General features: G+C 63.8%; 48 protein-coding genes (1 of these 48 running past the window's edge). 21 read left to right on the top strand and 27 right to left on the bottom strand.

Annotation, left to right across the window (positions count from 1 at the left end; genetic code table 11):
- The 3 genes in view from lolD to K0F85_RS10350 are tightly spaced (at most 25 nt apart) and all read left to right on the top strand, a layout consistent with a single transcriptional unit that may run on beyond the window.
- Positions 1–614: the 3' portion of a lipoprotein-releasing ABC transporter ATP-binding protein LolD gene (gene lolD / locus K0F85_RS10360; RefSeq protein ID WP_219115949.1), read on the top strand. The gene continues 106 nt to the left of window position 1, outside the view; only the last 614 of its 720 coding nucleotides appear in the window; the start codon falls outside the window, past its left edge; its stop codon occupies positions 612–614.
- A 25-nt stretch (positions 615–639) separates the two neighbouring features.
- Positions 640–1,428 (top strand): TatD family hydrolase, encoded by a 789-nt coding sequence (locus K0F85_RS10355; protein ID WP_219115948.1) that lies wholly within the window; start codon positions 640–642, stop codon positions 1,426–1,428.
- 13 nt (positions 1,429–1,441) lie between these two features.
- Complete coding sequence (locus K0F85_RS10350) at positions 1,442–2,680, top strand: sorbosone dehydrogenase family protein (protein ID WP_219115947.1); 1,239 nt, start codon at positions 1,442–1,444, stop codon at positions 2,678–2,680.
- Positions 2,681–2,783: 103 nt separating this feature from the next.
- On the opposite strand, the gene K0F85_RS10345 is transcribed toward K0F85_RS10350, so the two are convergent.
- Positions 2,784–4,772, bottom strand: coding sequence for a helicase-related protein (locus tag K0F85_RS10345; RefSeq protein WP_219115946.1), 1,989 nt, complete (start codon positions 4,770–4,772; stop codon positions 2,784–2,786).
- A gap of 85 nt (positions 4,773–4,857) precedes the next feature.
- The gene (locus K0F85_RS10340) at positions 4,858–5,691 is read right to left on the bottom strand and encodes a class I SAM-dependent methyltransferase (RefSeq protein WP_219115945.1); all 834 of its coding nucleotides are present in this window, start codon (positions 5,689–5,691) and stop codon (positions 4,858–4,860) included.
- A 207-nt stretch (positions 5,692–5,898) separates the two neighbouring features.
- On the opposite strand from K0F85_RS10340, the gene K0F85_RS10335 reads away from it, so the two are divergent.
- The gene (locus tag K0F85_RS10335) at positions 5,899–8,322 is read left to right on the top strand and encodes a DNA internalization-related competence protein ComEC/Rec2 (protein WP_219115944.1); all 2,424 of its coding nucleotides are present in this window, start codon (positions 5,899–5,901) and stop codon (positions 8,320–8,322) included.
- 67 nt (positions 8,323–8,389) lie between these two features.
- Here K0F85_RS10335 and K0F85_RS10330 read toward each other — a convergent pair whose 3' ends face one another.
- Complete coding sequence (locus K0F85_RS10330) at positions 8,390–9,319, bottom strand: LysR family transcriptional regulator (protein WP_219115943.1); 930 nt, start codon at positions 9,317–9,319, stop codon at positions 8,390–8,392.
- A gap of 150 nt (positions 9,320–9,469) precedes the next feature.
- Here K0F85_RS10330 and K0F85_RS10325 point away from each other — a divergent pair, with 150 nt between their 5' ends.
- The 4 genes from K0F85_RS10325 (at position 9,470) to dcd (ending at position 12,509) form a co-directional block, all read left to right on the top strand.
- Entirely contained in the window at positions 9,470–10,231 is a 762-nt protein-coding gene (locus K0F85_RS10325; RefSeq protein ID WP_219115942.1) for a TSUP family transporter, read from the top strand.
- A gap of 21 nt (positions 10,232–10,252) precedes the next feature.
- Complete coding sequence (locus K0F85_RS10320) at positions 10,253–10,948, top strand: HAD family phosphatase (RefSeq protein WP_219115941.1); 696 nt, start codon at positions 10,253–10,255, stop codon at positions 10,946–10,948.
- Positions 10,949–11,006: 58 nt separating this feature from the next.
- Complete coding sequence (locus tag K0F85_RS10315; RefSeq protein ID WP_219115940.1) at positions 11,007–11,807, top strand: alpha/beta fold hydrolase; 801 nt, start codon at positions 11,007–11,009, stop codon at positions 11,805–11,807.
- A gap of 132 nt (positions 11,808–11,939) precedes the next feature.
- Positions 11,940–12,509, top strand: coding sequence for a dCTP deaminase (gene dcd / locus K0F85_RS10310; RefSeq protein ID WP_035819543.1), 570 nt, complete (start codon positions 11,940–11,942; stop codon positions 12,507–12,509).
- Positions 12,510–12,550: 41 nt separating this feature from the next.
- On the opposite strand, the gene K0F85_RS10305 is transcribed toward dcd, so the two are convergent.
- On the bottom strand, positions 12,551–13,780 hold the full coding sequence (locus tag K0F85_RS10305; protein WP_219115939.1) for a PrpF domain-containing protein: 1,230 nt from the start codon (positions 13,778–13,780) through the stop codon (positions 12,551–12,553).
- A 167-nt stretch (positions 13,781–13,947) separates the two neighbouring features.
- Between K0F85_RS10305 and K0F85_RS10300 the strand changes: the two genes are divergently transcribed.
- Entirely contained in the window at positions 13,948–14,289 is a 342-nt protein-coding gene (locus K0F85_RS10300; protein WP_219115938.1) for a FlxA-like family protein, read from the top strand.
- Between the two features lie 41 nt (positions 14,290–14,330).
- On the opposite strand, the gene K0F85_RS10295 is transcribed toward K0F85_RS10300, so the two are convergent.
- Together K0F85_RS10295 and K0F85_RS10290 are read right to left on the bottom strand one after the other, a co-directional pair.
- Entirely contained in the window at positions 14,331–15,824 is a 1,494-nt protein-coding gene (locus K0F85_RS10295; protein WP_219115937.1) for a cell wall metabolism sensor histidine kinase WalK, read from the bottom strand.
- Positions 15,825–15,826: 2 nt separating this feature from the next.
- Positions 15,827–16,516, bottom strand: a complete 690-nt coding sequence (locus K0F85_RS10290; RefSeq protein WP_219115936.1) for a response regulator transcription factor — start codon at positions 16,514–16,516, stop codon at positions 15,827–15,829.
- Positions 16,517–16,709: 193 nt separating this feature from the next.
- Here K0F85_RS10290 and K0F85_RS10285 point away from each other — a divergent pair, with 193 nt between their 5' ends.
- The 4 genes from K0F85_RS10285 to K0F85_RS29105 all read left to right on the top strand — a co-directional run bounded on the left by K0F85_RS10285 (position 16,710) and on the right by K0F85_RS29105 (position 18,836).
- Positions 16,710–17,198: a periplasmic heavy metal sensor gene (locus K0F85_RS10285; RefSeq protein WP_219115935.1), complete on the top strand. Its 489-nt coding sequence runs from the start codon at positions 16,710–16,712 to the stop codon at positions 17,196–17,198.
- Positions 17,199–17,200: 2 nt separating this feature from the next.
- Positions 17,201–17,851 (top strand): hypothetical protein, encoded by a 651-nt coding sequence (locus tag K0F85_RS10280; protein WP_219115934.1) that lies wholly within the window; start codon positions 17,201–17,203, stop codon positions 17,849–17,851.
- A gap of 125 nt (positions 17,852–17,976) precedes the next feature.
- Positions 17,977–18,666 carry an intradiol ring-cleavage dioxygenase gene (locus tag K0F85_RS10275; RefSeq protein ID WP_306984076.1) on the top strand — a complete coding sequence of 230 codons (690 nt, stop codon included), beginning with the start codon at positions 17,977–17,979 and terminating at the stop codon, positions 18,664–18,666.
- On the top strand, positions 18,654–18,836 hold the full coding sequence (locus K0F85_RS29105) for a hypothetical protein (protein WP_306984071.1): 183 nt from the start codon (positions 18,654–18,656) through the stop codon (positions 18,834–18,836). Before K0F85_RS10275 ends, K0F85_RS29105 begins: the two co-directional genes overlap by 13 nt.
- Here K0F85_RS29105 and K0F85_RS10270 read toward each other — a convergent pair.
- A complete protein-coding gene (locus K0F85_RS10270) occupies positions 18,833–20,272 on the bottom strand; it encodes a DUF1501 domain-containing protein (RefSeq protein WP_219115933.1) in 1,440 nt (479 codons plus the stop codon). The genes K0F85_RS29105 and K0F85_RS10270 overlap by 4 nt on opposite strands.
- A 10-nt stretch (positions 20,273–20,282) precedes the next feature.
- Entirely contained in the window at positions 20,283–22,085 is a 1,803-nt protein-coding gene (locus K0F85_RS10265; RefSeq protein WP_219115932.1) for a DUF1800 family protein, read from the bottom strand.
- Positions 22,086–22,440: 355 nt separating this feature from the next.
- On the opposite strand from K0F85_RS10265, the gene K0F85_RS10260 reads away from it, so the two are divergent.
- Positions 22,441–22,683: a hypothetical protein gene (locus tag K0F85_RS10260; RefSeq protein WP_219115931.1), complete on the top strand. Its 243-nt coding sequence runs from the start codon at positions 22,441–22,443 to the stop codon at positions 22,681–22,683.
- On the opposite strand, the gene K0F85_RS10255 is transcribed toward K0F85_RS10260, so the two are convergent.
- The 3 genes from K0F85_RS10255 to K0F85_RS10245 all read right to left on the bottom strand — a co-directional run bounded on the left by K0F85_RS10255 (position 22,680) and on the right by K0F85_RS10245 (position 26,484).
- Complete coding sequence (locus tag K0F85_RS10255) at positions 22,680–24,944, bottom strand: arginine/lysine/ornithine decarboxylase (RefSeq protein ID WP_219115930.1); 2,265 nt, start codon at positions 24,942–24,944, stop codon at positions 22,680–22,682. The two genes, K0F85_RS10260 and K0F85_RS10255, sit on opposite strands and share 4 nt — an antisense overlap.
- A gap of 260 nt (positions 24,945–25,204) precedes the next feature.
- On the bottom strand, positions 25,205–25,690 hold the full coding sequence (locus K0F85_RS10250; RefSeq protein WP_219115929.1) for a dihydrofolate reductase: 486 nt from the start codon (positions 25,688–25,690) through the stop codon (positions 25,205–25,207).
- The gene (locus tag K0F85_RS10245; protein WP_219115928.1) at positions 25,687–26,484 is read right to left on the bottom strand and encodes an alpha/beta fold hydrolase; all 798 of its coding nucleotides are present in this window, start codon (positions 26,482–26,484) and stop codon (positions 25,687–25,689) included. The genes K0F85_RS10250 and K0F85_RS10245 overlap by 4 nt, the downstream gene beginning before the upstream one ends.
- Positions 26,485–26,688: 204 nt before the next feature.
- Between K0F85_RS10245 and K0F85_RS10240 the strand changes: the two genes are divergently transcribed.
- From K0F85_RS10240 to K0F85_RS10225, 4 genes are all read left to right on the top strand, one after another.
- Positions 26,689–27,264: a TerD family protein gene (locus K0F85_RS10240; protein WP_219115927.1), complete on the top strand. Its 576-nt coding sequence runs from the start codon at positions 26,689–26,691 to the stop codon at positions 27,262–27,264.
- Between the two features lie 244 nt (positions 27,265–27,508).
- Positions 27,509–28,759: a TerD family protein gene (locus K0F85_RS10235; RefSeq protein WP_219115926.1), complete on the top strand. Its 1,251-nt coding sequence runs from the start codon at positions 27,509–27,511 to the stop codon at positions 28,757–28,759.
- 9 nt (positions 28,760–28,768) lie between these two features.
- Entirely contained in the window at positions 28,769–30,097 is a 1,329-nt protein-coding gene (locus tag K0F85_RS10230) for a VWA domain-containing protein (RefSeq protein WP_219115925.1), read from the top strand.
- A gap of 185 nt (positions 30,098–30,282) precedes the next feature.
- Positions 30,283–32,586, top strand: a complete 2,304-nt coding sequence (locus tag K0F85_RS10225; protein WP_219115924.1) for an outer membrane beta-barrel family protein — start codon at positions 30,283–30,285, stop codon at positions 32,584–32,586.
- On the opposite strand, the gene K0F85_RS10220 is transcribed toward K0F85_RS10225, so the two are convergent.
- Both K0F85_RS10220 and K0F85_RS10215 read right to left on the bottom strand, forming a co-directional pair.
- Entirely contained in the window at positions 32,583–33,623 is a 1,041-nt protein-coding gene (locus K0F85_RS10220; protein ID WP_219115923.1) for an SMI1/KNR4 family protein, read from the bottom strand. The genes K0F85_RS10225 and K0F85_RS10220 overlap by 4 nt on opposite strands.
- Positions 33,623–34,597, bottom strand: coding sequence for a thymidylate synthase (locus tag K0F85_RS10215; protein ID WP_219115922.1), 975 nt, complete (start codon positions 34,595–34,597; stop codon positions 33,623–33,625). The genes K0F85_RS10220 and K0F85_RS10215 overlap by 1 nt, the downstream gene beginning before the upstream one ends.
- 168 nt (positions 34,598–34,765) lie before the next feature.
- Here K0F85_RS10215 and K0F85_RS10210 point away from each other — a divergent pair, with 168 nt between their 5' ends.
- Positions 34,766–37,519: an EAL domain-containing protein gene (locus K0F85_RS10210; RefSeq protein ID WP_219115921.1), complete on the top strand. Its 2,754-nt coding sequence runs from the start codon at positions 34,766–34,768 to the stop codon at positions 37,517–37,519.
- A 196-nt stretch (positions 37,520–37,715) separates the two neighbouring features.
- The gene (locus K0F85_RS10205; protein WP_219115920.1) at positions 37,716–39,146 is read left to right on the top strand and encodes an OmpP1/FadL family transporter; all 1,431 of its coding nucleotides are present in this window, start codon (positions 37,716–37,718) and stop codon (positions 39,144–39,146) included.
- 87 nt (positions 39,147–39,233) lie between these two features.
- Here the strand turns inward: K0F85_RS10205 and K0F85_RS10200 are convergent, their stop codons facing one another.
- The 9 genes from K0F85_RS10200 to wrbA are packed head-to-tail and all read right to left on the bottom strand — an operon-like array spanning position 39,234 to position 49,415.
- On the bottom strand, positions 39,234–40,325 hold the full coding sequence (locus tag K0F85_RS10200) for a low specificity L-threonine aldolase (RefSeq protein ID WP_219115919.1): 1,092 nt from the start codon (positions 40,323–40,325) through the stop codon (positions 39,234–39,236).
- Positions 40,326–40,335: 10 nt separating this feature from the next.
- A complete protein-coding gene (gene leuE, locus K0F85_RS10195) occupies positions 40,336–41,010 on the bottom strand; it encodes a leucine efflux protein LeuE (protein ID WP_219115918.1) in 675 nt (224 codons plus the stop codon).
- Between the two features lie 12 nt (positions 41,011–41,022).
- Complete coding sequence (locus tag K0F85_RS10190) at positions 41,023–42,870, bottom strand: ABC transporter transmembrane domain-containing protein (RefSeq protein WP_219115917.1); 1,848 nt, start codon at positions 42,868–42,870, stop codon at positions 41,023–41,025.
- Between the two features lie 34 nt (positions 42,871–42,904).
- Entirely contained in the window at positions 42,905–43,981 is a 1,077-nt protein-coding gene (locus tag K0F85_RS10185) for a carotenoid 1,2-hydratase (RefSeq protein ID WP_219115916.1), read from the bottom strand.
- Positions 43,981–46,572, bottom strand: coding sequence for an FtsX-like permease family protein (locus K0F85_RS10180; protein ID WP_219115915.1), 2,592 nt, complete (start codon positions 46,570–46,572; stop codon positions 43,981–43,983). Before K0F85_RS10180 ends, K0F85_RS10185 begins: the two co-directional genes overlap by 1 nt.
- Positions 46,560–46,988, bottom strand: a complete 429-nt coding sequence (locus K0F85_RS10175) for a DUF4124 domain-containing protein (protein ID WP_219115914.1) — start codon at positions 46,986–46,988, stop codon at positions 46,560–46,562. Before K0F85_RS10175 ends, K0F85_RS10180 begins: the two co-directional genes overlap by 13 nt.
- Positions 46,985–48,400 carry an FAD-binding oxidoreductase gene (locus K0F85_RS10170; RefSeq protein WP_219115913.1) on the bottom strand — a complete coding sequence of 472 codons (1,416 nt, stop codon included), beginning with the start codon at positions 48,398–48,400 and terminating at the stop codon, positions 46,985–46,987. Before K0F85_RS10170 ends, K0F85_RS10175 begins: the two co-directional genes overlap by 4 nt.
- A complete protein-coding gene (locus K0F85_RS10165) occupies positions 48,397–48,810 on the bottom strand; it encodes a DUF2069 domain-containing protein (RefSeq protein WP_374198667.1) in 414 nt (137 codons plus the stop codon). Before K0F85_RS10165 ends, K0F85_RS10170 begins: the two co-directional genes overlap by 4 nt.
- Positions 48,807–49,415, bottom strand: a complete 609-nt coding sequence (gene wrbA, locus K0F85_RS10160) for an NAD(P)H:quinone oxidoreductase (RefSeq protein ID WP_219116059.1) — start codon at positions 49,413–49,415, stop codon at positions 48,807–48,809. The genes K0F85_RS10165 and wrbA overlap by 4 nt, the downstream gene beginning before the upstream one ends.
- A 67-nt stretch (positions 49,416–49,482) precedes the next feature.
- Here wrbA and K0F85_RS10155 point away from each other — a divergent pair, with 67 nt between their 5' ends.
- Positions 49,483–50,859: a YihY family inner membrane protein gene (locus K0F85_RS10155; RefSeq protein WP_257572664.1), complete on the top strand. Its 1,377-nt coding sequence runs from the start codon at positions 49,483–49,485 to the stop codon at positions 50,857–50,859.
- 7 nt (positions 50,860–50,866) lie between these two features.
- Here the strand turns inward: K0F85_RS10155 and K0F85_RS10150 are convergent, their stop codons facing one another.
- From K0F85_RS10150 to K0F85_RS10130, 5 genes are read right to left on the bottom strand one after another with little or no spacing between them, the layout of a single operon-like run.
- On the bottom strand, positions 50,867–51,181 hold the full coding sequence (locus K0F85_RS10150) for a hypothetical protein (RefSeq protein WP_219115912.1): 315 nt from the start codon (positions 51,179–51,181) through the stop codon (positions 50,867–50,869).
- Between the two features lie 55 nt (positions 51,182–51,236).
- Positions 51,237–53,228 carry a WG repeat-containing protein gene (locus K0F85_RS10145; RefSeq protein ID WP_219115911.1) on the bottom strand — a complete coding sequence of 664 codons (1,992 nt, stop codon included), beginning with the start codon at positions 53,226–53,228 and terminating at the stop codon, positions 51,237–51,239.
- A 29-nt stretch (positions 53,229–53,257) separates the two neighbouring features.
- Positions 53,258–54,652, bottom strand: coding sequence for a PoNe immunity protein domain-containing protein (locus K0F85_RS10140; protein ID WP_219115910.1), 1,395 nt, complete (start codon positions 54,650–54,652; stop codon positions 53,258–53,260).
- Between the two features lie 34 nt (positions 54,653–54,686).
- A complete protein-coding gene (locus K0F85_RS10135) occupies positions 54,687–55,493 on the bottom strand; it encodes an alpha/beta fold hydrolase (RefSeq protein WP_219115909.1) in 807 nt (268 codons plus the stop codon).
- Position 55,494: 1 nt separating this feature from the next.
- Positions 55,495–56,805 (bottom strand): O-acetylhomoserine aminocarboxypropyltransferase, encoded by a 1,311-nt coding sequence (locus K0F85_RS10130; protein WP_219115908.1) that lies wholly within the window; start codon positions 56,803–56,805, stop codon positions 55,495–55,497.
- Positions 56,806–56,905 lie beyond the last annotated feature (100 nt).

The raw sequence follows: 56,905 nt of genomic DNA, 5'->3' as shown, positions 1-56,905 counted from the left end.
AGGTGCTGGCCGGTATCGACATCGACGTCCACCGGGGCGAGCGCGTTGCCATCGTCGGCGCCTCCGGCTCCGGCAAGTCGACCTTGCTGCACTTGCTGGGTGGCCTCGATACGCCCACCAGTGGCAAGGTCACCCTGCTGGGCAAGGACTTTGCCAACCTCAGCGAAAAGGCGCGCGGCGACTTGCGCAATGCCTCGCTGGGTTTCGTCTACCAGTTCCACCATTTGCTGCCCGAGTTTTCCGCGCTGGACAACGTTGCCATGCCGCTGATGATACGGCGCATGAAGCGCGCGCCGGCCACCGAGCTGGCGCAGCAAATTCTCACGCGCGTGAACCTGGCCAAGCGCGTCACGCACACGCCGGGTGAGCTGTCGGGCGGCGAGCGCCAGCGTGTGGCCCTGGCCCGCGCCCTCGTCACACAGCCGGCCTGCGTGCTGGCCGATGAACCGACGGGCAACCTCGATCATGCCACGGCCGAACAGATTTTCGACTTGATGCTGGAACTGTCGCGCACCCTGGGCACGGCCTTCGTCATCGTCACGCACGATATCGAACTGGCCAAGCGCTGCGACCGCGTGCTGCGCCTGACGGACGAAGGGCTGCAGCCTTATTGATACTGAGCAATACTAGGAGTCCGCCATGTGGATCGACACGCATTGCCACCTCGACGCGCATGAATTCGGCAGCGAATCGCTGCAGGTAGCGGCGCGCGCCAGCGCGCAGGGCGTGGCGATGATCGTCATCCCGGCCGTCGAACGGGCCAATTTCAGCATCGTGCGCGACCTGGCGGCAGCGGCGCCCAACGCCTGCTTTGCCCTTGGCATACACCCGATCTACGTGCCGCACGCGACGCAAGACGATTTGATCGCCCTGCGCGAGGCCGTAGCGCAGGCCATGAGCGACCCGCGTTTCGTCGCCATCGGCGAAATCGGCCTCGATTTCTTCCTCCCCATGCTGTGCGAACCGGCCATGCGCGCCAAACAAGAGCATTTTTTGCGCGAGCAGCTGAAGATCGCCCGCGACTTCGACCTGCCCGTTCTGACCCACGTGCGCCGCTCGCAGGACATCGTCCTCAAGCATGTGCGCCAGATACGCCCGAACGGCGGCATCGCGCATGCGTTCAATGGCAGCTTCCAGCAGGCGCAGGGCTACATCGATCTCGGTTTCAAGCTCGGTTTCGGCGGCGCCATGACCTTTACGCGCGCCTTGCAGATACGCCGCATGGCCACGGATCTGCCACTGCACGCCATCGTGCTGGAGACGGACGCGCCTGACATTTCCCCCAGCTGGGTCCACCCGGGCCGCAACAGCCCTGAAGAACTGCCGCGCATCGGCGCCGTGCTGGCCGAATTGCGCGCCCTGGAGCCGGCCGACGTTGCGGCGCAAACCAGCGCCAATGCGCGCGCCGTGCTGCCCCGATTACCCTAGATGGAATGAGACCATGAACAAGAAAATGCTCGCGGGCGCCCTGGCAGCCTGCATGTCCAGCGTATTTGCGCCCGCCCTGGCGGCGGCCAGCGCCCAGTGCGACGGCATGCCGCGCCTCGACGTCACGACGCCGGCCGGCTTTTGCGTGGCCGTGCTGGCCGATGGCCTGAAATTTCCCCGTGGCGTGCTGCCGCTGACGAATGGCGACATCCTCGTCACGGACATGGCGGGATGGGCGCCCAAGCTGGGGAAACTGTGGCTGTTGCAGCGCAAGGCGGCCGGCCCTGGCTATGAGCGTAAGCTGCTGCTCGACAAACTCGATCGCCCGAACGGCATCGTGCAGGGGCCGGACGGCATGGTGTATGTGGGCGAGGTGGGACGCATCTTCCGCTTCGACTTGCGCGATCCATCGCGCGCCCTCACCGACATCATCGGCGGCACGGCGAAGACGCCGCGCCTGCCGGGCCTGGGCTTGCACCTGCTGACGACCATGCGCTTTGGCCCCAAGGGCGACCTGTACGTGAACGTGGGATCGAGCACCGACCATTGCGAGAACGACGGCAAGGCGCCTGATCCGGCCAAGGCTTGCCCTTCGGCCGAAGGCCCGGAAGCGCTGGGCGCCATCCGCGAATACAAGATGGCCTGGCCAGCCGGCACGGTGACGAGCTGGCGCACGCATGCGCGCGGCTTGCGCAATTCGATGGCGCTGGCCTTCCACCCTGCGACGGGAGAACTGTGGCAGGCGGAAAATGCGCGCGACGCCATCCAGGCCGCCATGCCGCAACTGAAAAGCGACGAGAACCTGCCGCATGAAGAACTCAATTTGATCAAGGCAGACCGGCATTATGGCTGGCCGTACTGCTACGACGACAATGTGGCCAGCCCAGAGTACCCGAAAACGGCTTGCGCCGCCCAATACGCGGCGCCGCAGCGCCTGCTACCCGGCCATGCCGCGCCGCTGGGCATGACCTTTTATACGGCCAGCCGCTTCCCGGAGATGTACAGGAACAGCCTGATCATCGGCTACCACGGCTACCGCAGCAATGGCCATCGCCTGGTGGCGCTGCTGCCAGACAAGGCCGGTGCGCCGCTGGGCAAGTCCGTCGAGTTGATCGGCAACTGGGAGCGCAAGGGCAAGCAGGGCAGGGGCGCGCCCGTCGACGTCAAGCAGGGACAGGATGGCGATATCTATATGGCCGATGACCATAATGGACTGGTGCTCAAATTGCATTATGAGGCACCGAAACCGTAACGCCTCCGCTTGCCCTCGGCCAGTGAGGGGGCGGCGCATTGCCCTGCAAGCGGCCAGCTATCTCGCCACTGAGCAGGGCTGGCTTCTGCAAATCCGTTGACTTTTATTTGAACTTTTTGCCGGAGCGTCCGCGCGACGCCGCATTGTGCGCGCGCAGGATGGAATCGACGCGTTCCGACGCATCGCGCGACAGGTTTTGCGCCACGGCGATATCGGGGAAGAATTCGGGCAGGCGGTAGCTGAGCCACGCATACGCCGAGTAGTAGCGGCAAGTGTCTTCCACCTGCTGCAAATTCTGCGTGCTTGCGCCATACGCGTGCTGGCGCAGTGTGCTGGTCTTGCCTTGCGACAGATTCTTGGCCCAGTGTTCCCACGCCGTTTGCAAGGACGGCACCTTGCTCGATATCGGCACCAGCGACAGCGTGAACTTGTCGGCCACGGACAGGGGCAGGGTGTCTAGCCAGACGGCGCGCTCCTTCTGGTCTTCCGTGATGCGGGGGAAGAAAAAGCCGTCCGGCACGTCGATATTGTGAATGAAGCGGCGCAGCAGTTTTGACAGCGACAGTTCGCCCGTCACCGACGAAATGCGGTGCAAATGTTCGAGCGACGGCGCCACGGCGAAGCCGCTGGTGTTCAGCGGATGCAGCTTTTCCTTGAGCAGGGCGCGCATCACTTCATGCGTCTCGTTGTCATAGCCGGCCACGAGTCCCTCTTCATGCACGCCGTAGCGGCCCGCGCGCCCGGCGATCTGGCGCGCCAGCGCGGCCGAAATCTCTTCTTCTTCGCGGCCATTGTATTTGACGCAAGTGGTCATGACGATGCGCGCGATCGGCATGTTCAGGCCCATCGCCAGCGCATCCGTGCCGACGACGATATCGGCCGTGCCATCGCGGAAGCGCTGCGCCTGCGCGCGCCGCACTTCGGGCGACAGGTTGCCGTAGACGGTGGCCACCGACAGCCCTGTTTCCGTGATCATGTCGCGCCACATCAGCACTTCGCGGCGCGAAAAGGCGATGACGGCGTCGCCGCGGCGCAGGTTCCGCACCTTGCGCACGGCGGTCGGCTCCATCGACAGGGGCGCCATGCGTTTCAAGACATGCACTTCTAGCGGGCAGTCCAGGCGCTCGGCCAGCGCCTCGATGGCGCGCCGCGCTTCCGGCGCGCCTACCAGATAGACTGTGTGGGCCGGCGCGCCGCAGACGGCGGCCGTCCACGCGGCGCCCCGGTCCGGGTCGGCCAGCATCTGGATTTCATCGATGACGGCCACCTCGACGACGCTTTTCGTGTCCAGCATTTCCACCGTGCTGGCCACGTGCGTGGCGCCGTCGACCACGCGGCGTTCCTCGCCCGTGATCAGGCTCACGGCCAGCGGCTTGCCATGCGGCGCGGCTTCCTGCAGGCGTTCATAGTTTTCCAGGGCCAGCAGGCGCAATGGCGCCAGATAAATGCCGCTCTTCGCCTTCACCAGTGCTTCCATGGCGCGGTGCGTCTTGCCGGAATTCGTCGGGCCCAGCAGGGCGATGAAGCGGCGCGGCAGGCGGCGCGCCATCTCGAACGAGGCGGGATACTCGGCCAGGTTGATGCTCTGGCGCGTGCGCGCAGCATGCTGTTCCTCCTGCTGGCGCTCGATGGCGTGATTAAAACGCTGGCGGATGCGGTCGAAGACCATGCCGGCCGGCTCCGACGTCTGCATGTCGGCCAAGGTGTGCAGGAAGACCATGGGGTCCGTGTCGACGTCTTCGCTCAGGCCGGCGATGTCGGCGACGAAATCGATCACATGCTGGCGCAATTGCTCGAAGACGGCCGCGCTGGCCCGTTCGCGCATCAGGGCCAGCTTGGTCTCGCGGTCCATCTTGCGCCACTTGGCCGGCCGCGCCAGCACGCCCTGCGCTGGCACCAGCGCATAGGGCACCACCAGATGCCCTGCCTTGACCGTGCCGGAAAAGCGCACGAAGACGCGGCCTTCCATCTTGACCAGGCGGATATGCTCGGCCAGTTCCCCCAGTTCCGCAACCAGGGTGGCGTCGTTATTGTCTTCGGTGCTGTCGGAAATGTCGGTGGAGGTATCGGGAGGAAGTGCGGAGGAAGTCATGTCGTGCCTGGGTGTTGAAGTAAGCGAGGCCGATTATACCGTCGATGGGGGCGGGCGGTGGTCGCCAGGCCTGGCGGTCGCATAGTCAGGCGGCACGCGCGCGCACCAGACGCAGGCCCCAGCCGGTGACAATCACTCCGTCAGCGTTTTTCAGATACGCCACGGCATCCAGGAACGCGCTGCGCAGGCGCTGCCTGGCATCATCGTCCAGGCGGTCGATATCGTAGGTGTCCAGCAGGGCGGCCCACAATTGGCCTGGTGTGGGCGACCAGGGCACGTCGATGTCGTCAAAGGTGAGCTGCGCAAACGCGCCATCGAGCAGCTCGCGCCAGCCGGCTTCCGACCCGGTGCGCCTGTCGCCGAAGCGCATGGGCGGCAGCGCGTCGCTGGCGATGGGTTTGAAGACGCGCATGAAAACGTCGTTGACTTCGCCCAGCAAGAAAGTCCGGCCGAGGATGGCCGCGAACTGGCCGCCGGGTCGCAGCACGCGGCGTATTCCCTGGACGACTTGCAAGATGTCGTCCATCAGCATCAGCGCCATGTGCGAGACGAGATAATCCACGCTGGCCGACGGCACGTCGAGCGCCTGGGCGCGGCCCTGTTGCAAGCGTACGGATGGGGGAAGGGCGGCGCGCGCGACGGCCAGTTCAGCCATGCTCATGTCGACGCCGAGCAGCTGCAGCTGTGGCTGCCGCCTGGCTGCCAGCAAGCCCAGCAGATGGCCGTCGCCGCAGGCCAGGTCGAGCACGCTCAATGGCGTGTCCACGGCCGGTACCAGGCTGGTCAGCACGTCGTAGGACGAGGTCCAGGTTTCTGCGGGGGAACTGGCCGGCAGATGGGCAAACGCGGCGCTGGTCACGCCGACTTGCCTTTGATGAAAGTCCTGTAAATACGTTTCGGCCGCTGTCAGTAGGGTCATGCAAGGTCCGCAAAGTCGTGGCGCCTTGGCGCCGGATGGTCATCTTAGCATGGGGAAAGTTTCGCCAGCGGCCGAGGCGCCTAACTTGCACGATGGGCTTTATCTACCCACCATTGCGCCAGATCAGGCGGCAGCGCGTCGAACGCGATCACAGTAGGAGAGCCCCTTTCGCGTCGAGCGACGATCCTGTTTTGATTCTGCCTTCCCATGCGCACCCTGATACTCGGCTTTGCCACCGGCGCCGCCTGCTTGCAGACGCAAGCCAGCCTGCCGCCGCATGCGGACATGGCGCTGCTCGTCATCGCTGGCGCAGCGCTGCTGGCTGCGCTGGCGTTGCGTCGCCACGCGCGCTGGTGTTCTGCCATTGCGCTTGCCGCTGGCCTGGGGCTGGGCTTTTACTGGGCCGCCTGGCTGGCCCAGGCCGCCATGGCGCCGCAACTGGCGCTGGCTGATGAAGGACAGGACATCATCGTCACGGGCACCATCGCCAGCCTGCCGTACCGTTTCGAGCAGGGCGTGCGCTTCAATTTTGCCGTGGAAAAGTCTGCTGGAGCGAGGGTGCCTCCCTTGGTCGCCCTGTCCTGGTACGCGGGTTTTCGCGATGAGGTAACGAATGAGGTGGGCGACGTGCAGCCGGGCCAGCGCTGGCGTTTGACGGTGCGGCTGCAGCGTCCGCACGGCAACGCGAACCCGCAGGGCTTTGATTATGAAGTGTGGCTGCTGGAGCAGGGCGTGCGCGCCACCGGCTATGTACGGCCGCAGCCGCGCGCCGAGTTACCCAACGTGCGCCTGGCCGCCTTCGTGCCTGGCTTCGGCAATGTGGTGGAGGCCAGCCGCGCGGCCTTGCGCGCGCGCATCCTGCGCAGCCTGGACGGAAAACAGTATGCGGGTGTGATCGTGGCGCTGGTGGTGGGCGACCAGCGCGCCATCCCCCAGTCGGACTGGCAAGTATTCAACCGCACTGGCGTGAGTCATCTGATTTCGATTTCCGGCTTGCACATTACGATGATCGCGGGCCTGTTCGCCCTGGGCGCGGGCGCGCTGTGGCGGCGCTCGTTTTTCACGGAGCGGCAACTGCCCTTGCTGCTACCTGCGCAAAAGGTGGCGGCGCTGGCCGGCGCGCTGGCGGCATTTTTCTATGTACTGCTGGCTGGCTTCGGCGTGCCCGCGCAGCGCACCTTGTATATGCTGCTGGTGGTGGCGCTGGCCTTGTGGCTGGGACGCATCACCAGCATGGGCCATGTGCTGTGCCTGGCGCTGGGCGTGGTGCTGCTGCTTGACCCCTGGGCCGTGCTGTGGCCCGGTTTCTGGCTGTCGTTCGGCGCCGTCGCCACCATCCTGTACGCGACGGCGGGCCGCACCACGGCGCCCTTGCCGGAGAGCGCCAGCCGCTGGCGCCGCCTGCGCGCGACCGTGGCGCTGGGCGCCCACACGCAATATGTGGTGACAGTGGGGCTGGTGCCCTTGACGATGCTGCTGTTCTCGCAAGTGTCGCTGGTCAGCCCCGTGGCCAATGCGCTGGCCATTCCCGTCATCAGCCTGGTCGTCACGCCCTTGTCGCTGGCCGGCAGCCTGCTGCCCGCGCCGTTGTCCGATGGTTTGCTGCTGCTGGCGCACGCCATCGTGCAAATGCTGGCGCAGGTGCTGGAATGGCTGGGCGCGCGCCGCTTCGCCGTGTGGACGGCGCCCGCGCCGCCAATGTGGAGTTTTAGCTGGGCATTGTTTGGCACGGCATGGTTGCTGGCGCCAAGGGGATGGCCGCATCGCTGGGCTGGCATGCTGAGCTGGCTGCCCCTGCTGACGGCCCTGCCGTCCAGCCCGCCACCTGGCCAGATGTGGATCACGGCCTTTGACGTGGGGCAGGGCATGGCCGTGCTGGTGGAAACGCCAAGCCACCGCCTGCTGTACGACACGGGACCGGCCTACAGCCTCGATTCCGATGCTGCCAGCCGGGTCATTGTGCCTTACCTGCGCGCACGCGGCATCGCCACGCTCGACGGCGTGATCATTTCCCATAGCGACCTCGACCATGCGGGCGGCGCCGTGTCGCTGCTGGAGAACGTGCAAGTGGGCTGGCTGGCCTCGTCCCTGTTCGATGGCCACCCGGCCATCGAGGCGCGGCGGGAGTCGCACGGGCCCTATCTGCACTGCATGGCGGGCCAGAGCTGGACCTGGGACGGCGTGCATTTCGCCATGCTGCACCCGCTGGCCGGCAGCCATACGGATATCTCTTTGAAACCGAATGCCCGCAGCTGCAGCGTGAAAATCACGGCAGGCAAGCACTCGATCTTGCTGGCCGGAGACATTGAGGCGGCGCAGGAAGCGCAATTGCTGGCGCGCTCGGCGGAGGGTGAACTGGCCGCCGACGTGCTGCTGGCGCCCCATCACGGCAGCGGCACGTCATCGACGCCAGCGTTTTTGATCGCCGTCCATCCGACACTGGCGATTTTCCAGGTGGGACACAGGAACCGTTATAAACATCCGAAACCGCAGGTGTATGCGCGCTATGGCGACATGGGCATCACGCGGCTGCGCACGGATGTGACGGGGGCGGTGGTGCTGGCGTTTGGCGAGGATATCGACGTGACGCTGTATCGGGCCAGCCGGCCGCGTTACTGGCATGGGCGCTAATGCATTCAAGTTAGGCTGGAAAACATCGTCACTGGAGTGGGGGCTTGAACTCTTCCAGCACGCCCAATCAGATGCTAATTATCCGTTCATCCGGTATCTCCCGCCCCCGCTGCCGTACATATTCGAGAAACAGCCGCGCCCCCTTGGCCATGCGCGACGTGCCATACACGGCATGAATGCTGGGGTCGAGTTCCTTCGATGAGGTGAGTCGGTACGCCGTGCAGACGCGGCGCAGCGTTCCTGCAGTCACGGCTGGCTCCGCCAGCCAGCTGGCCAGGCGCACGATGCCGGCGCCTTCCAGGGCCGCCTGGAAGGTGGCGATGCCGGAAGTGAAGCGGAAACGCGGCTGCACCTGGTAGCGCACGTTGCGCGTAGCAGAGACGAAATGCCAGTCGCGCAGGATGCGCGGGGCCGAGTGCATGATGATGTCGTGGCCGGCCAGCTCTTCCGGTTCGTCCGGCGCGCCCATGCGTTCTATATAGTCGGGCGAGGCGTACATGTAGCGGCGGTAATTCCACAGGGGATAGCCGATCAGCTCGCTCGACTGGGGGAAGGCGCCGCGGATGGCAAAGTCCAGCTTTTCCTGGATGGGGTCGATCGATTTGTCCGAGAAATGAATGTCCACGGACACATTCGGGTAATCGCGCGAAAATTGCGCTACTACTTTCGGCAAGAAACCCAGCGAGAGGATTTCCGGCGCCGAGAGGCGTACCCAGCCCTGCGGCGAGTTGCTCAGCTCAGCCAATTGATCTTCCGCCTCGGCCTGCGTTTCCAGCAAGTGCTTGGCCGACGCGTAATACGTTTCGCCCGCCGTCGTCAGGGTGAATTGCTTTTGCGTGCGCAGGATCAGCTCGGCGCCGATAGCTTCTTCGAGGAACTGGATGGCGCGCGTGACGGCCGACGGCGAGCGTCCCAGCATGCGCGCCGCGTGGATGAAGCTGCGCTTTTCCACCACGGTGCAAAAGGCGCGGATCTCCCACATCAATTTCATCGACATTGCGCGCTCCCGGCAAAAGAGGCCAGTAGACCGCACGGCGTGCATTCCGTCAAGCGTTACGCCTGATTGCGTTTTCCGCAATTTGAAGTTGCATCCGGAAAAATCCACGGCGCCTATACTGCCGCTGTCGCCCATTCTCCACTGCCTATCATGCTGACCATTTCGCTGCTGTGTTTATTTGCCTTCTTTGCCGGCCTCATCGATGCCGCCGTGGGCGGGGGGGGGCTGATACAACTGCCGGCCCTGTTCAACCTGATGCCGAACATGGCTTCGACGTCTTTGCTGGGCACGAATAAACTGGCGTCCGCCTGCGGCACCACGTTTGCCGCCCGTTCCTTTGTCGGCAAGGTACATATTCCCTGGCTGCTGGTGCTGCCGGCCGTGGCCAGCGCCTTCGTCATGTCCTTCATCGGCGCGGCCGCCGTATCGTATGTGCCGCAACAGGTGGTGCGCCCCATGGTGCTGGTGTTGATCATCATCATGGCCATCTACACTTTCATCAAGAAGGATTTCGGCACGACGCGCGAAGCGCGCCCCATCGGCCCGCGCGAACGCATCCTCGCCATCGTCATCGGCGGCGCCATCGGCTTTTATGATGGCCTGTTCGGGCCGGGCACGGGCAGCTTTTTGATTTTCCTGTTTATTCGTGTCTTCGGTTTCGATTTCATCCTCGCCTCGGCTTGCTCGAAACTGGTGAATATCGCCACCAACGTGGCCGCGCTGGCCTTCTTCATTCCCGCCGGCCATGTGGTGTACGCCGTGGCCGCACCGATGGCTGTGTGCAACATCCTGGGCGCCCTGACAGGCACCTGGATCGCCGTGCGGCGCGGCGCCGCCTTCGTGCGCCTCCTCTTCCTCGTGCTGCTGGTGCTGCTGATCGTGAAATTGTCTTACGACATCTTCTTCAAGTAAGTTCCTGAGCCGAACCTAGTCATGAAAACCATCCAGGGCGTGCTGTGGGATAACGATGGCGTGCTGGTCAACACCGAGCAGCTGTTTTACGAAAGCAACCGCGACTTGCTCTTGCCCTACGGCATAGACTTGACGCCGAAGCAATTCTTTGACTGGTTCCTGGACAATAACTATGGCGCCTGGCATGTGCTGTTGGGACAGGGCCACGCCATCGAACTGGTCGAACGTTTGCGGGCCGAACGCACCGTGCTGTTTGCGCAACGCTTGCGCCGGGCGCGCCAGCTGGCCATACCCGGCATCGGGCAAGTGCTGGCGGCGCTGCGCCCGCATGTGGCCATGGGCGTGGTGACAAGCGCGTATGAACAGCATTTTCAGATCAGCCATGCGGCCACGGATTTACTGAAACACTTCGACTTCGTGCTGACGCGTGAAATGTATGGCGAGAGCAAGCCGGCGCCTGACGGCTACCAGCTGGGCTTGCAGCGCCTGGGCCTGGCCGCTGCCGACTGCGTGGCTGTGGAAGACTCGCCGCGCGGCTTGCGCGCCGCCAGGGCTGCCGGGCTGGAATGCATCATCGTGCGCAATCACATGAATCGCGATCACGCGTTTGACGATGCCTTTTGCGTGGTGGAGTCAAACGCCGAGCTGGGCGAAGTACTGGCCTCGTTCGTGCCCGGCATGGCGCCGACGCGTCGGCAATTAGAGGCCTTCCTCTGATACGTCTTGCCGGCATGCCTATACAATTGTTTATCGCATTCACCGGCATGGCCCCACGATGACCCTCCCGCAACTGCATTTTGCCCACGCCAACAGTTATCCTGCCGGTACCTACCGCAAGCTGTTCGGCCTGCTGGGCCAGCACTACACCGTGCAGGCGCTCGACATGCACGCGCACGATCCTGCTTACCCCGTCAGCACGGGCTGGCCCGAGCTGGTGCGCGAATATATCGACGACCTCGAGCGCCGCTACAGCGCGCCTGTGATCCTCGTCGGCCATTCGCTGGGCGGCATGCTCAGCGTGATGGTGGCCAAGCAGCGGCCCGACCTGGTGCGTTGCGTGGTCTTGCTCGATTCGCCCGTGGTGGCGGGCTGGCGGGCCTTGCTGGTGCGCCTGGCGCGCAACACGGCGCTGGGCGAGCGGTTTTCGCCGTCGCGTTTTTCCGCACGGCGGCGCAAGCTGTGGCCCGATGCGCAAGCTGCGTATGACCACTTTGCCGCCAAGGACATGTTCGCCATCTGGGCGCCGCAGGTCTTGCGCGACTACATCGACAGCGGCTTGGTCTCCCATCCGCAAGGGGTGCAGCTGCGCTTTACGCGCGAAGTGGAAACACAGGTCTACCGCAGCTTGCCGCACCATATCGGCAGCCTCGTCAAGGATGGCTTTCCCGTGCCCATCGGCTTTATCGGCGGCACGGAATCGGTGGAATGCCGCCAGGCGGGCTTGAAAGCCACGCGCAAGCTGGTCGGCAAATTTTTCCGCCAGGTGCCGGGCGGGCATCTGTTTCCCATGGAAAATCCGGAACTGACGGCGCAAGTGGTGCGCGAGATGATCTCTTCCCTGCTGGCGAAACAGTAGGCTGACGCCAACGATTTTCATTATGCAAGGGCCAAAAGTGGCGGTTTTTCGCGTAAAATCCTGCCATTCGGGCCGCGCCTGCGCCAGGCGTGCGGCCCCCGCATTCCGATATTCTAGAAAGAACCCCCTGCGATGACGATTAAAAGCGATAAATGGATACGCCGCATGGCGGAAACAACGGGCATGATCGAGCCGTTCGAACCGGGCCAGGTCAAGGAACGCGACGGCAACCGCATCGTCTCCTACGGTACCTCCAGCTATGGCTATGACATCCGTTGCGCCGACGAGTTCAAGTTGTTCACCAACATCAACACCACCATCGTCGACCCCAAGGATTTTGACGCGAACAACTTCGTCGATGTGTCGGGCAAGGGCTATTGCATCATTCCGCCGAACTCGTTTGCGCTGGCCCGTACGGTCGAGTATTTCCGCATTCCGCGCAATGTGCTGACGATCTGCCTGGGCAAGAGCACCTATGCGCGCTGCGGCATCATCGTCAACGTCACCCCGTTCGAACCGGAATGGGAAGGCTTTGTCACCCTGGAATTTTCGAATACGACACCGTTGCCGGCGAAAATCTATGCCAATGAAGGCGTGGCGCAAGTGCTGTTCTTCGAATCCGATGAAGTGTGCGAAACGTCGTACAAGGATCGTGGCGGCAAATACCAGGGCCAGGTCGGCGTGACCTTGCCAAAAACCTGATTTTCGTGAAGGGCGGGGCGCCAGCCCTGTCTGGTCTTGCTTTAAAGCTGTTTCAGCAGCCAGGCTTTCAGCGCCGCTGACGGCTGGTACAGGGGAACATGGCCGCGCAACAAGATTTGCGTGCTGCGCCGGTAGGCCGCGCTGCGGATGGCGATGTGTCCCGTCGCTGCGTCCTGGCGCGCCACGATGGTGGTGGCCAGGATGCCGGCCGGGTTTGCCACGCCCAGTGCAATCTCCGCATCCTCCGGCCCCACGGGCGGCACGCCGCGCGCCAGCGCATGCGCCACCGTGCCCGGTATCAAACAAGCGGCCGCCAGGCAGCAGCCACCCGAGACGGCCAGCGAGGCGTGGCCCGCTTGCGGCGTAAAATAACGCACAGCAATATTTCCCTCGCCCGTTGCTGGCCCCACGATACAGAACTTGGGCATGGTTTCACTGCGTTCCAGTTCTTCCAAGGTCATCAGTTGGCCATCGCGCCGCCGCAAGCCCATCAGCAGTCCCGCCGCGCTCCACACCCGGCGGATGGCGTGCATGAAAGCCGTGTCTTCCTCCAGCGCCCGCACCGTTTCCTGTGCCGTCTTGCCGAACTGGCTCGCTTGCGCGATGACCATGGGCACTGCCACGTCCACGCACGAGACGCCATAGCCGTGCACCTGGTCTTGCACTTTGCCTGTCGGCAACAACTTGCCCGTCTTGGCGCCTGCCGGTTGCTGCAGGAACAGGTACACCTGAGGGAAGTTGCCGGGTACGCCGGGAATGCCGGTCGCTGTAAAGCTGCCATCGAGTTCACGCGCCATGCGCGAGGTGGTGACGACACCGGTGTTGGTGTTGCGGATATCGATGTCGTGCGCGCCGATGGCCAGCGCCTCGATCACGCCGCTGTCGAGTCCCCACAATTGCAGGGCGGACGACATATTGCCGCAGTTCACGCTCCAGTCGATATCCCCATGCTCGCCAGCCAGCTGCGCCAGGGTGCTGACCAGGCGCGGCGATCCCGCATGCTGTTCCACCTCGACGAGGAAGACTTTATTGCTGGTGGGAGCGCCGCGCCCCAGGCCCGTGACTTGCCGGTTACCCGGCAACTGGCCGGACTGGGGCACGCCCATCAGGTGGCGCAGCAATTCGTCGCGCAGCGCCGGGTCGGCCGGCACTGAGGCCGCATGCAGGACCAGGCCTGTCGACGTGCCGCCGCGCATGTGGTGGACGGGAAACTCGATCACGCCGCAGCGCTGGCGGGGCACGAGGTCGGGCAGGGCGGGCAGCAGTGGCATGGTGATCCGATCGAGGTCTGGCAGGGGATGCGCCAGTGTGCCAGCTTTTCGTGCCGGGAAGCAAGCGTGCTTACCGGCGCCGCTCTTTACCTGCCTTTACACGGGCGCCACTACATCCGCGCCTCTGTCTGCCGTTAAACTTGGTATCGAGTCATTCGGGAGGCATCATGGTAGCGGCAATCGGTTCAGGCGGCGCGGTCAGCGCGGCCGGGAGCGCCAGTGCGGGCAGCAGTTCGCAGATCGCGGCGCTGCAAAAGCAGATCACGGCAGCGCAAAAGCAGTTGACGGAGTCGCAGAAGGGCGAGCAGACGGAAGCGTCGCAAAAGCTGCAGCAGCAGCTGGCGCAGCAAATCCAGGCTTTGCAGGCACAAATTGCCCAGTTACAGGCGGCTGCTGCGCAGAAGGCGGCCCAGCAAGACGCTCAGGCGGCCAGCAGCGCCGATACGGCGATGAGTCCGGCCAAATCAGGCGCGTCCATGCTGGGCAGCATCATCGATACGCAGGCCTGAGGAGCTCTCCAGCAATCCCCGCCGCCAGGCGCGCCGACAGCTCAGCCTGGTGTGTTGACGGGTAGCAGCATTTCCACGCACAGCCCGCCACCGCTGCGCAAGCTGGCCCCGATGCGGCCGCCATGGGCGTTGATGACGTGCTGGGCAATGGCCAGTCCCAGGCCATGGCCATCCGTGCTGTGCTGGGTATGACTGGCGCGGAAGAACGGCTGGAAGATGCTGGCCAGGTCGGCGCTGGCCACGCCGGGGCCCCGATCCAGCACGGCGATGCGCAGCCAGTCATGCTCGCGCGACAGTTCCACGTCCACCGTGCCGCCATCGGGGCTGTGCTTGACGGCATTGCGCACCACGTTTTCCACGGCGCGCGCCAGCAAGTCCGGCTGGCCCTTGACGCTGGCGTCGGCCGTGGCCGCATCGCCCGCCAGGTCGATAGCCAGCAGGCGCCCCCTGGCTTCGTAGCGGGCGTCATCCACGATGTCGTGCACGAGGTCGGCGATGCTGACGTCTTCGCTGTGCGTATGGGCGGCGCCCGCTAGCCCGGCGCCCGCTTCCAGTCTTGACAAGGTCAGCAGCTCACCGATCAGTTTGTCCATGCGTTCGCTTTCGCGTTCGATGCGCTGCATCGAGGCGGCCATCTTTTCCGGCTGCTGGTGCGCCAGGCCGATGGCCGCTTGCAAGCGCGCCAGCGGCGAGCGCAGCTCGTGCGAGACGTCATGCAGCAAACGCGTCTGGCTATCCATGAGGCTGCGCAAACGGCTCGTCATGCGGTCGAAATCGCGTCCCAGGTCTGTCAATTCATCGCTGCGCTTGCCGCTGGCGTGAAAGCGCGGCGCCAGGTTGCCGTGCGAGGCGGCCTCGAACGCTTGCCGCAGGTCGCGGATGGGACGCGCAAAATACCAGGCCAGCAAAAAGGCGAACAGCAGGCTGGCGGCGATGGCGGCGGCCAGGGGAATGAAGCTGCGGTAGGGACTGTCCATGCGCGGGCCGGGCGGCATGCTGCGGCCGAATTCGCCGCGTGGTGGCGGGGCGCCCGCTTCGTTGGGGCGTGGAGCCGGTCCCATGGTGCGTGGACCGCTCATGGCGACGGCGATGAGCGTGTCGCGCGCGGCGCCTGCCTCGGCATTGTGGAAGCGCTCGGACGAGGGCAGGAACAGCAGGTAGCGCTTGCCGTCGCTGCCGGTGACTGTGCGTACGACGGGATGGAGCTGGGTTTGCTCCAGCATGGCGCGCGCCTTGGCCAGCATGGTGGGGTGCACCGTGCGGCCCATCAGTTCTTGCCCTTTGGCATCGACGGCAAACACGCGCATGCGTTCGAGCTTGCCCAGGAATTGCTGCAAGGCCTGGCTGCCGCCCGCCTCAAGGGTGGCGCTGGCGGCCTCGATGATCATTTGCGCGGGCGGACTGGTGTCGATGTCGAGGGCACGCTCCTGCTGCGCGGCACGGTTTTTCAGCCAGAAGGTGCCACCGATGCCGATGGTGGCCGTCACTTGGGCCAGCATGATGCACAGAAAAAACTTCCAGAACAGACGGCCCACGCTTACTCCTTGATCAGCTGATAGCCGAGACGGTAAACAGTCTGCAGGCAGGAGCGGCCGTCGGCCAGGCTGCCGAGCTTGCGGCGCAGGCTGCTCAAGTGCACGTCGATATTGCGGTCGAAGCGGGCCATGGGGCGCCCTAGCCCCAGTTCCGACAATTGATTTTTGCTCACGGGCTTGCCCGCATGGCGCACCAGCACTTCCAGCAGATTGAATTCCGTACTCGTCAGCTCCAGGTGCGTGCCAGCCCAGGCGGCGCGGCGCTGTTCCGGCCACATCGTCAACTGGCCCACGGTCAGCGGCGCCAGGCCCGACGTATCGTGCGGCGCCGCTTGCGCGCGGCGCAGGATGGCGCGGATGCGCGCCGTCAGTTCGCGCGGCGTGCATGGCTTGGTCACGTAATCATCGGCGCCCAGTTCCAGACCCACGATGCGGTCCGTATCGTCGCCGCGCGCCGTCAGCATCAAGATGGGCAAGTTGCTGCCGGCGCGGATGCGGCGCAGGGTTTCCAGGCCATTCATGCGCGGCATCATGACGTCGAGGACGGCGATGGCATACAGACCCGTCAGCGCTTCGGCCGCACCGCTTTCGCCGTCATGCACGGCACGCGCGTCGAAACCTTCCTGCGTCAGGTATTCCTGGAACATGCCGACCAGTTCCACGTCGTCATCGATTAACAAAACCTTGCTCATGCCTGTGCTTTTTTCGGGTGAATATCGCCCGATGATAGCAGTCAAATTACACCGTACGGGGCGGTTTTACCCGCTTTTACATACGTCTGCTGACATTTGCGCAGCTTCCTTTACACGCTTTTACGCGGCCCTAACGTTGCTTTACACGCCAGACGCCGACAATCAGGGCTGATCGCCATGAAAGGAAAGCCCGATGAAATACCTGAGTATTGCCGTATCCCTGTTGCTGCTGTCCGCCTGCAGCATGCCGCTGCTGGCGCTGGCCCAGCAAGAATGCGCACCGGACGGCCCGCCGCCGCACGCCATGCCAGGGCCGGGCCACGGCCCCGGCAGACCGGGCCTGCCGCCTCTGCTGCACGGCATCGACTTGAGCGAAGCGCAGCAGGACAAGGTTTTCGCCGCCACCTACTCCCAGGCGCCCTTGCTGCGGGAACAGGAAAAGATCGCTTTCAAAGCCCATGCGCAGTTGCGCGAACTGGCCGTGTCCGGCGCCTACGACGACGCGAAGGCCAGCGCGCTGGCCACCACGGCGGCGCAAGCCATGGCGAAGATCAGCTTGCAGCAGGCGCGGCTGGAGCAGCAATTGCTGGCCGTGCTGACGCAGGAACAGCGCCAGCAGGCGCAGCAGCAGCGCGACAGCCGCCCTGAGCCGCGCCGCGCCCAATCATCCACAGGAGATTGACGATGAGCATCAGTGCCTTGAGTTCCAGCAATGCCGCCAGTCAGCTGAGCGCGTTTAGCCGCCTGGGCGGCAGCAGCAGTACCAGCAATACCAGCGGCAGCGTGGACGGCGCACGGCCGCCCAAGTCCGACGATGGCGCGTTTCTCGATGCCATTAGCAGCGCCTTGTCGTCGATCGGCGTGACAGTGGGTGCCGGCGAAGGCGGCAGCGATACGGCCACGTCTGAAAATGGCGCCAGTAGTGATGTGGGCCAGGCGCTGGGCGCCTTCCTGCACCAGTTGATGGGCAGCTTGCATGCGCAAGGCGGCAGTGCCGGTGGGCACGGGGCGGACGGCGAGCCGCCTTCCGGGCCGCCGCCCGGCGGTGGCGCCCGCGCTGGTGGTCCCGGCAATATCGAGGCGGATTTGCAAAGCCTGCTGCAAAAACTCGCGTCGACCGGCAGCGACGCTGGCGACAGCACGGATAGCAGCGTGACGGACTTGCCATCCAGCTTTGCCAGTCTGCTCAGCGCGCTCGGTGGCGACGAGGGCAGCAGTGGCAGCGGCAGTAGCAAACTAAGCAGTTTCTTGCAGGCGCTGTCGGGCAGCCTGGGCACGGCGAGCGCGGGCGGCAGCCTGTCCGCCAGCGGTAACCTGGTCAATACAACGGCCTGAACCATGGAGCGCAAGCTCGTCCGGGCCACCACGAAGGCGCTCTCGCGCCATGCGACACAGGCGTTGTTCCTGTGCGCCAGCCTGAGCCCAGCCTTGGCGGGCTTGCCCCACTTGATGGAGTAGGTATGGAATTACATGATCACGGTCTGGCATCCGACCTCGAAATGATGCGGCAAGCGGCTGAGCGGCGGCAAGTCTTGCGCTGGCTGCTGGCCGGCGCCGCTACCTTGCCTTTGATCAGTTGCGGCGGTGGGTCGGACGCCAGCAGTGCCGCCGCGAGCAGTGGTGTCGGCACGGACAGCTCCGGTACGGGCACGGCAGCACCCACCACCACGGGCGCCTGCGCGGTGATTCCCGAGGAAACGGGCGGGCCGTATCCGGCCGATGGCACGAACACGAATGGCGGCAGCATCATCAACGTGCTGAATCAGTCGGGCGTCGTGCGCAGCGATATCCGCGCCAGTTTCAACGGCGCCACGGGCGTGGCGGCGGGCGTGCCGCTCACCATCCAATTGCAGTTGCTCAATGCCAGCGGTAGTTGCGCCAGCCTGGCTGGTTACGCCGTCTATTTATGGCATTGCGACCGCGACGGCTTGTATTCCTTATATTCGAGCGGTGTGACGGCGCAGAATTACTTGCGCGGCGTGCAGGAAACGGACAGCGCCGGTAAGCTTGCATTCACGACCATTTTTCCCGGCTGCTACGCGGGACGCATGCCGCATGTGCATATCGAGGTCTACCCCAGCCTAGCCAAGGCGGCCAGCGCCGGAACCGCCTCAAGACGTCGCAGTTCACCTTCCCGATGGCAACGTTGAACGAGGTCTACACGGCCAGCGGCTACACGGCCAGCGTGCGCAACCTGGCGCAGATCAGCTATGCCACCGACAACGTCTTCAGCGACGGCACCAGCTTGCAGATGGCTACGGTGACGGGCAATGCCGCGCAGGGCTATGTCGTCACCCTGACGATCGCCGTGAACGGTTAAGTTGCCGTCATGAAACCGAGGTCGCGCTGGCTGAAGTTGCCGATATTCGGGAACACCTCGGCCAGCTGGCTGTCGGCCACGCCGAACCACTTGGCCAGGGTGGCGCCGTACTGGTCGACGGAGGTGGTCGGCAGCAGGGAGCCGGAACCCACGTCCAGCGCATGGCCCAGGCCCGTGACGGGGAAGGCGCCGTAGATGTCGCGGCCCTTCACGGCGCCGCCCACGACAAAGTGGTGCGCGCCCCAGCCGTGATCCGTGCCGTCGCCGTTGCTGCTGAAGGTGCGGCCGAAGTCCGAGGCTGTAAACGTCGTCACCTGGCGCCGCATGTCGGCCCCCTGCAGGGCCGCCAGGGTGGCGTCGAAATACGCCAGTGCGTGCGCCAGGCGGGCCATCAAGTCGCCATGCAGCTCCTTCTGGCGGTCATGCGTGTCGAAGCTGCCCAGGGTCACATAAAACACTTGCCGTTTCGCTCCCAGGGGGCCGCGCCCGCCGATGATGCGCGCCACCGTCTGCAATTGCACGGCCAGCTGGTTGACGCCGGACACGCCCGTGTTCGGGTTGACATAGGGCGGTGGATTCGGCACGCCGCCCGCACCGGCCGCCAGCATGGCGCCGCTGAGGATATTCTGGCTGGAAATGGCGCGCTGCACGACGGCCACGTGTTCCTGTTCGATCAGGTCGCTGCCCGCATCGTTGACGATGGCTTGCAGCGCACCCGCGCCGCCCGTGCTGCCATACAGGTTGCCGCTCACGCCGCGGATGGGCACGGCGCCTGCCTGGCCCACCTGGAACTGGCGCACCTGGCGCCCGCTGAGGAAGAGGGAGTTGCCCGCAGCGGAAATGGCCGTGAACATGGCATTCGTATTGAGCGAGCCAGCCACGTCGGCCACCCTGCCGCCCCAGCCCGCGCTGGCCCCTTCCGGCGAACCCGATTGCCACGTCGATTGCTGGTCGTTGTGCGAAAACAGCTTGGGCGGCAAGGCCACGCTGCCAGCCTTGTACTGCGCCAGGGTGGCGGGCTGGATCAAGGTGCCCACATTGGCGACGATGGCGGCGCGTCCATTGTCGAACAGCTCTTTCAAGGGCGCCAGTTGGGGATGCAGGGCGAAGGCGCGGCCCGTTTGCGCGGTAGCAGGCACCACCGGCAATACGCCGCCCGTCTCGCCGACGCCGGGCAGGTGGATGGAATCGGCGCCGCCCGTGTTGCGCAGGCGCGAATATTCATTCCATGATGTGGGATCGGTGGCCAGCACCGTGTTGAAGGCATCGTTGCCACCTGCCATGAACAGGCACACCATGGCCTTGTAGTCGCCGGCCGATTGCGCGGCGGCGTTGCCCATGGCGGCCAGGTTCAGGGCGAAGGGGGCGGCCGTAGTGCCGGCCAGGCTGAGCATGGAGCCGAGGAAGCGGCGGCGGGAAAATGGAAGATTTTGCATAGGATCGATTTTATTTTTGCACCAGGTAGGCCGGCGAGGCCATGGTCAGGAAAATGGCCAGTTTGACGCGGTTGGCCTGGGCCGCGGCAACTTGCGTGGCATTGCTGGACGTGGCCGTTGGGATGCTGATGCCATTGACGGCGGTCAGGATTTGTCCGCGCAGCCTCGCGGGCATGCTGCCATGCATCAGGAGCAGGTTTATGCGGTCGAGCAGGGCACCGGTGTCGCTGGCCAGCGCCAGTTCACGCGTGTAGTCGGGCTTGATGTCGCGACCGTCGCCAACGCCGCTATTGACGGCATCCTGCATGAAGTTCAGATAGCCCGTCACTGACGGTTCAGCCGTGATTTGCAGCTCCGGCGCCACCAGGCCCGCGCTGGCCAGGGCGGAATTGGGCGGCGTATAGGCGGGGCGGAAAAAACTGAAGACGGAAGGCGGATTCAATGGATTCTGACCCAGGCCGCTCAAAGGGTCGTCGAGGTAATAGAGTTTGTAGCGGCCGCCAGTTGGCTTGGCGTCGAAGGCACGCATCCAGCCAGCCAGGCGCAGCAGCGGCTCGCGCAACTTGCCTGTGCGCAAAGTGGTGCCGCTTGGGGCCAGTGCCTCCGGGTCGAGCAGCACGGCGCGGATGACGGCTTGCATGTCGCCGCGCACGCCGCTGCCATTGTTGGCAAAGGCGGCGGCCACGCGTCCCACATAGGCGGCGCTGGGATTGCTGCTGACCAGGCGCTGGATCAACTGGCGGGCAAAGAACGGTCCCGCATTGGGATGGTTGAACAGGGTGTCGAGCGCCAGTTTGAGGTCGGCCTGGCCGCTGCTGGTGCCGGAGATGCTTTGGCCCAGGAAACGCTTGTCGCCGCTGGAATGATAAGCCGCATAATTCTGCATGGGCTTCCAGTCACGGTCTGGATCGGCCGTGCCGCCATAGAAACGCGTGGCGCTCTGGTCCGGTCCGGCCCAGCTCCAGCCGGTAAATACGCGCGCCAGGCCCGCCACGTCATCGTGCGTGTAAGTCTCGACGGGTTTGCCGCCGGACAGTTTCAGGCTGCCATCCGGATTCAGCTGGTACAGCCCGATTGTGAATAGCTGCATCACTTCGCGGGCGAAGTTTTCATCGGGCGTGCGCGTGGCCGATTCCTTCTGGTTGCGCAGGTGGGACAGGTACAGCCCCATCATCGGATGCAGGGCGACGCCTTCCAGCAGGTCGCGGAAGTTGCCAAAAGCATGCTGGCCCAGCATGTCGTAATAGCTGGCCACGCCACGCACCTGCGGCCTTACGGCATCATTCTGCATGGAAATAACGAAAATCTCGGACAGGGCAAAGGCCATGCGTTGGCGCAATTGGTCCTCGCCACGGATGCCCTGTTGCCAGAAGGTTTCATACACCCCCGTAAAACCCACCTGTTGCCCGCCGGCGGTCTGCGCTGCCAGCATGGCGTCGATATATTTGCGATGCAAGGTTTGCGGCTTGGAAAACTGGGCGCGGAACCACGCGTCGCTGTCGCTGGCAGCCAGGGCATCGATGGCCGCCATGTTCGCTCCGAACGTGGCGCGGCCCAGGAAGCGCGACGCTTCCTGGCGCGTGAAGCTGGTCGCTTGCTTGGCCGGCGGCGTGGTCAGGGGTGGCGGCGCGACGGTATCGCCCGGCGTCGAGCCAGGGACTTGCGGATCGCCGGGGGCGGTGGTCGCAGGCGGTACGACCGAGACCTCCGGGTTCTGGGCGGAGCCGGCCTTGCCGTCGCCGCCACCGCCGCAGGCGGCAAGTAGGCTGAACAATGTGATGGCGAGCAAACGGCGCAAAGTAAGGTCTATCATCTAGTTTCTTCCGGGCAATTAAATTCTGGCCCGTTTATTGTAGGGCCTGCCTACCAAAAAGCTGTTTTCAATTAAGCATTTGCGTGTTGTCTACATTTATTTTTGATGTGTGTTGCCGTATTAATGACTTCATTTTTGACGACGTAGCGCGAAGTTTGTTTGTTGTAAATGAAAAATATTTTTTCGCGTTCAGCGTCGCTGTGGCGGATAGGCGACGTAATCGTTCCTGCCCATTAAGCTTGTTTGAACGCTCATCTTGACAAGGAAACTCGCTGCTTTGGAAACGATGGTTTTTACGCTATCGGCGAAACGCCGTGCGCCGTACTGTGCCGTACTTTGCTTTCCACTGGCTTGCATGCCATCCCCGCACGGTGCTGTGCCGCAGGCGCTCAGGCGGCGCGCAGCAGGCAGCCTGGGCCTGGAACTGCAGGGATGGAAGGTGGACAGCAAGAAATTCGACCCGGCGCCCCAAGTCACGCATCTGATCGAGGCCGTTCATATGGCGTTGGCGCAAGCGTGCGTCGTCTCCCAACATGAAAAACGCCACCTGAAAGGTGGCGCTAAGAGTGGCAGTTCAAGCAACGGCGAGGTTTTTTAGACGTTTTCGTCCAACTTCACGCAATCGACGAAATAACCGCGCTTGCCATCGACTTCGCGTTTCACGAGGCCATGCACATCCGTTTCGAAGCCGGGGAAGCGCTCGTTGAAGTCGCGTGCGAAGCGCAGGTAGTCGACGATGGTCTTGTTGAAGCGCTCGCCAGGGATCAGGAGCGGAATGCCCGGTGGATACGGCGTCAGCAGGATGGACGTGATGCGCCCTTCCAGTTCGTCAATGGCCACGCGCTCGATTTCGCGGTGCGCCATCTTGGCGAAGGCGTCCGACGGCTTCATGGCCGGGATCATGTCCGACAAATACATTTCCGTCGTCAGGCGCGCCACGTCGTAAGCCTTGTAGAAATCGTGGATTTGCTGACACAGGTCGCGCAAGCCCATTTTTTCGTAGCGCGGATTGGCCGCCGCAAATTCCGGCAAGATGCGCCACATGGGCTGGTTCTTGTCGTAGTCGTCCTTGAATTGCTGCAAAGCCGTCAGCAAGGTATTCCAGCGGCCCTTGGTGATGCCGATGGTAAACATGATGAAGAACGAGTACAGGCCGCATTTTTCAATGATGACGCCGTGCTCGGCCAGGTATTTGGTGACGATGGACGCGGGAATGCCCGTGTCGCCGAACTGGCCGTCCAGCGACAGGCCCGGGTTGACGATGGTCGCCTTGATCGGGTCGAGCATGTTGAAGCCGGGAGCCAGGTCGCCGAAGCCGTGCCAGTCATCCTCGGCGCGTATCATCCAGTCTTCCTGGCGGCCCATGCCTTCGTCGTTGAAGCTGGCCGGACCCCATACCTGGAACCACCAGTCCTGGCCCCATTCCTGGTCGATCTTCTTCATGGCGCGGCGGAAATCGAGCGCTTCCATGATCGATTCTTCCACCAGGGCCGTGCCGCCGGGCGCTTCCATCATGGCTGCAGCCACGTCGCACGAGGCGATGATGGAATACTGCGGCGAGGTCGATGTATGCATCAGGTAAGCTTCGTTGAAGGCGTCCTGGTCCAGTTTGACCGTATCCGATTCGCGCACGAGGATTTGCGAGGCCTGCGACAGGCCGGCCAGCAATTTGTGCGTGGACTGGGTCGAGAAGATCATCGATTCCTTGGCGCGCGGACGGTCCTTGCCGATGGCGTGCATATTCTTGTAGAAATCGTGGAAGGTGGCGTGCGGCAGCCATGCTTCATCGAAGTGCAGGGTGTCGATCTTGCCGTCCAGCATTTCGCGCAGGGTTTCCACGTTGTAGATCACGCCATCGTAGGTCGATTGCGTGATGGTCAAAATGCGTGGCTTCTTGTTCTTCGCTTCGCGCGCGAACGGGTTTGCCTCGATCTTGCGGGCAATGCTTTCCGGCGTGAATTCATGCAGCGGGATGGGGCCGATGATGCCCAGGTGATTGCGCGTCGGCATCAGGAAAACGGGAATGGCACCGCACATGATGATCGAATGCAAGATCGACTTGTGGCAGTTGCGGTCAACGACGACGATGTCGCCTGGCGCCACGGTCGAGTGCCATACCATCTTGTTCGAGGTGGACGTGCCGTTGGTGACGAAATAGCAATGATCGGCATTGAAGATACGCGCAGCATTGCGTTCCGACGCGGCGACCGGACCGGTATGGTCGAGCAGCTGGCCCAGTTCCTCGACGGCGTTGCAGACGTCGGCGCGCAGCATGTTTTCACCAAAGAACTGGTGGAACATCTGGCCGATCGGCGATTTGAGGAAAGCCACGCCGCCCGAGTGGCCGGGGCAGTGCCACGAGTAGGAGCCGTCGTTGGCATAGTGCACCAGTGCGCGGAAGAAGGGCGGTGACAGGCCGTCCAGGTAAGATTTAGCTTCGCGGATGATGTGGCGCGCGACGAATTCCGGCGTATCTTCGAACATGTGGATGAAACCATGCAGTTCGCGCAGGATATCGTTGGGGATGTGGCGCGAGGTGCGCGTTTCACCATACAGATAAATAGGGATGTCGGCGTTCTTGTAGCGGATTTCCTCGACGAAGGCGCGCAGCGATTTCAAGGCATGATCGGTTTCCTCGATGGACCCGGCGCCGAATTCCTCATCGTCGATCGACAGCACGAAGGCTGACGCGCGCGATTGTTGCTGGGCAAATTGCGACAAATCGCCGTAGCTGGTCACGCCCAGCACTTCCATGCCTTCTTTTTCCATTGCGGCGGCAAGGGCGCGAATGCCCAGGCCGGACGTATTTTCAGAACGGAAATCCTCGTCAATGATGACGATGGGGAAACGAAATTTCATGCATGTCTCCAAAAAAGCAAGCCGCCCCTGACGTAATGGAGGGGCGGACTAGGGCGCGACGGTCAGGCGGTAGTGCAACCCGGCAGCCGCAGAAAAAAAATAAGAACGGGATTCTCGCAGAAATGCGGCCTCTGCGGGAAAAAATATCACCCCAACGCATCACGAGCGAGCGCTAGCGTGACGCAAGCATGTGACAAGGGTATTACAGCAACCTTTTGCCCGAATCAATATCGACCTTGGGCCTACCTTTGCTCACCTTATCAGGCTTTGCGTTGCAGCGTGACGAAGGCGTAGGGCAGGCCGGATTTTTCCGCTACATGCGCCTCGCGCGCCGTTTCCTGCCATACGGCATGATCCACGGCGGGGAAAAACGCATCGCAGTCAAAGGTCTGGCCGATTTCCGTGATGATCAGGCGCGCCGTCAATGGCAGGGCTTGCCGGTAAATCTCGGCGCCGCCGATGACATAGCCTTCGGCGCCATCGAGCAGGGCGATGGCCGCTTCCACCGACGACACCGCTTCCACGCCCTCATGGCGCCAGTCCGGATTGCGCGTGATGACGATGTTGCGGCGGTTCGGCAGCGGCCGGCCGATGGAATCGAAGGTCTTGCGGCCCATGAGGATGGGGTGGCCCGTCGTCAAGCGCTTGAAGTGCGCCAGATCTTCCGGTAATTTCCACGGCAGGGTGTTGTTGATGCCGATGCCGCCTTGCTGGTCGGTGGCGACGATGATGGTCAGTAAGCTCATTGGTTCTGTGAAAGTGGTGGGGGCATGGCCCGATGCCCGTCATTATCGTTGAAATTGATTGTCGCCTCCAGATGCACACGCATGGCGGCGGCAAGCGGGCCTGGCGCTTCCAGCGGAATCATGTGGCCGGTGTTGTCATTGAGCAAGTGCAGCGTGGCTCGCGGCAGGTGGGTGGCCATGGCGCGCAGATCGTCGGGGTTGACCAGCTTATCGTCCACGGCGCCCACGATCAGCACGGGGAAATCAAGCTCGGGCAAACGCGCCATCAGGTCGGGGCGGTCGATGGTGGTGATAAATTGCGCCAGTAGCACGTCCTTGCCCAGATCCAGCCCCATTTGCTGGATCAGTGCCGTGATGGCGACATCGTCCAGATGCGATGGATGCAGCAGTTCGCGCAGGCGCTGGCGCGTGATGCCAGCATAGGCATTGCGCTCAAGCATGGCGACGATGCGCTGGCGCGCGCTAATTTCCGCCGGCAGCAAACCTTGCGCCGAATTGGCGATCAAAGTCAGCGATTTCACACGTTGCGGGTGGGCCAGCGCGTGTTCGAGCGCCAGGTAGGCACCCAGCGAAAAGCCCACCAGATGGGCTTGCGGCGCACTCTGGCTGGCGATCAGGGCCTGCATTTGCGGGCGCGTGCGCGCCTGGTGCAAGGGCACGTGCTGTAGCTGAAAGGTGTCGCCCAGGGCAGGCGCCAGGCGCGACCACAGGCGTTCATCGCACAAGGTGCCCGGGATACAAACGAGCCGCGTGGTGGCTTCAGGCAAGTTCAAGCTGGGAGTCGAATCGCTCATGGTGCTAAAAATTCTTGTGGAGCGGCATTATCCGTCATTTTGCTCATCGGGGCAGCGGCGCAACATATTCCGCATGGCATTATTTTCAATAGTGCGCGGCTGGCAAGCCAGAACTTTATGGTAGGCTCATGGCTCATCTAGCCGGGGTGCCGGCGATGTGACTTGTAACACCGAATGCAACCCACTAATTAAAGAGGAAACACCATGGCGATCAGTTTGCAAAAAGGCGGCAATGTCAACCTGAGCAAGGAAGCCCCTGGCTTGAAGAAAATCGTGATTGGGCTGGGTTGGGACCCGCGCGCCACCGATGGCGCCGCTTTCGACCTGGACGGCAGCGCCTTCCTGCTGAAAACCGATGGCAAGGCCCGTTCCGACGCTGATTTCATTTTTTACAATAACCTGAAGTCGGTCGATGGTTCCATCGTCCACGCGGGCGACAACACCACGGGCGGCGGCGATGGCGACGACGAGAAGATCGCCGTCGACCTGGCCAGCGTGCCCGCCGACATCGACAAGATTGCCGTGGCCGTCACGATTCACGACGCGGAAGCCCGCAAGCAGAACTTCGGCATGGTGGGCAAGGCTTACATCCGCTGCCTGAACGGCGACAACGGCGCGGAAATCGCCCGCTACGACCTGTCGGAAGACGGCTCGACGGAAGCGGCCATGATCTTCGGCGAAATCTACCGCGCCGGCAGCGAATGGAAATTCAAGGCGATCGGCCAGGGTTTCAAGGGCGGACTGGGGCCACTGGCACGTTCCTTCGGCATCAACGCCTAAGAGCTCCGGAAAACGGCCCATGGCGGCGTTGCGTCGCCTCGCCGTACTATTCGTACTGTCTTCGGTGCCGCGCCTTGCCCTGAACCGTTGTCCGAAGCTCTTTAGTTTTGCATAGAACCCAGTACAGAACGTCCATGGCGGCGTTGCGTCACCATGGACGTTCTGTACTATGCGTACTGTGGTCGGACGACGCGCCTTGCTATGAGCCCTTGTCCGACACTTCCACACCTGAATAGATAGTCCCATGGAAAACCTGATCAAGGGGCAGCGCCTGGCGCTGTCCGGCCTCGTCACGGGCAATGTCGTGCAACTGGGCCTGGCCGCAGCCGGCGTGCCGCTGGACTTTGCCTGTTTCGGCCTCGATGCCGCCGGCAAACTGTCCGATGACCGCTACATGACCTTCTTCAACCAGCCGCGCACGCCGTGCGGTGGCGTGGAAACTCGGGTGCCGTCCGGCGATGCGGCCGGTTTCAGCTACCAGCTCGAGCGTTTGCCTGCTTCCATCGAACGCCTGGTCGTCACGGCCGCCATCGATGGCGCGGCCAGCATGGCGCAGCTGGGCAACGGCTACCTGCGCCTGCTCGACGGTGGAAGCGAGCTGGCACGCTTCGCCTTTGCCGGCTCTGATTTTGCGCAAGAAAAAGCCGTCATGCTGGGCGAGTTTTACCGCAAGGATAGTGGCTGGCGTTTCATGGCCGTGGGCCAGGGTTTCAATGGCGGACTCGACGCGCTGGTCGCCCATTTCGGCGGTATCGTGGCGCAGGCCGCGCCTGAACCCGTGGCAGCGAAGATTTCCTTGTCGAAAATCTCGCTGACCAAGGCGGGCCAGATGCACAAGGTGTCGCTGGAAAAGGGCGCGGGCGCGCCGGGCAAACTCACCGTCAAGGCCACCTGGGTCGATAACGGCGATGGCGACGACGATAACGACGATCTCGATTTGCGGGTCGGCATCCTCCTGCTGAATGGCCAGATGCGCTTCATCCAGGCGCCGGACACGCCCGGCAGCTTTGACGCCATGCCGTATGTACGCCACCTTGGCGATGTGGCGGGCGCGTCGGGCAAGGAGCCGGCCACGGAAACGGTGGAAGTCAATCCCGCGCTGGCGCAACATTACGGCGGCACGGTAGGCCTCGTCTTCAGCGTGTATTCGGCGCTGGCCAACGGCGCCGTCTCGGTGGCGTCCATGCGCCCGAAGATGGTCATGCAGTATGGCCAGCAGATCGTCGAATGCGACTTCGACTTCCGCCTGTCCAAGGCGGCCGGCGATGACACGGTCTACACCTATGTGATCGGCATGGCGCGCATCACGCCCGACAGCATCCTCCTTGAACCGTCGGGCAAGACGTCGGAGCCCGGCAGCGAAGCGACGCCGTGGCTGAGCTGGCAGGGCGAGAACCTGCAACTGGCCTTCAACGGTCCCGTCGTTTTCAAGGGCGAGGCCAAGGAAGACGAGGATGATTTCAACGCGGACAATCCGCGCCGCTACATTGCATAGGAGGCACTGATGGACACTCTGGCCAAGGGTCAGCGCTTGCCGCTGGCCAATCTCGTTCCCGATGGCGTGCTGGAAATCGGCGTCGCCGCGCAGGGGCTGGCGCTCGACGTGGCTTGCTTCGGCCTCGACGGGGCCGGCAAGCTGTCCGACGAACGCTACATGACGTTTTTTAACCAGCCGCGCACGCCTTGCGGCGGCGTCGAAGCGCGCGCCGGCAGTGGTGGCGACGTGGCCGAGTTTGCCTTGCAACTGGCGCGCTTGCCGGCCGGTATCGACCGCCTCGTCGTCACGGCGTCCATCGACGGCGACGGCGTGATGGCCCGGCTGCAAGCTGGCCACGTGCGTCTGCAGGCGGGCGCACGCGAGCTGGCACGCTTCGCCTTCGTGGGCAGTGACTTCGCACAAGAAAAAGCCGTGATGCTGCTTGAACTCTATCGCAAGGATGGCGGCTGGCGCTGCATGGCCGTGGGACAAGGTTTCAATGGCGGACTCGACGCGCTGGTGCGCCATTTCGGCGGCGAAGTCGACCAGGGCGCGCCTGCTGCGGCGACCTCTGCCATCGTGCAAGCGAAGCTCAATCTGGACAAGCGCGTCGAACGCGAAGCGCCGCAACTGGTCAGCCTGGTCAAGCAGGCGGGCGTGTCGCTGCAAAAAGTGGGGTTATCGGAACACCGCGCCAAGGTCTGTTTATGTCTGGATATTTCCGGCTCCATGGGACGCCTATATAAGGAGGGCCTGGTGCAGCGCTTTGCCGAGCGCATCCTGGCGCTGGGCTGCAAGTTCGACGACGATGGCGAGATCGACGTTTTCCTGTTCGGCAAGAACGTCCACCAGCCGGCGCCCATGGCTTTGAGCAATTGCAATACCTATGTGGGACTAGCCATACAGCGCCACCCGCTGGAGGGCGACACGCGCTATGGCGCCGCCATGCAGGCGATCCGCGCGTTTTACTTTCCTGACGCCCGTGGCGCCGAGCGCACGCGGCCCGTCGCGGCCGAGCTGCCCGTGTATGTCATGTTCGTCACCGACGGCGGCACCAGCGACCAGGCGACGACGGAAAAACAATTGCGCTGGGCCAGTAACGAGCCCATCTTCTGGCAATTCATGGGCATCGGGAAGGGACGCAAATCGAAGAGCAAGTTTCTTGCCGCCTTTGCCGATTCCGACTTTCCCTTCCTGGAAAAGCTCGACGAATTGCAGGGACGTCTGATCGACAACGCCAATTACTTTTCCGTCAGCTCGCCCGACGAGCACAGCGATGCGGAACTGTATGATTTGCTGATGACGGAATATCCGGACTGGTTGAAGCTGGCGCGCGGCAAGGGCTTGCTGAGGTAGTGTAAATGTAGCGCCAAGTTCATCGGATGGTGCTGTACCGCCACAAGTGGAAGAGATTTGTAAATTGAAGTAAATAACAACGGTTCCCATTTGCCTTGCGCACTGGACTCGTGGCATGCTTTGAATGTGCCCTCACGCTGCGGCGTAGCGCCTCACCCGTAGCGTCTCGATTATTTCTTAGCCAAATGCATAAACTCCTTTTCCACTGTCTGGCGGGCGGCAGCCTGCTGGCCGCCGGCAGCATTGTCCACGCGCAAACTGTCACCGGTGACACCGTCGTCAAGCCCGCACCAGCACCAGCACCAGCACCAGCACCAGCACCAGCACCAGCACCAGCACCAGTATCGGCCAAGGTGCCGCCCGCAGATACCCCTTCGGTCAGCGTGACGGCCGAACGTCCCACGGGCCGCATCGACAGGCAAGTCTACGACGTCAAGTCCGACGTGGGCAGCATGAACGGCACGGCGGCCGATGCCTTGAACAATGTGCCGTCGGTGGCCGTCGATCCGGATGGCAGCGTGTCCTTGCGCGGCAGCAGCAATGTGCAGATATTGATCGATGGCAAGCCATCGGCCATGCTGCAGGGCGATGCACGCGGCGCCACCCTGAATGCCATGGCGGCCGACGATATCGAATCGGTGGAAGTGATCAACAATCCCGGCGCCCAGTTCGGCAATGAAGCCGGTGGCGGCCCGATCCTGAACCTGGTGATGCGGCGCAACCGCAAGCCGGGCGGTTTTGCCACCGTCAACGCGAATGCGGGCATCGCCGGGCGCTACAACAGCGCCGTCTCCGGCAGCTACAATGAAGGGCCATGGGGCTACCAGGGCGGCATCAACGTGCGCCACGATGGCCGCAATTCCGTGGGCGACGTCAGCCGCGAGCGCCTCGAGCGTAACACGGGCGCGTTTGCCCCCAGTGGCCAGCATTCCAGCAACAATGGCTTGAACGACTCGCTGGGTCTGCACGGCACCGTCAATTACAACCTGAACGCGCGTGACACGCTGGCTGCCAGCGTGTCATATAACGGGCGCAGCAACGACCAGCGCTCGCTCGACCGCTACCTCAACGGCGACAGCACGGGCAACACCATCGGCGACTATGTGCGCAGCACGGTGCGCAATGGCGACAGCCGCAACTACGGCTGGGGCGCGCGCTACGACCACAAGGGAGCATTGCCGGGCGAATCGCTGAAGATCGACTTGCGCGTGTCGTCGTCGACCAACGAGAGCGACAGCGATTACGCCAATGCCTACACGGTCGCCCCCGTCAACGCCTTCGACAGCCGCGCGCGCCAGCACAGCGAGACGGGCAACCGCATCGTCGACTTCAGCGGCGACTACGAGCGTCCGCTGGCGGGCGGCACGGCAAAGCTGGGCTACAAGGTGGCCGACAACAAGAGCAGCTTCGATACCCTGTACACGGACATCCACCCGGGCAGCCTGCTTGAGACCGTCAACCCCATGCGCAGCAACCGTTTCGAGCTCGACGAGCGCACCATCGCCCTGTACGGCTCTTACCAGATGCGCCTGAGCGAGCGCTGGGGCGCGCTGGCCGGCTTGCGCGCCGAATACACGGACTTGAACGTGCGCCAGGTCACGGGCGCCGTGGAGGCCAATAATAATTACCTCAACTACATTCCCAGCCTGTTCGCCACCTATAAGGTCAGCGACGAGAGCAATCTGCGCTTCAGTTATGCGCACCGTATCCGCCGTCCGAACGCGGGCGACCTGAACCCTTACGTGGTGTACCGCGACGAATTCAATGTGTCCTCCGGCAACCCGAAGCTGAAACCCACGCAGACGGACTCGTTCGAGATCGGCTATGAAACCCGGCTGTTTGGCCTGGAAAGCAGCTTGCGCGCCTACCACCGGCGCGACACGGACGCCATCGTCGATTACCGCTACTTTATTAGCGACAACGTCCTGCTGACCACGCGCGAAAATGGCGAGGGCAGCCATTCCAGCGGCCTGGAGTTCAGCGTCAGCGGCAAGCTGACGCCATCGCTGACCCTGAACACGAGCGGCAACCTGGCGCGCAGCCAGCAGACCAGCTCGGACGACCTGGGCATGCGCAGCACGCGCACGGCCAACGCCCTGAGCGGGCGCGCGCGACTCAATTACCAGTTTAATCCGGCCAACCAGCTGCAACTGGCCCTGCAAATGCAAGGCAAGACCTTGTCGGGGCAGGGTTACCGTTCGCCGAACAACACCCTGAACCTGAGCTGGCGCCACACGGTGACGCCGCAATTGAGCCTGGTCATGAATGTGACCGATGTGTTCAGCAGCAACAAGATGGAAACCGTCATCAACAGCGCTTCCTTGCGCGAGACGAGCACGCGCCGCTTCGATGGGCGCATGCTGTATGTGGGGCTGTCGTACCGCCTCGGCGGCGCCACGTCGGCGGCGAAAGAGGGCGAGAGGGAGCCGCGTTTCGGATCGCCAGGCGGACGCGGGCCGGGCGGCCCCGGTGGTGCGGGACCGGGCTAGGCAGCTGTCGCGATTTCGTTCAGGAAGTCGATGAAGCCATCTGCGTGGCGCACAAACTGCCAGGCGCCGGCGCCATGTTCGGCCGTGTACACGGGCGCATCGCCATCCTGGACCGCGCCCAGGTCCAGGCAATACGGATCGGCGCCCGCGTCGGCGATCACCAGATAGCCTTCTGGCCAGCCGCTGATGCCTTCCTGCGTGACAGGATTCCAGGCATAGCCGTGCTGTGCCTTGAGCAGCTCGGCCGCGCCGTACAGGGTCAAGCCCTGAACATACTCTTCGCTGTCGATCAATACCATCAGCGGCGAATAGCAGGCGAGAAAGCGCCGGTAGTGTTCTGGCAGGGCCCAGCGTTGCACGATGCCGGCCATGTCGGCTGCGCTGGCGGGCGTCAGCCAGTTTGAAGGCTGCGCCAGGTCTTGTTCCTTCCTGCGCCTGGCCGCCAGCTTTTTCTCCAGCCTGGCCGCAGCTTTGTCCAGCGGCGTGCGTGGATCGTCCAGCGATGCGTGAGTGGCTGGCCTCGCATGACCTGTGCCATCCGGGTAGCCATCGCGCTGCCAGGCCAGCACGGCATCGAGCCGGAGGCTGTCCGGCTTCCAGTGGCCGGGGTCGGTCGGCAAGCCGGCGTCGAAGGGCTGGCCGCTGAACACGGCCAGGCTTTTCACGGCCTTGGCCCGCACGTCCAGGCTGCTGGCGCTCGATGCTGCCAGCGCCACCAGCGGCGCATAGGCGTCCTTGCCCGCGCTTTTCAGCAGCCCGTCGACACCCCAGTACGCCAATTCGGGCTGTTCCAAGGCCCAGGCGAAAAAGGCCGCATGTTCACAGGCTTCCACCAGGCGCGCGATATCGCTCATCAGGAAGTTGCGCCAGTGCAGCAGTTGCCCCTCCCTGGCGTAGCCGATGAGAATATCGAGCACGGCCAGCCGGTCGCTGGCAGCGTGCTTGGCCAGCAGCTTGTCTTTCAGCTTGGAAAACTTGACGCCATCCGTTTCGTCAAACAGCTTGCGGTGCAGGGCCGCCAGCGGTGCGAGCGCCATCAGACGGCCATCGCCGCCTTGATGGGCGCGTGGTGTTCATAACCTTCCAGCGAGAAATCCGATGGCTCGATCTTTTCCAGCCATTCCGGCTCGTACTTGCCCGTTTTCGCGAAATCGGGCACGCGCTCCGAAATGACGAAACGCGGCGCCGGGAAGGGCGTGCGTTTCAGCTGTTCTTCCACCATGTCGAGGTGGTTTTCATAGATGTGTGCGTCACCGATGAAATAGGTGAACCAGCGCGGCGTGTAGCCCGTCAGGCGCGCCACCAGGTGCAGCAGGGCTGCGCCTTCGGCGATGTTGAAGGGCGTGCCCAGGCCGATATCGTTGCTGCGCACATATAGGCACAGCGAAATTTCGCGCGTGCTGGCGTTCGGGATGAACTGGTACAGCAAATGGCAGGCGGGCAGGGCGACGGCGTCCAGCACGGCCGGGTTCCAGCCGTGGAACAGGATGCGCCGGCTGCCCGGGTTCGTCATGATGGTGTCCAGGCACTCGCGCAACTGGTCGACGGCCTTGTAGAGCAGCACTTTTTGCACGCCGTCTTCGACGATGGGGGCGACCAGCGTGTAACCGTTAGTTTGCGCGTCAGCAACTTGCGCGGGCTGGTCGGCGTCGAGCAGTTTATACGCGGGCCATTGTCGCCATTGCACGCCATACACGGGACCCAGGTCATCCTCGCCTTCGCGGTAGGGGTTGGCCAGCCATTGCGCATTTTCATTGGCGTTCTGGTCCCATACCTTGCAGCCCAGCGCGCGGAACTCGGCCGCGTTGCGCGAGGCGCGCAGGAAGGCGCACAATTCGCCGATCACGGATTTGAAAGCCAGTTTCTTGGTTGTCACGGCAGGGAAGTTGCCGTTGGCCAAGTCGAAACGCATCATGGCGCCCGGCACGCTCAGGGTGCGGATGCCCGTGCGGTTGTCTTGCCAGCTGCCTGTTTCGAGCACGGTCTTGATCAAATCTTGATATTGCTGCATGTATTTCTCCAACGGTAAGGATGGTGATTGTAACGCAGGCGCGACAGGCGGGCTGCGGGCCGCGCACATGACGCACACATAATTATGCTGGCGGCTCACCTGCAAACATGACTCTGTGGTAATTTGTGTGTCCTTAAAGAAATACACAGAAATGGCAGACGCTGCACGATGTTCTTGCGACAATTTGTAAATAGTAATAACGCCGCCGTGGTGGAGATGAGCAGGGCTGATTTTCTCAAGGCCAACCTGCGCCTGATCCTGGCCTGGCCCTTGCTGTGCCTGGTCCTGTGCGCGGTGCTGTGGACGGCCACCATGCTGCAACTGGAGGCGGAAAAGAAGGTGGCGCAGCAGCAGGCGCTCGACAGCGTGTCTTCGCTGTCGAAAGCGTATGGCCAGTATCTGCTGCGCACCCTGGAGCAGATGGACCAACTGACCTTGCAGCTCAAGTATGAGTGGGAAAATTCGCACGGCCGCTTGCGCCTCGATCAGTTGAAGACGCAGGGCATGTATGCCTTGCCGCAATTTGCCATCGTCGCCATCCTCGACCGCAAGGGCCACCCCGTGACGGCCACGGCGCCGTTGCAGCGCCTGCGGGTCAACGAGCGCAGCGATTTCCTGTTGCGCCACTGGCGCAGCAATTCCAGCGCGCTGCGCATCGCGCTGGGGCGAGCCAATGCAGACAGCAAGTCTGCGGTGCCCGGCGCCGACGAAAGCCTCGTGCATTTCACGCGCCGGCTGGAAGACGAGGATGGCAATTTCGACGGCGTGCTGCTCATTTCCATCCATTCCAGCTATTTTTCCGAATTCTACAACAGCGTCAATTTCGGCAAGCTCGGCATGTCGGCCATGGTGGGCGAGGAGGGCGAGCTGTTCAGCACGCGACTCGGCTCGCGCGTCTTGCCCGTACAGAGCAGCGAGGGCACGCCGTTTCTTGACACCAGCTTCCTGGAAACGGACAGCGGCGCCCTGCATTCGGGTGGCAGGATCGCTTTTTCCGACAAGCAAAGCCGCTATGTGGGCTGGCAGGCGCTGAAAGCCTATCCGTTTACGGCCGTGGTCGGGCTGTCGGATGGCGAAATGCTGCATCCCTACGAGGAAACGCGCACCATTTATATCGGCATCGCCTTTGCCGTCACCGTGCTCCTGCTGGCCTTTGCCGCCGTCGCCACCGTGCTGTCGCTGCGCCTGGCCTGGCGCCACCACCTGTCCGAAGGCGTGCGCAATGCCTACCGCATGGCGACCGAAGGCACGAGCGACGGTTTTTATATCATTGCCGCCCTGCGCGGCACGGACGGCAGCATCCTCGACTTCGAGATCGTCGACTGCAACGAGCCGGGCGCCGGCTACTTCGGCGTGCGCCGCGAACAGTTGCTGGGCATGCGGCTGCAGTCGCGCGCCCATGAGCCGTATTTCCGCGACCTGATCCATCATTACCGGGCCGCCATGGAGTCGGGTTTTTCCGAGGAAGAGATCGAGTTGCCGGACGGCAACCCCTTCAAGCTGCGCTGGATACGCCGGCGCCTGGTGCGCAGCGGCGACCGCCTGGCCGTTACCCTGCAAGACATCAGCGCGGCCAAGGAGCACGAGCGCGACTTGCGCCGCCTGGCCAACGAGGACGGCTTGACGGGCTTGCCCAATCGCTACTGGTTGCAGCAATTCCTGCCCGACGCCCTGGGGCGCGCCGCCATCGCGCGGCAGATGCTGGCGCTGCTGTTCATCGATCTCGACGGTTTCAAGGATATCAATGACACGCAGGGCCACGCCGAAGGCGACAAGGTGTTGCGCGCCGCCTCGCTGCGCTTGAAGGCCGTGCTGCGGCCTGGCGACCATGTGGTGCGCCTGGGCGGCGACGAATTCGTCGTCGTGCTCAACCCGGTGGAGGACGATAGCCGCGCCGAACAGGTGGCGCAGCGTATCGCCATCGCCTTCGACGAACCGTTTTACCTGGGCAGCGAACGCCACAAGATGGGCGCCTCGATCGGCATCAGTCTGTATCCGCGCGATGGCGCCGAGACGGACGTACTGCTGAAGAACGCCGATATCGCCATGTATGCCGTGAAAGTGGCAGGCAAGGGCCACCACCGCTTCTTCCAGCCCGAATTGTTCGAAACCATCCGTAACCGCCGCGAACTGGAGCAAAGCCTGGTGGCGGCGCTGGAACAGGACCAGTTTCTCGTCGTCTACCAGCCGAGGGTCGACGCCATGAGCGGGCAGCTGTGCAGCATGGAGGCGCTGGTGCGCTGGCAGCATCCGCAGCATGGCATGGTGCCGCCGCTGGAATTCATTCCCGTCGCCGAAAGCAGCGGCCTGATTTCGCAGCTGGGCGAAGTCGTCATCGAGAAGGTGTGCCTGCAGATGGCGCGCTGGCAAGCCAGCGGGCTGGAACTGGTGCCCGTGTCCATCAACGTCTCGGCGCGCCAGTTCGGCCGCGGCGACGTGCACCAGGTGCTGGCGTCGGCGCTGGCGCGCCATCGCATCGATGCGCGCCTGATCGAGGTGGAAATCACGGAATCGGCCATGATGGATGAACAGAACCGCGCCGTGGAGCAGCTGTCTGCCATCCGCGCGCTGGGCGTGCGCCTGCTGGTCGACGATTTTGGCACGGGATATTCTTCGCTGTCGCAACTGCAGAAGTTCGCCATGGATGGCTTGAAGATCGACCGCGCCTTCACCATGGAGCTGGGCCGCTCGGAGCAGGGCGAAGTATTCGTGCGCGCCATCCTGTCGATGGCCCATGCGCTGGGCATGAGCGTGGTGGCCGAAGGCGTGGAAACGCGCGAGCAGCTCGATATCCTGCGGACCCTGCAATGCAACGAAGTGCAAGGCTATTTCATCTCGCGCCCCGTGCCGGCCGAACAGATGCTGGCGCTGATGCATCAGCGCTTTCTGATACCACTTCCAGCCCCCGTGCTGTCTGCCTGAAGCCCCACGATTGGCGGGGAAAACAACGCTGTCTCATAAAAAGAGCGAACGTTCGCTTTTTTTTAAAAAATATTATATGCTTCGCTCATGCCGTCAGTGAGGGAGTTCACGGCGGCAAGAACAGTGCAGGACGGGTGAGGTTGAGCTACCCGAGACAATGTGACGAAGACACTTCATATAATAAAGAGAGACTAACTTGAAACATAAATATCTGCCCCTTTTGATCGTTGCCGCGTTCGCCGGCATTTCCTCCACCGCACAAGCATCGGGCTACCGTTTCGGCTCGCAAAGCGTTTCCGCCCAGGGCACGGCCGATGCCAGCGGCGCCGAAGCCGGCGATGCGTCGACCATTTTCTACAACCCTGCCGGCATGTCGCGGCTGGAAGGCACGCAGTTCGTCGGCGGCGGTACCCTCGTCGTGCCGCATTCGACGTTCCAGGACAAGGGGTCCTTCAATTTCACGGGCACGCGCACGGGCGGCACGACCAAGGACTACGTGCCGGATGTAGTCTTTGCGCCTGCCGTCTATGCCAGCAAAAAAATCGATGAGCAATGGACCGTCGGCATGGGCCTGTTCGTGCCCTACGGCGCCAAGCTCGACTATGGCGACAGCTGGAGCGGTCGCTATGCGATCACCAACATCAAGCTCGAAGCCATCGCCCTGAATCCTTCCGTGTCGTTCAAGCTGGACCAGCACCACTCGTTCGGCTTCGGTATCACGGCTGAATACATGAAGGCGGAACTGGGCCAGGCGGTGGACGTGCCAGGTACGGTCAAGGCCCTGAGCGCGAATCCGGTCGTCTCGGGGAAGTTCCTGGCGAGTGTTGCTCAGGCGCAAGGTATGGCTGCCGCGAATGCTGCCGGCATTGCACTGGCGGGCGCCAAGGATGGCCACGCCTCGATGGATGGCGACGACTGGGGCTTCGGCTTCAACCTCGGTTACCTGTACCAGATGAACGAAGGCACGCGTTTCGGTATTTCCTACCGTTCGTCGATTTCGCACAAGCTGAAAGGCGACACGATCTGGGACTTCTCGCAAGTGTCGAATAATGCGGCCGTGAATGGCTTCATCAGCGCCGCATCGGGCAAGGTCAATTCCAAGGCACTGGTCGAACTGCGCACGCCGGAAACCGTATCGATCAACGCTTTCCATCAAATGGATGATCGTTGGGCCTTGATGGGCGACGTCACCTGGACCCGCACTTCGCGCTTGCAGAACCTGGACATCCAGTTCCCGCCGACGGCTGAAGGCGCCGAGCGCATTCGCCAGAACTGGAAAGACACTTACCGCGTCTCGCTGGGCACCAACTACAAGTACAGTGAAAACCTGCTGCTGCGCGCCGGTATCGCCCACGACCAGGCGCCAGTGCGTAGCGCCGAACTGCGCCACCCGGCCTTGCCGGATAGCGACCGCATGCAGTACTCGATCGGCGCGAACTGGAAGCTGAACGCCAATTCCTCGATCGACCTGGCCTACAGCTATATCGACTTCAAGGATGCTGACGTCAACTACAAGAATGACTGCTCGCCGGTGATGACTGGCTGCACCGGCAACGGTGAAACCACCAAGGGCCTGTTCAAGACCCGCATGCAGTTGATCGGTCTCGCTTATAACTACAAGTTTTAAGCAGGTAGTGGCGGCCGACCCGGCCGCCATGAAATGAAAAAAGCGCCTTCGGGCACTTTTTTTTGGCATGGCTGTGGTGTTGTCGGCTTACTTACTGACGCACATCGCCTGATCCAGCAGGGTCAAGGCCAGCCGCACTGTGTCGTCCGGCATGTCCAGCAATTGATCCCCCACATACCATTCCACCACGCTGTACCCTGGCAGGGCTGCGTGGCTGGCGCGGCCGAACAGCCAGATGCCGTGGTCTGCGGCCACCTGGTCGCGGATGGCGATGGCGCGCTCGCGCGAGACGGGCAAGTGCAGGTGCAGCATATTGGCCTGCGGCTGGGCGGGGTTGACGGCGATGCTCGGGAAGTCGCGCAGCAGCGCGTACAGCCACTGTGTGCGTGCAAAATACTGCGGCATGGCGGCCAGGCGCGCGTCGAACTGCATGGCGGCGGCCACCACGTAGGGCGTGCGGTGCACGACACTGCCGCCCTGGCGGTGGAACCAGGCGCGCGCCCGTTCGACAAACGGGCGGCTGCCGGCCAGCATGGCGCCACCGAGGCCGCCTATGCCCTTGTACAGCGAGACATACACGGAATCAAAGCCGTCGCAGATGGCGGGCAAGGGCTGGACAAAACCGGCTTGGGCTTCCCACAGGCGCGCGCCATCCATGTGCAGGTGAATGTTGTGCTCGCGGCAGTGCCGCTTGATCTCGCTCAAGTCATCCCACGACGGGCACTGGCCGCCGATTTCGCGCATCGGCAGTTCGACCTGCGCGGCGCCCAGCGCATCGGGCACGGCGCGCAAGTCGTCCACCGTCCAAGGACGGTGCGGGTCGCCGATCATCAAAGCCTTGAAGTGTTCGAGCAATGCATGGTTGCCCCGCTCGTGGCGCAGGATGTGCGACGTCGGGTGCAAGGCCACCAGGGTGGAGTTGCGATCCTGGCACGCCAGGCGCAGGGCGGTTACCTGCGTCATGGTGCCCGTGATGCAGAACACGGCCGCTTCGAAACCGAGCAGGCTGGCGATCTTGTTTTCGAACTGTTCGATCAGCGCGCCTTCGCCATAGGTATCGTGCGCGATGTCGTTGGCTTCGCACCAGGCGGCCATGGCAGCGAAGGTGGCGCTTGGGGAGGGCTGGCGGTGGCCCGGCAGGACGGTATGGCAGCGCTGGCGCAGTTCAAGCTCGTTCACGCTGATTTCCTTAGAGTGTGGCCGTGGCGAGTTTCGCCCCGAAGCCGATGAACATGGCGCCCACGCCGCCGCCCATGCCGGCCGACAGGCGACGGCGGCGGCGGAAGGTGTCGGCCAGGCGGGCACCGACAAAGATGATGGCTGTCAGGTAGGTAAAACTGATCACCTGGCAGATCAGGCCCAGGCCGATGAAGGACAGCACGGGATTCGGGAAGGCCGGGTCGACGAACTGGATGAAAAACGAAATGAAGAACAAAATTGCTTTCGGGTTCATCAGGCTGATGATCAGGGCCTTGCGGAACGGGGCACTTTCCTTGACGGTGGGCGTTACTGCTGCCGCTACGCCGTCTGCCGGCGCAGGTGCGCGCAGCTTGCACCAGCAGCCTATCAGCATTTGCAGGCCGATCCAGCCCAGGTAGGCCGCGCCGATGTATTTCACGACGTAGAACAGGGCCGGGCTGGCCTTCAGCAAGGAGGCCACGCCGCAGGCCGACAGCACCATCAGTATCAGGTCGCCGGCGAAGATGCCGAAGGCGCCCTGGTAGGCTGGCCGCACGCCGCGCTGGGCGGCGACCGACAGCACATACATGGAGTTGGGGCCTGGCAGGATAACGATGAAGATGGTCCCCAGTAAAAAGGTCCAGAAATCGGTGATGCCCAGGTTGGCGTGGAATAAGGCGTTCATGGCGAGTCGCGTTTAGTTGAGTTGTACGTGATGAAATTGCAGGGCTGCCAGGTTGGCGTAGATGCCGCCCAGGGCAACCAGGGACGCATGCGTACCCGTCTCGACGATCTTGCCGTCTTCCATGACGACGATGCGGTCGGCCCTTTGGACGGTCGCCAGGCGGTGCGCGATGATGACGGTGGTGCGGCCGACCATGGCCGCTTCCAGCGCCTTTTGCACCAGGCGTTCCGATTCCGCGTCCAGCGCGCTGGTCGCTTCGTCGAGCAGCAGCAGGGGCGGGTTTTTCAGCAGGGCGCGCGCGATGGCGATGCGCTGGCGCTGCCCGCCGGACAGGCGCACGCCCCGTTCGCCGAGGAAGGATTTATAGCCATTCGGCAGGCGTTCGATGAATTCGTGGGCGGCCGCCATTTTCGCGGCCGCGATGACTTCTGCGTCGCTGGCGCCGGCGCGGCCGTAGCGAATGTTTTCCATGGCGTCGGCCGAGAAGATCACCGTATCTTGCGGCACGATGCCGATGGCGTCGCGCAGGGTATGCAGGTCGAGTTGCTTGATGTCGACGCCGTCGAGGCGGATGCTGCCGCTTTGCGGGTCATAAAAACGCAGGAACAGCTGGAACAGAGTGGTCTTGCCGGCGCCGGAAGGGCCGACGACGGCTACCGTCTCGCCGGCGCCGATGTCGAGGCTGACGTGGTCCAGCGCGTGGGTGTCCGGACGCGACGGATATGAGAACATGACATTGTCCAGGGACAGCGCGGCGCCAGTCGCAGCGCGCGCGGGCAGCGGCAGCGGCGTGACCGGGGATTCGATCTCCGATTTGACGGCCATCAGTTCCAGCAGGCGCTCGGTGGCGCCGGCGGCGCGCTGTGCTTCGCCCATGACTTCAGACAAAGCGCCGATGGCGCCGGCCACGATGGAGGCGTACAGGATGAACTGGCCCAGGTCGCCGCCCGTCATCGAGCCTTCCAGCACGGCGCGCGCGCCCAGCCACAGCACGAAGACGATGGTGCCGAAGACCAGCAGGATGGCGATCATGGTGAGCAGGGCGCGGGCGCGGATGCGCCGCATGGCTGTCATGAAGGCGCCTTCGACGGAGTCGCCGAAGCGCTTCGATTCGATTTTCTCGTGCGTAAAAGCCTGCACGGTGGGCATGGCGTTGAGGATTTCGCCGGCCATGGCCGAAGCGTCGGCAATGCGGTCTTGCGAATCGCGCGACAGCTTGCGCACGCGGCGGCCAAACACGATGATGGGCACGACCACGAGGATCAAGAGGCCGATGATGATGCCGGCCAGCTTGGCGCTGGTGACGAACAGCATCACCAGGCCGCCCAGGAACAGCAGCACATTGCGCAGCGCCATCGAGATGCTGGTGCCGACGACGGCCTGGATCAGGGTCGTGTCGGTGGTAATGCGCGACAGGACTTCGCCCGTCTGCGTAGTTTCAAAGAAGGCGGGGCTTTGCGTGACCACGTGGCGGTACACGGCGCTGCGGATGTCGGCCGTGACGCGTTCGCCCAGCCACGACACCGTATAAAAACGCGCCGCAGTCGCCAGCGCCAGGATGGACGCCACGCCGAACAGGGCGAGGAAGACCAGGTCCACGTGCTCGATACTGCTTGAGCCGGCCGCGCCGCCGAAACCGAGGTCGATCATCTGTTTGAAGGCGGCGGGGATGGCCAGGGTGGAGGCGGCGGCTACCACCAGCGCGATACCGGCCAGGAAGAACTGCTTGCGGTACGGCGTCAGGAAAGGCATCAAGCCCCTGAAGGCGGCCAGGCTGCCTTTTTTCAGTTCGCGGCTGGTGCCGGTATCGGGAGTGGTGGTTGCTGTACTGGTGCTGCTTGTTTCTGTGCTGGTTGTCATTGTTTTTCGCTTTGATTTACCTATTCGATACTGCTTATAACTTCATCGGCTGCACGTAGCCCGTCATTTCCAGGTAGGCGCGGCCCACCGGCTGACCGTCGCGCTCCACCGTCACGGCGCCTTCCCAGTACACGGCGCCCGTCGAGCGGCGCGAATCGAGTTCCTGGTCGGCCTGCAAGGGCTTGATCTGCCAGCGCGTGGCGCCCGTACGGATTTCGGTGGCGACCGGGTATTGAGCCTGCGTGCGGGGCGAGCGCCACAGCTGCGTGGGCGTGAAATCGACGTCGCCGGGTGCGAACTGCGTCATTTTGCCGGACGCATCGCGCCATGTCGCGTGCGCCCATAGTTTAGCACCTGTCTTGCTGCGGATCTGGAAGGCCATCAGGGCGCCGCCATCATCGAGGTTGGCGCCTATCCAGTTCCAGCCGCTGGCGTCCGCATCGAGCACCTGGCTGGACCACTCATGATCGAGCCAGGTGGCGCCTGTCACGGCTTGCGCCTTGCCGCCCGCGCGCGCGATCGTGCCCGTGGTACGCAGCTGCGGCTCGCTGTAGTAGTAACTCGCTTGCGCAGGCCGCGCGCCCTTGCGCGAGTAGCCGCCTTCGCCCTGCAGCAGCACAGCCTGCGTGGGCGTCAGGGTCAGCTGCAAGCTGAAGTCGCGCGCGGCCAGGCTGACCTTGTAGCTGCCGTCGGCTTGCCGCTGCATGCGCCAGTCGTCGAGTTTCACGTCCGTGTCGCCCACCTTGGCATAGGCCAGGCCGAAACCCTCGCGCGCGCTTTTCTCGTCGTGCAGCAGCTTGCCCACCTTCGGGTCGGACAGGGCCGCATGGCCGATGATCAGCTGCTTGGGCGCAAAGGCGCTGGGATTATCCGCATCGGTCGCCGTGGCGCTGCGAAAGAAAGTCACCTGGTAGCCCAGTTGTTCTCCGCCGGCGGTTTTGACCCAGCCCGTGGCGTACCACCATTCCGTTTTATACGCGGGATGGGCGCCGAAGTCGTGCGGCAGACGCAGGGTCTGGCCGGCCGGCAGCGGCGTGACGGGGGCGAAGGCGGGCGGCGCGGCGACGGCGGCAGCACAGCAGAACAACAGCAAACAAGTCAAGCGGCGCATTACCAGTCCTCCCTGACGGCGCGGATGGGGCCAGCGGACAGGGCCTGGCGGCCCGCGATCAGGGCCGTGGCGGCCGCAGCCAGCAGCAGGGCCAGTGCCACGCTGGCGATCAAGGGCCAGGGCAAGTGCAGTTGCATGGTCCAGTGGAACGATTGCGGGTTGACGATGTAGACCAGCACAAAACTGATCAACAGGCCCAAAACAAAACCGGTGGCGATACCCAGCGCCGTCAGCGCGCCGCCTTCCAGCGCCAGGATGGACAATATCTGCCCGCGCGTCACGCCCACATGGCGCAGCATGCCGAATTCGCGCGCGCGCGCCAGGGTCTGGGCGGAAAACGTGGCGGCCACGCCGAACAGGCCGATGACGATGGCGATGGCTTCCAATAAATACGTGACGGCGAAGCTGCGGTCGAAGATTTGCAGGCTCAGGGCGCGGATGGCGGACGGATTCGATACTTCCAGGCTGGCGCCGAACGGCAGCCCTTTCAGGCGCTGCTGCAGCTCGTCGCCCGTGGCGCCTTTGGCCAGCCACAGGGCTGCGTCGCTGACATCGAGGTCGCCCGTCAGCGCGCGGTAGTCGTCCAGCGGCATCTGGATGGCGCCGGAAGAGCGCGCATAGTCGCGCCAGATGCCGGCAATGTAGAACTGGTGCAGGCCGCCGGCCAGCGGCAGGGCTATCTGCTGGCCAGGTTTGAAGTTGTACAGGTCGGCCGCCGCTTCGGACAGCCACACGGGTTTCGCGCCAGTTGGCACGGGCAGGGTGTCACCCACCAGCACCATGCTTTTTCCCGGATCGGCGAGGTTGATGGGGCGCGCCAGCAGCACCACGTTCGGGCGGTCCGGCGCCAGCGACAGCGTGCGCAGGCGCTGGAAATCGACCCTGGCCACTTCGGGCAGGGCGGTGATGCTGGCCTGTTCGCGCGGGTTCAGGCCTGCCGTGCCGCCGCTGGCGGCCGTGCGTGCATACACGTCGGCCGGCAAAATCTGCAGCAGCCAGTCGTCGACGGAGACGCGGAAACTCGATACCATGATGGCCATCGCCACCATCAGACTAAAGCTCGACAGCACGCCACCGAGCGCGATACCGGCCTGGCCCGAGGCGTTCGCCAGGCGTGCCAGGGTCAGGCTGCGCACGGGCGCGTGCGCGCAGGTGTCTGTGCGCAGCCAGGCGCGCTGCAGGAAACGGAAGACCACGGCCGCCAGCTGCGGCATCAGGGCGATGGCGCCGATCAGCAGCAGTGCGATGGACAGGTAGCCGAACAGCGGCAGCTCGAACACGGGCGGCAGCAAGGTCAGGGCGCCGGCCAGCAGCAAACAAGCCAGCGCGGGCCAGGTTTTCGCCAGGCGGGTCGTCACGACTTCCTCGCTGCCTGACTTCAGGGCGATGGCGGGGGCGGCGCGCGCCGCTTCCAGCGCGGGCGCCGCGCAGCCCAGCAAGGCCACGCCGAGGCCCAGGGCGAAGTACACGAAGGCGGCGACGGGCGTGAACTGCACCTGCGGCTGCACGCCCGCGAAATAGCCGGCGCCCAGGTCGCCGCCAAAGAAGCGCAGGGCGACGGCGGCCAGGCCAAAGCCGCCGGCGATGCCCAGGCCAGCGCCGACGATGCCGAGGCTGGCGCCCTCCAACAGTACATGGCGCAGCAGTGCGCCGCGCTCCATGCCCAGCACGCGCAGCAGCGCGAACTGGCTGCGGCGGCGGATGACGGACAGGGCCTGCGTGGAAAACACCAAGAAGGCGCCCGTAAACAGCGCCACGAGGGCAAGCACGGTCAGGTTGACCCGGTAGGCGCGGCTGAGGTTATTGTTGCGGCTATTCTGGTTTTCGTCATTCGGCTGGCCCACCTGGAAGCGTCCCGGGTATTGGGCTTCCAGTGTGCGCGCGAGATCGGCCTGGAAGGCGTCGCGGCTGATGCCCTGGCGCAGTTTCAAGTCGATGCGCGACAGCTTGCCCAGCTTGTTGAAGCGCCATTGCGCCGCGCCGATATCCATCACCGCGATGCGCTGGCCGGCGCGCGCGCGCTGCAGCGAGCCGGCCACGCGCAGGGAGACGCTGCCCGTGCCCGATTGCAGGGCAATCCTGTCGCCCTGCGCCACGTTCAGCCAGCGCAGGGCGGCCGGCGATAAAAACAGGGCGTCGTCGGCCAGGGTGTCGAAGGGCTGGCCTTCGGCCGGCGCGCCTATCAGGTCGGGCGAGATGAAGCCGGCGCGGAAGACGTCGAGCGCCAGGATGTGCAGCGGGCCGCCGTCTTTCTTGCTGGCCACGCCGGCTTGCAGTTCCAGCACGGGCGAGGCCACGGCCACGCCTTCGCGCTGCGCCAGCCACGGATAGATGGCTTCATCGAACAGCGCTTCGCGTCCGGCCACTTGCACGTCGGCCTGGCCGGACAGGCTTTTCACGGCCGTCGAAAATTCATTGAAGGCGGCCGCGTTGATCAGGTGGATGGCGAAGCCCAGCGACACGCCGATGGCGATGGCCAGGATGGCGACCAGGGCGCGCACGGGATGCGCGCGCCATTCGCCCAGCAGCAGCCAGCGCGACAGCAGGCCTTGCGACGTCCGCTCTGCCTTTTGCAGGCTCAATTCAGACATTCGACGGCCAGCCGTTCGCCGGCACGCCGCGCTTTCAGTTGCGCCGCGTCGCGACTCTTGTCGCCTGCGCCGACGGCGTCCTGCGCCGCCCATTTTTGCGCCAGGCGCAGTTGGGCGCAGTGCTTGTGGCGCGCTTCGAGCTGTTTGGCGGCCCGTTCACGCGCCTGGTCTTCCCGCTTTTCACGCTTCTTGCGCGCCGCTTCCATCTGGCTGGCGACGCGTTCCTGACGCGTGGCCGCGCCCTTGTCGACGGCAGGGGGCGGCGAGGGAACTTCCAGGATCTGCAACTGGCCGCCCGTGCAGGGCGTGGCGCTATAGCTGGTCTGGCCGTCCTGCACGCATTTGTAGACGTCCTGCGCGCCGGCATGGGCGGCCAGGCACGCGCAGATGGCAAACAGGAAGAATGGTGTTCTCACAGGATTTTCCCAGGATTCATGATGTTTTGCGGGTCCAGCGCCTGCTTGACGGCGCGCATCAGTTGCAGTTCCAGCGGCGACTTGTAGTGCGCCAGGTCGTCTTTTTTGAGGGCGCCGATGCCGTGTTCGGCCGAGATGGAACCACCGTAGGCGTGCACCTGGTCATGCACGATGCGGTTGACGGCATCCTGCCTGTAGAGGAAATCCTGGTCCGTCATGCCGGGTGGCGGCGCCACGTTGTAATGCAGGTTGCCGTCGCCCAGATGGCCGAAGCAGACCAGCTGGCAGCCTGGAAAGGCTGTTTCCAGGGCCACGTCCGTGACGGCGATGAAATCGGCGATGCAGGAAATGGGTAGCGAGATATCGTGCTTGATGTTCTTGCCCGCCTGTGCCTGCGCCAGCGGAATGTGTTCGCGCAGCTGCCACAGGCCTTCGGACTGCGCCACGGAACTGGCGACGACGGCGTCCTCGATCAATGCGTCTTCCAGGGCCGCGCCGATGCTCGCTTCCAGCAATTCCACGGCGTGCGCCTCAGACTGGCTGCTGGACAGCTCAAGCAGTACGTACTGCCCATGCGCGTCGGCGAAAGGGCGCGGCAATTGCGGGAATTGCTGCGCCACCAGTTGCAAGCAATACTGCGACATCAGTTCAAAACCCGTCAGGCTGGCGCCGCAATGATCTTGCATCAAACTCAGCAGGCGCAGCGCGTGGGCGGGCGAGGGCATGGCGGCCAGCGCCGTGATGCAGGCCTTCGGTTGCGGATACAGTTTCATCACCGCGCCGGTGATCACGCCCAGCGTACCCTCGGCGCCGATGTACAGGTCGCGCAGGTCGTAGCCCGTATTATCTTTGCGCAAGCCGCGCAAGCCGCTCCAGATTTCGCCCTGCGGCGTGACCACTTCCAGGCCCAGGCACAGCTCGCGCGTGTTGCCGTAGCGCAGCACGGCCGTGCCGCCCGCATTCGTCGCCAGGTTGCCGCCGATGGTGCAACTGCCTTCGGCCGCCAGTGAGAGTGGAAACAAACAGCCGGCGGCGCTTGCCGCTTCCTGGATAGTTTGCAGGATGCAGCCCGCGTCCACCGTGATGGTGCGGTTGACGGGATCGAGTGCGCGAATGCTGTTCAGGCGCGCCAGCGACAGCACGATGGCCGTGCCGGCAGCGTCCGGGATGCTGCCCAGTACCAGCCCCGTATTGCCCCCTTGCGGCACGACGGGGATCTGCCATTGCGCGCAAGCGCGCAGGATGGCTGCCACTTGCTCCACGCTGGCGGGGCGCAGCACGGCCAGGGCCTTGCCCGTAAACCGGTCGCGCCAGTCGGTGAGGAAGGGCGCCGTGTCGGCGTGGTCCGTCAGTACATACGCTGCGCCCAGCAGCGCGCGGCAGGCAGCGAGGAAATCGGCGTGGTCAGTCATTTCTTGAGGCTCACTTTATTCATTTTTTCCAGCAGTTCCCTGGCCATGCGCTTGGCTGCCTTTTTATACGGGCGCAGATACAGCACGGCGCAGGCAAAATAGATGCAGACGATGGCCGCCTCGCCCCAGGCCATCAGGGCCGAGGTGCTGTTCGTGTCGCTGTAGCCGCGCACCACGCCTTCCGTGAAGTACAGCAGGATGACCATCGACGACCATTGCAGGGTGTAGACGTCGCGCTTGATGACGCCATACAGGGGAATGAGCAGGGGCGCGGCTTTCAGCACGACCCAGGAGCCGCCGGGCTGCAGCGGCGCGACGACGGTTTCCCATAGCAGGCACCAGATGATCAGGGTAATGAGACTGGCGATGGCGCCCCAGTGAAAATACTTATGCAGTGTGCCGTGCATCATGCGCCTGCCAGCTTCGCGGCGTTTTCTGCCAGGCGCCGGCCCAGGGCGATGGCCAGGCGCTTTTCATCGTCGCTCAATGCCTTGTCGCCGTCTATGCCCGACCAGTGCGTGGCGCCATACGGCGAGCCGCCCGTGGACGTCGTCATCAGCTCAGGATGCGTGTATGGCAGGCCCATGACCAGCATGCCGTGGTGGAAGAGGGGGATCATCATCGACAGCAGCGTCGATTCCTGGCCGCCGTGCAGGCTGCCCGTGGACGTGAACACGCAGGCGGGCTTGCCGGACAGGCTGCCGGACAGCCAGTCGCTGGCCGTGCCATCCCAGAAGTACTTCATGGCGGCGGCCATGTTGCCGAAACGCGTGGGTGACCCCAGGGCCAGGCCCGCACAGTCCTGCAAGTCTTCCAGTTCCACGTAGGGTGCGCCGTCAAGCGGCACCTCGGGCGCCGTCGCTTCCGTAACCGTCGAGACGGCGGGCACGGTGCGCAAGCGCGCATCGCAGCCAGGCACGCTTTCCACTCCCTGGGCTATCAGCTCGGCCAACTGGCGCGTGGCGCCATGGCGTGAATAAAACAAGACGAGAATAATCAGATTGGTTGGCTTCATCATTGGTATTATAGGGCGCTTTACAGCCTGATACGACTGCTGTCATGGCGCCGTTCTGATTTTGCACATGTTTTCAAAATATATACTCCCTCTCTTTCAATACCTGTGGCGCGCCCTGAGCATGGGGCTGGCAGTCGTGCGCGGCCTGACGTGGTCCGAAACGCGCGACCTGCTGCAGTTCGCGCGCCGCCGCGTGCGCGAGGAAAGCCTGCCGCAGGTGGCCGGCAGCCTGACGTTTGCCACCGTGTTCGCGCTGGTGCCGCTGCTCACCCTGGCCCTGGCCATCTTCACCACATTCCCGCTGTTTAATACCTTCCGCCACGCGCTGGAAGATTATTTCGTGCAAAGCGTGATGCCCAAGGGGATTTCGAACACCATCCTCGGCTATCTGACCACGTTCGCCTCGAAAGCCACGCGCTTGTCGGCCATCGGCGCGGGCGCCCTGATCGTCACTTCGGTGGGCATGATGGGCTTGATCGAACGTGTGTTCAACCGCATCTGGCGCGTGCGCCAGGAGCGCCGCTGGAGCAAACGCCTGCTCGTCTACTGGGCCATCGTCACACTGGGGCCACTGCTGGTGGGCGTATCGCTGACGGTGACCTCGCGCCTCTTCATGGCCACCAGCGGTGTGGTGGGCGCCGTGCCTTTCCTCGGCGCCGTGTTTTATACGCTGGTGTCGATCGGCCTGACCATGCTGGCATTTACGCTGCTGTACATTGCCGTGCCGAACCGCGACGTGGACTGGCGCGACGCTGCCTGGGGCGGCTTGCTGGCCGCGCTGGCGTTCGAGGTCGCCAAGCGGGGCTTCGGTGAATTCATCCAGGAATTCCCTACCTATTCGCGTATCTATGGCGCGCTGGCCGCCTTGCCGCTGTTCCTCGTCTGGATTTACCTGAGCTGGATGATCACCCTGGTCGGGGCCTTGCTGGTGGCCGCCTTGCCCGTCGTGAAATACGAGCGCTGGTGGTACGAGGCGGTACCGGGAAGCGAATTCGTCGACGCTGTCGCCATCTTGAAGGTGCTGCACCAGGCTTGCCACTGCGCCGATTCGGCCCTGGTGGGTGCGGCCGAGATCCGCCGCAGCACGCGTCTGGGTTTCGAAGAGATGGAAACCCTGCTCGACAAGATGGTGCAGCAGGGTTGGGTGGGAAGAGTGAACGTGGATGGCGCCGTGCGGGTACAGTGGGGCAAGCGCGTGGCCGACAGTTCCGACCACTGGGTCTTGCTGGGTAATGTCAACCGCATCAGCCTGGCCGATGTCTACCGGCTGTTCGTCTTCGGCGGCATGCGCGTCAATTCCGGCTACCCGGCCGGTTCCACCAATGAGCGCGACATCGAGGCGGCCGAAGAAGCGGCAGCGCTGGCCGCGCAAGTGGAAAGCGCCGTAGAGCAGGGACTGGGCCTGACCCTGGCGCAGCATTTCGGGGAAGTGCGCTGCGTCTGAGGGATGATCAGGTGTTCAGCTTGTCGTACAGCAGCGCATCGAGCGCGCCCGTCAGCGTATTGCCCGCTTCGTCGAGCAGCGTGTAATCCTGCTGGCTGTCGCCGAGCGAGGCGCTGCCTTCGATGCTGCACACCAGCTGGTACGTGGCGTCATCGATCGCCAGCTTGATCAAGGCCAGGACTTGCTCGCGCTGGCCATCGGCCAGTGCCAGCCCGTCGAGCAGGGCGCCAAGCCGGGTCTGTCCCCGGCTCCCCTGCGCATACAAGGCCAGCAGCGAGGTATTGGAAGCGACGACATCATCGATAAAATTTTTCGCGTGCATGGCTACCTTGTCTTGAACTGGCGCGGCCGCATCGCCCGCAGCCGGGTGGGAAAAATCACAGCAGCACGGGCCGTAAGGCCGCCTGTAGCGCCGCTGCCTTGAACGCCGCTGCATCCTGCGCGCGCACCACGCCCAGGAAATACGTGTCTTCGCCGTCGTTCATGTTCACCAGGCGCAGCTGGTGCGGCGCCAGGTGGGCGGCGATGGCGGCCAGGCCTTCGGCCATCGCGTCGCCATCTTCCCGTGTGGTCCAGCGGAAGTCCTGCAGCGCGGGCAGCCCGATATGCTGGACGATGCGCGCCACTTCATCGACGGCTTTCCAGTCCAGGGTGGCGCCGTGGCCCAGCACATCGGCGGCGGTGGACCAGAGCAGGAAGAAGCACGCCGCTGCGGGCGTGTCGCCTTCGTATTCTACTTCCGGGTCGTCCTCCGCCAGTTCTTCCAGCGTGATGTCGACGCAGCGCGCGGCCAGCGCTGCATCGCCTTGCAAGAGCAGGGCGGCCATGGCGCGCAACTGTTCGCGGTCAGCCTTTGCCAGGATTTGCGCCGGCGTAAAGCTGCGCCGTTTGACGGCTTTCTTCTTGCCCAGTCCCATGGCCTCGCTCAATTGGGCCGTGATGGCCGCCTTGAAGTTTTCCACGGTGTCGAACTGCTCCAGCAACTGGCCCGTGAAATCCATGCTCCAGGCCATGCCATCCTTGACCACATATAAAAAGTCGCTTTGCACGGCCACGCCGCGCAAATGGTGGGCGGGCGGATACAGGGGCGCAAACGCCTGTTTTCCATCGAGCGTCAGCATGCAGGCCAGCCCCTGCGCGTCGATGGCAAAGATCAGGTTCTTGCGCACTTTGGGCGGCGACGAGGTGGTGGCGCTATCGATGGCTTCGTACTGGCACGGCGCCAGCAGCTCGCCCTGGCTATTGACCAGGCCAAACAGGAAGCGCCCGGCGATGCGCTGGCTGACGACGGCGATTTTTTTCTTCGTGCCGAATTCCTGCACCGAGCTGTAGGCGGGCGGCACCACGACCTTGCCTGACTTGTCGATCACGCCGCAGACATTGCGTTCATCGCCATCGCCGATCTGGCGCTCGATGTCGATATAGCCATCTTCGCGCTCGCACATGTTGTCGACCCTGTCGATGAGCAGCGCGCCGTCGGGCAGGCGCAGCAAGCGGCTGGCGCCGTCCGCATCGATCTGCTGCAATAGATGTGGGCTGATCACATACAGGGCGCCGGGTGCAGGGGGCAGCACCACCGTACCGTTGAGGTCAAGCACGCCGTGCGCAGCGGGGGCGTCCGCCGTGGCAAAGGTGATCCAGCCATCGTCCGCGTAGTAAACGCCCAGGTCGACATAGCGCTGCGACAGCGGCACGATCCAGCGGCCATAGGGCGTGACCAGGCCGGTGACGGCCGGTTCACCGCCTGCGCTCACTTCATGGCACAGCACGTCTTCCTCCCATCCCACCACTTCCAGGCCTTGCAGGAAAGGCAGTTCGTCCGCGCCGAGTTCCTCGACATCGGTCAGCTGCGCAACGGCCGTGGCGGACCAGTAGCCTGTGGCGGGCGCCGCAGAGCCGGCGGCCAGCAGGGGCGCCAGGGATGCTCTGTCGCCGCGCAGCAGGGCAGCGTGCAAGGCTTGCGCTTCGGCGCGCACGGCATCGAGCGCGGCCGCGTATTGCGGCGTGTCGATATCGTGCGCGATCAGCTGCACGCAATCGAGGATCAACCACGCCTGGCTGCCTGCCAGCAAGGAACTGATGGCGCTGCGCGCGACGATGGCGGCCGCGTCGCGCGGCGGCTCCATCAGCGCAGACAAGGCTTGCCAGCTGGCCTGCGCCTGGACCATCGGCGCGGCCAGCACGCAGGGGCAGTCTGCGCCATCGCCGTAGATGGGCCAGGCGACGGCTTGCGTGCCGGCGCCGATGAGCAGCTTGAACAGCAGGGGCGTGTCCAGCCGCCATTCGGCCAGGCCGGTGATGGCGTCGGTGTCGAAGCCGGCCTGGCCGGGCAGGGAGGCGGTGCTGAACAGGGCTGCGGTATTGATCATGGATATTTATGTAAAGGTGAACGGGGTATTCAGGGCGATGGCGGCATGAGCCAGTGGGCCAGCGCGCTGCGCTCCAGGCCCAAGTGCCTGGCCACGGCGGCCGCCTCGAAGGCCCACAAGCCGTAGTAGCCGGCCAGTCCGTGCGCGCGCAAATGGCCGTTGAACCAGTCCTCGCGCACCAGCGAGCCATGCCAGCTGGTCAGGTATTGCCGCAGATGTTCCATCTGCTGCGCGGGATCGTCCGCATCCAGGCATTCGAACAGGGCGCTATAGGGCTCGGCGAAATACCATTCGTCGACGGCGGGACGCTGCGGATCGATGCTCGACAGCAGCGCCTCATACACGCCATCTTCGCCATCGAAGGCTGTCTGCAGGGCGGCCAGGCGGGCGGCCAGGTCGTGGCGACCGAACAGCAGGGCGGCGCCTAGCAACTGCAAGGTGCGCGCGTAATCCGTCAATTGTTCGAAATCAAAGGCGGGCAAGGCATCGTCATCGTAGGCGGCGGCCAGGGCCGCGCGCGCCGTTTCACAGGCGCAAATCGCCGCTTCCAGCGCCGTTTCGACGTCAAGCAAGGGCAAGCCTGCCGTGTAGCGCAGTGAGAACAGCTGATAGGCCGTGCTGGCGGCTGCGCACGCCCAGTAGGCCTCATCGCCACCATCGACTTGCGCCTGCGCCTGCGCGCATCCGTAGGCGGCCAGCAGGGCGTCAAGATAGGCCAGGTTGCGCGCAAAATCGAACGGCGCGGGCGGTATCTGGCGCGGTGTATGCGGCCAGGGCGGGGACGAAGCCGGGCAGGTGGCGGCGCATTCGCGCTGGATGGCCCAGTCGGCGAAGACTTGCTGCAAATACTCCGCCGTCTCGTCGTCGTGGGCGATGGCGCCCGCGCCCACCAGGGTCGTGCCCAGCAGGGTGTAGCCGGGAAAACGACTGCTCTCGTAGGCGATGGTGGTCACGCTCTGGATGGCCTTGCCGTCGCTCAGGTCGCGCACGCGGAAGTACACGTCGTCCCAGCCGGCCAGTGGCGGCGCTGGCGTTTCATTTGGCAGGGTGCTCCAGCTGCCGTCCGCCTGCTCTTCATAGGCATCGAGCAGCTCGTCGATGCCACCGGGGCGGTCGATGCGGTTGTTGGCGTCGTATTGCAGTCCCAGTTCGGCCGCGAACGCTGCCGCGTGGTGGCCCTCGAAGACCAGGTACTGGGCGTTCATGGTGCCGGCCACCAGATCGGACGCCTGTCCCGCCACCTGCAGCGCTTGCGGCAGCCGGAACCAGTGGTAGCTGGGTATGCCGGCCATGGGGCCTTTTTCGTCCGCCTGGGGATTGGTGCAGCGCAGCTGCTCCAGCCAGTTGTAGCGTTCGTGCCGCTCTGCTTGCGTGCCGCTGCCGCGGCCAGTCAATTCATCGTGCAGGGTATTCAAAAACATCATGTAGCTATCCTAAAAAAGCCCGTGTGGCCGGCGTTCATGCCGCTGGCGCAAACGCCAACAACGCATCGAGCACGGCGTCGGGCTGCTCGGCCATCAATTCGTGCCCGCTGTCGACCTGCACCACCGTGCCATGCGCTATGGCCGCGGTCAGCAGCCGGGTCGATTTGGGCGGGGTCATCATGTCGCGCGCGCCGAAAATGAATAAAGTGGGGCAGTGTACCGAAGCGGCAGCGATTTCGCCGTTCGCGTAGGCATTGCAGGCAAAAAAATCCGTATAAAACACGTGCTCGGGGTTGAGGGCGGCGATGCGCTGTTTCAGGCGCCGCGCGCCACCCATGGCATAGAAGCCCGGGCCGGGAAACGAGGGCTTTTGCGCGATCGACGAGTGCGACCAGATATTGACCATGTCGATGGCCGCCGGTTCGTCCTGGAGCGCCGTTTCCAGCAGGGCGGGCGAGACTTTCATCGGGTAGGTGGAGCCCAGCATGGCCAGGTGGCTGACGCGGCCGGGTGCCAGGAATGCCGCTTCCAGCGCGATCAGGGAACCCATGCTGTGGCCGATGAGCATGGCCTTGTCTGCGCCAGCCGCGTCCAGTATGGCCAGTATCCAGCGCGCCAGTGCTGCGACATTATCCTTTGCTGCACCCAGGCTGCGCCCGTGGCCCGGTAGGTCCACGGCCAGCACGTTCCAGCCGTGGTGGGCGAAATAGCGCGTCTGCAGGGCCCACACGGAATGGTCGTTCTGCGCGCCGTGGATGAAAACGGCCGTCGGCTGATGTGGGTTAAAAGTCTTACTGCCCGTGTAGCAGTAGGCCGTGGCGTTCTCGATGGTGAACAGCATATCAGGCGCCTTTCTGCGACAGTTTCAGGCTGCGGGCCAGGTCTTCGATCAGGTCGTCCGCATCTTCGAGGCCCACCGACAAGCGCATGGTGCCCTGCGTGATGCCCGCCTGCGCCAGCTGGTCGTCTGGCACGCGAAAATGCGTGGTGGAGGCGGGGTGGATGACGAGCGACTTGGCGTCGCCCACATTGGCCAGGTGCGAGAATATCTTCAGGCTGTCGACAAAGCGCTGGCCCGCCGCGCGGTCGCCGCGCAGGCGGAAGGTGAAGACGCCGCCCGCGCCTTTCGGCAGCAGGGTTTTCGCCAGTGTGTAGTCGGGATGTGACGGCAGTTCGGGGTAGGACACGGATTCGACTGCCGGATTGGCCAGCAGGAAGTCGATGATTTTGCGCGTGTTGGCCACGTGGCGGTCCATGCGCAAGCCCAGGGTTTCGATGCCTTGCAGGATGGCGAAGGCGTTGTGCGGGCTCATGACGGCGCCGAAATCGCGCAAGCCTTCGCGTCGCGCGCGCAGGGCGAACGGCGCCACCGTCGATTCCTCGGCGAAGACCATGCCGTGAAAGCCCTCATACGGTTCGCACAGTTCGGCGAAACGGCCCGTCTTGTCGTACGCCGTTTGCCAGTCGAAGGTGCCGCCATCGACCAGCAAGCCGCCGATGGCCGTGCCGTGCCCGCAGAGGAATTTGGTGGCCGAGTGGAACACCAGGTCGGCGCCATGCTCGAAGGGACGCAGCAAATAGGGCGTGGTGAACGTTGAATCGAGCATCAGCGGCAGTTGCTGTTCGTGCGCCAGGGCGGCAATCGTCGGGATGTCCAGCACGTCGAGGCCGGGATTGCCCAGGGTTTCGCCGAATAGCACCTTGGTATTCGGGCGGATGGCGGCGCGCCAGGCATCCGCATCGCGCGGGTCGACGAAGGTGGTGTCGATGCCGTAGCGTTTCAAGGTATAGGCCAGCAGATTGTGCGAGCCGCCGTACAGGGCGCGCGAGGCAACGATGTGCGATCCGGCGCCGGCGATGGTGGTCAGGCCCAGGTGCATGGCGGCCTGGCCGCTGGCCGTGGCGATGCCGGCCACGCCCCCTTCTAGGGCGGCGATGCGCTCTTCCAGCACGGCGTTGGTCGGGTTCGATATGCGCGAGTAGACGTGGCCGGCCCGCTCCATATTGAATAGCGAGGCAGCATGTTCCGAACTCTTGAAGGCAAACGAGGACGTGAAATGAATGGGCGTGGCGCGCGCGCCCGTGGCAGGGTCGGGCGCGGCGCCCGCATGCAGGGATAAAGTATCGAAACCGGGGTATTTCGGGCCGCTCATGGTGTCTCCGCCAAGTTTTATAGTGGCAAGATCGTAACCTGATTTACAGCTGAGCAAAAGGGCTACTGTGCAGGGCGCATGGCGCCGTGCTGGCGGGCCG

Origin of the sequence: Janthinobacterium sp. UMAB-56 (genome assembly GCF_900095265.1) — a bacterium.
Taxonomy (GTDB): Bacteria; Pseudomonadota; Gammaproteobacteria; order Burkholderiales; family Burkholderiaceae_D; genus Janthinobacterium.
The sequence above is the reverse complement of the archived record's forward strand: the minus strand, read 5'-3'. Positions and strand labels throughout refer to the sequence as shown.

What these genes read in the sequence shown, in the direction of transcription:
- K0F85_RS10355 (WP_219115948.1), top strand. Translation starts at nt 640, where the DNA reads ATGTGGATCGACACGCATTGCCACCTCGACGCGCATGAATTCGGCAGC.
- K0F85_RS10350 (WP_219115947.1), top strand. Translation starts at nt 1,442, where the DNA reads ATGAACAAGAAAATGCTCGCGGGCGCCCTGGCAGCCTGCATGTCCAGC.
- K0F85_RS10345 (WP_219115946.1), bottom strand. Translation starts at nt 4,772, where the DNA reads ATGACTTCCTCCGCACTTCCTCCCGATACCTCCACCGACATTTCCGAC.
- K0F85_RS10340 (WP_219115945.1), bottom strand. Translation starts at nt 5,691, where the DNA reads ATGACCCTACTGACAGCGGCCGAAACGTATTTACAGGACTTTCATCAA.
- K0F85_RS10335 (WP_219115944.1), top strand. Translation starts at nt 5,899, where the DNA reads ATGCGCACCCTGATACTCGGCTTTGCCACCGGCGCCGCCTGCTTGCAG.
- K0F85_RS10330 (WP_219115943.1), bottom strand. Translation starts at nt 9,319, where the DNA reads ATGTCGATGAAATTGATGTGGGAGATCCGCGCCTTTTGCACCGTGGTG.
- K0F85_RS10325 (WP_219115942.1), top strand. Translation starts at nt 9,470, where the DNA reads ATGCTGACCATTTCGCTGCTGTGTTTATTTGCCTTCTTTGCCGGCCTC.
- K0F85_RS10320 (WP_219115941.1), top strand. Translation starts at nt 10,253, where the DNA reads ATGAAAACCATCCAGGGCGTGCTGTGGGATAACGATGGCGTGCTGGTC.
- K0F85_RS10315 (WP_219115940.1), top strand. Translation starts at nt 11,007, where the DNA reads ATGACCCTCCCGCAACTGCATTTTGCCCACGCCAACAGTTATCCTGCC.
- dcd (WP_035819543.1), top strand. Translation starts at nt 11,940, where the DNA reads ATGACGATTAAAAGCGATAAATGGATACGCCGCATGGCGGAAACAACG.
- K0F85_RS10305 (WP_219115939.1), bottom strand. Translation starts at nt 13,780, where the DNA reads ATGCCACTGCTGCCCGCCCTGCCCGACCTCGTGCCCCGCCAGCGCTGC.
- K0F85_RS10300 (WP_219115938.1), top strand. Translation starts at nt 13,948, where the DNA reads ATGGTAGCGGCAATCGGTTCAGGCGGCGCGGTCAGCGCGGCCGGGAGC.
- K0F85_RS10290 (WP_219115936.1), bottom strand. Translation starts at nt 16,516, where the DNA reads ATGAGCAAGGTTTTGTTAATCGATGACGACGTGGAACTGGTCGGCATG.
- K0F85_RS10285 (WP_219115935.1), top strand. Translation starts at nt 16,710, where the DNA reads ATGAAATACCTGAGTATTGCCGTATCCCTGTTGCTGCTGTCCGCCTGC.
- K0F85_RS10280 (WP_219115934.1), top strand. Translation starts at nt 17,201, where the DNA reads ATGAGCATCAGTGCCTTGAGTTCCAGCAATGCCGCCAGTCAGCTGAGC.
- K0F85_RS10275 (WP_306984076.1), top strand. Translation starts at nt 17,977, where the DNA reads ATGGAATTACATGATCACGGTCTGGCATCCGACCTCGAAATGATGCGG.
- K0F85_RS29105 (WP_306984071.1), top strand. Translation starts at nt 18,654, where the DNA reads ATGGCAACGTTGAACGAGGTCTACACGGCCAGCGGCTACACGGCCAGC.
- K0F85_RS10270 (WP_219115933.1), bottom strand. Translation starts at nt 20,272, where the DNA reads ATGCAAAATCTTCCATTTTCCCGCCGCCGCTTCCTCGGCTCCATGCTC.
- K0F85_RS10265 (WP_219115932.1), bottom strand. Translation starts at nt 22,085, where the DNA reads ATGATAGACCTTACTTTGCGCCGTTTGCTCGCCATCACATTGTTCAGC.
- K0F85_RS10260 (WP_219115931.1), top strand. Translation starts at nt 22,441, where the DNA reads ATGCCATCCCCGCACGGTGCTGTGCCGCAGGCGCTCAGGCGGCGCGCA.
- K0F85_RS10255 (WP_219115930.1), bottom strand. Translation starts at nt 24,944, where the DNA reads ATGAAATTTCGTTTCCCCATCGTCATCATTGACGAGGATTTCCGTTCT.
- K0F85_RS10250 (WP_219115929.1), bottom strand. Translation starts at nt 25,690, where the DNA reads ATGAGCTTACTGACCATCATCGTCGCCACCGACCAGCAAGGCGGCATC.
- K0F85_RS10245 (WP_219115928.1), bottom strand. Translation starts at nt 26,484, where the DNA reads ATGAGCGATTCGACTCCCAGCTTGAACTTGCCTGAAGCCACCACGCGG.
- K0F85_RS10240 (WP_219115927.1), top strand. Translation starts at nt 26,689, where the DNA reads ATGGCGATCAGTTTGCAAAAAGGCGGCAATGTCAACCTGAGCAAGGAA.
- K0F85_RS10235 (WP_219115926.1), top strand. Translation starts at nt 27,509, where the DNA reads ATGGAAAACCTGATCAAGGGGCAGCGCCTGGCGCTGTCCGGCCTCGTC.
- K0F85_RS10230 (WP_219115925.1), top strand. Translation starts at nt 28,769, where the DNA reads ATGGACACTCTGGCCAAGGGTCAGCGCTTGCCGCTGGCCAATCTCGTT.
- K0F85_RS10225 (WP_219115924.1), top strand. Translation starts at nt 30,283, where the DNA reads ATGCATAAACTCCTTTTCCACTGTCTGGCGGGCGGCAGCCTGCTGGCC.
- K0F85_RS10220 (WP_219115923.1), bottom strand. Translation starts at nt 33,623, where the DNA reads ATGGCGCTCGCACCGCTGGCGGCCCTGCACCGCAAGCTGTTTGACGAA.
- K0F85_RS10215 (WP_219115922.1), bottom strand. Translation starts at nt 34,597, where the DNA reads ATGCAGCAATATCAAGATTTGATCAAGACCGTGCTCGAAACAGGCAGC.
- K0F85_RS10210 (WP_219115921.1), top strand. Translation starts at nt 34,766, where the DNA reads ATGTTCTTGCGACAATTTGTAAATAGTAATAACGCCGCCGTGGTGGAG.
- leuE (WP_219115918.1), bottom strand. Translation starts at nt 41,010, where the DNA reads ATGAACGCCTTATTCCACGCCAACCTGGGCATCACCGATTTCTGGACC.
- K0F85_RS10190 (WP_219115917.1), bottom strand. Translation starts at nt 42,870, where the DNA reads ATGACAACCAGCACAGAAACAAGCAGCACCAGTACAGCAACCACCACT.
- K0F85_RS10185 (WP_219115916.1), bottom strand. Translation starts at nt 43,981, where the DNA reads ATGCGCCGCTTGACTTGTTTGCTGTTGTTCTGCTGTGCTGCCGCCGTC.
- K0F85_RS10180 (WP_219115915.1), bottom strand. Translation starts at nt 46,572, where the DNA reads ATGTCTGAATTGAGCCTGCAAAAGGCAGAGCGGACGTCGCAAGGCCTG.
- K0F85_RS10170 (WP_219115913.1), bottom strand. Translation starts at nt 48,400, where the DNA reads ATGACTGACCACGCCGATTTCCTCGCTGCCTGCCGCGCGCTGCTGGGC.
- K0F85_RS10165 (WP_374198667.1), bottom strand. Translation starts at nt 48,810, where the DNA reads ATGATGCACGGCACACTGCATAAGTATTTTCACTGGGGCGCCATCGCC.
- wrbA (WP_219116059.1), bottom strand. Translation starts at nt 49,415, where the DNA reads ATGAAGCCAACCAATCTGATTATTCTCGTCTTGTTTTATTCACGCCAT.
- K0F85_RS10155 (WP_257572664.1), top strand. Translation starts at nt 49,483, where the DNA reads ATGTTTTCAAAATATATACTCCCTCTCTTTCAATACCTGTGGCGCGCC.
- K0F85_RS10150 (WP_219115912.1), bottom strand. Translation starts at nt 51,181, where the DNA reads ATGCACGCGAAAAATTTTATCGATGATGTCGTCGCTTCCAATACCTCG.
- K0F85_RS10145 (WP_219115911.1), bottom strand. Translation starts at nt 53,228, where the DNA reads ATGATCAATACCGCAGCCCTGTTCAGCACCGCCTCCCTGCCCGGCCAG.
- K0F85_RS10140 (WP_219115910.1), bottom strand. Translation starts at nt 54,652, where the DNA reads ATGATGTTTTTGAATACCCTGCACGATGAATTGACTGGCCGCGGCAGC.
- K0F85_RS10135 (WP_219115909.1), bottom strand. Translation starts at nt 55,493, where the DNA reads ATGCTGTTCACCATCGAGAACGCCACGGCCTACTGCTACACGGGCAGT.
- K0F85_RS10130 (WP_219115908.1), bottom strand. Translation starts at nt 56,805, where the DNA reads ATGAGCGGCCCGAAATACCCCGGTTTCGATACTTTATCCCTGCATGCG.